The 57,671-nt window shown below is 72.2% G+C and carries 42 protein-coding genes, 3 pseudogenes and 1 riboswitch (2 of these 46 only partly in view); of the genes and pseudogenes, 21 read left to right on the forward strand and 24 right to left on the reverse strand.

The features are described 5' to 3' along the window. Positions 1–960, forward strand: the 3' portion of a protein-coding gene (locus ACFY3L_RS21280; protein WP_389326454.1) for a LacI family DNA-binding transcriptional regulator. It extends 39 nt beyond the left edge of the window; 960 of the gene's 999 nt are visible here — the last part of the coding sequence; the start codon falls outside the window, past its left edge; its stop codon occupies positions 958–960. Positions 961–988: 28 nt separating this feature from the next. On the opposite strand, the gene ACFY3L_RS21285 is transcribed toward ACFY3L_RS21280, so the two are convergent. Beyond that, the gene (locus ACFY3L_RS21285) at positions 989–2,410 is read right to left on the reverse strand and encodes a lectin (protein WP_389326457.1); all 1,422 of its coding nucleotides are present in this window, start codon (positions 2,408–2,410) and stop codon (positions 989–991) included. A gap of 179 nt (positions 2,411–2,589) precedes the next feature. On the opposite strand from ACFY3L_RS21285, the gene ACFY3L_RS21290 reads away from it, so the two are divergent. The 4 genes from ACFY3L_RS21290 (at position 2,590) to ACFY3L_RS21305 (ending at position 7,334) form a co-directional block, all read left to right on the forward strand. Beyond that, complete coding sequence (locus ACFY3L_RS21290; protein WP_389326460.1) at positions 2,590–3,159, forward strand: hypothetical protein; 570 nt, start codon at positions 2,590–2,592, stop codon at positions 3,157–3,159. After that, positions 3,149–4,750 (forward strand): MAB_1171c family putative transporter, encoded by a 1,602-nt coding sequence (locus ACFY3L_RS21295; protein WP_389326464.1) that lies wholly within the window; start codon positions 3,149–3,151, stop codon positions 4,748–4,750. The genes ACFY3L_RS21290 and ACFY3L_RS21295 overlap by 11 nt, the downstream gene beginning before the upstream one ends. A 106-nt stretch (positions 4,751–4,856) precedes the next feature. Continuing rightward, the gene (locus ACFY3L_RS21300; RefSeq protein ID WP_389326467.1) at positions 4,857–5,279 is read left to right on the forward strand and encodes a helix-turn-helix domain-containing protein; all 423 of its coding nucleotides are present in this window, start codon (positions 4,857–4,859) and stop codon (positions 5,277–5,279) included. A gap of 84 nt (positions 5,280–5,363) precedes the next feature. Then, a complete protein-coding gene (locus ACFY3L_RS21305; RefSeq protein WP_389326470.1) occupies positions 5,364–7,334 on the forward strand; it encodes a hypothetical protein in 1,971 nt (656 codons plus the stop codon). 1,630 nt (positions 7,335–8,964) lie between these two features. Here the strand turns inward: ACFY3L_RS21305 and ACFY3L_RS21310 are convergent. Both ACFY3L_RS21310 and ACFY3L_RS21315 read right to left on the reverse strand, forming a co-directional pair. Beyond that, a complete protein-coding gene (locus ACFY3L_RS21310; protein WP_389326473.1) occupies positions 8,965–9,963 on the reverse strand; it encodes an ARPP-1 family domain-containing protein in 999 nt (332 codons plus the stop codon). Beyond that, positions 9,963–11,528, reverse strand: a complete 1,566-nt coding sequence (locus ACFY3L_RS21315; RefSeq protein ID WP_389326476.1) for a hypothetical protein — start codon at positions 11,526–11,528, stop codon at positions 9,963–9,965. The genes ACFY3L_RS21310 and ACFY3L_RS21315 overlap by 1 nt, the downstream gene beginning before the upstream one ends. Before the next feature lie 85 nt (positions 11,529–11,613). Here ACFY3L_RS21315 and ACFY3L_RS21320 point away from each other — a divergent pair, with 85 nt between their 5' ends. Beyond that, positions 11,614–12,117: an RNA polymerase sigma factor gene (locus tag ACFY3L_RS21320; RefSeq protein ID WP_389326479.1), complete on the forward strand. Its 504-nt coding sequence runs from the start codon at positions 11,614–11,616 to the stop codon at positions 12,115–12,117. Then, positions 12,114–13,142, forward strand: a complete 1,029-nt coding sequence (locus ACFY3L_RS21325; protein ID WP_389326482.1) for a hypothetical protein — start codon at positions 12,114–12,116, stop codon at positions 13,140–13,142. Before ACFY3L_RS21320 ends, ACFY3L_RS21325 begins: the two co-directional genes overlap by 4 nt. Here ACFY3L_RS21325 and ACFY3L_RS21330 read toward each other — a convergent pair. Next, a complete protein-coding gene (locus ACFY3L_RS21330) occupies positions 13,032–14,942 on the reverse strand; it encodes a diguanylate cyclase domain-containing protein (protein WP_389326485.1) in 1,911 nt (636 codons plus the stop codon). The genes ACFY3L_RS21325 and ACFY3L_RS21330 overlap by 111 nt on opposite strands. 137 nt (positions 14,943–15,079) lie before the next feature. On the opposite strand from ACFY3L_RS21330, the gene ACFY3L_RS21335 reads away from it, so the two are divergent. Then, the gene (locus ACFY3L_RS21335; RefSeq protein WP_389326488.1) at positions 15,080–16,420 is read left to right on the forward strand and encodes a condensation domain-containing protein; all 1,341 of its coding nucleotides are present in this window, start codon (positions 15,080–15,082) and stop codon (positions 16,418–16,420) included. Here the strand turns inward: ACFY3L_RS21335 and ACFY3L_RS21340 are convergent. Then, positions 16,417–18,294, reverse strand: coding sequence for a hypothetical protein (locus ACFY3L_RS21340; RefSeq protein ID WP_389326491.1), 1,878 nt, complete (start codon positions 18,292–18,294; stop codon positions 16,417–16,419). The two genes, ACFY3L_RS21335 and ACFY3L_RS21340, sit on opposite strands and share 4 nt — an antisense overlap. A 214-nt stretch (positions 18,295–18,508) precedes the next feature. Between ACFY3L_RS21340 and ACFY3L_RS21345 the strand changes: the two genes are divergently transcribed. Continuing rightward, a complete protein-coding gene (locus ACFY3L_RS21345; protein WP_389327345.1) occupies positions 18,509–19,162 on the forward strand; it encodes a methyltransferase domain-containing protein in 654 nt (217 codons plus the stop codon). Between the two features lie 12 nt (positions 19,163–19,174). On the opposite strand, the gene ACFY3L_RS21350 is transcribed toward ACFY3L_RS21345, so the two are convergent. Then, complete coding sequence (locus ACFY3L_RS21350) at positions 19,175–20,089, reverse strand: hypothetical protein (protein WP_389326494.1); 915 nt, start codon at positions 20,087–20,089, stop codon at positions 19,175–19,177. A gap of 56 nt (positions 20,090–20,145) precedes the next feature. On the opposite strand from ACFY3L_RS21350, the gene ACFY3L_RS21355 reads away from it, so the two are divergent. Continuing rightward, positions 20,146–20,325: a hypothetical protein gene (locus ACFY3L_RS21355; protein ID WP_389327377.1), complete on the forward strand. Its 180-nt coding sequence runs from the start codon at positions 20,146–20,148 to the stop codon at positions 20,323–20,325. A 12-nt stretch (positions 20,326–20,337) separates the two neighbouring features. On the opposite strand, the gene ACFY3L_RS21360 is transcribed toward ACFY3L_RS21355, so the two are convergent. The 3 genes from ACFY3L_RS21360 to gcvT all read right to left on the reverse strand — a co-directional run bounded on the left by ACFY3L_RS21360 (position 20,338) and on the right by gcvT (position 23,344). Beyond that, positions 20,338–21,684 carry an L-serine ammonia-lyase gene (locus ACFY3L_RS21360; protein ID WP_389327348.1) on the reverse strand — a complete coding sequence of 449 codons (1,347 nt, stop codon included), beginning with the start codon at positions 21,682–21,684 and terminating at the stop codon, positions 20,338–20,340. Positions 21,685–21,689: 5 nt separating this feature from the next. After that, entirely contained in the window at positions 21,690–22,052 is a 363-nt protein-coding gene (locus ACFY3L_RS21365; RefSeq protein ID WP_389326496.1) for a glycine cleavage system protein H, read from the reverse strand. Positions 22,053–22,285: 233 nt separating this feature from the next. Continuing rightward, a complete protein-coding gene (gcvT, locus tag ACFY3L_RS21370; RefSeq protein ID WP_389326499.1) occupies positions 22,286–23,344 on the reverse strand; it encodes a glycine cleavage system aminomethyltransferase GcvT in 1,059 nt (352 codons plus the stop codon). A 155-nt stretch (positions 23,345–23,499) separates the two neighbouring features. After that, positions 23,500–23,593: riboswitch (glycine riboswitch) on the reverse strand. Positions 23,594–23,952: 359 nt separating this feature from the next. On the opposite strand from gcvT, the gene ACFY3L_RS21375 reads away from it, so the two are divergent. Beyond that, positions 23,953–25,017: a lytic polysaccharide monooxygenase gene (locus ACFY3L_RS21375; RefSeq protein WP_389326502.1), complete on the forward strand. Its 1,065-nt coding sequence runs from the start codon at positions 23,953–23,955 to the stop codon at positions 25,015–25,017. 91 nt (positions 25,018–25,108) lie between these two features. Here the strand turns inward: ACFY3L_RS21375 and ACFY3L_RS21380 are convergent, their stop codons facing one another. Further along, positions 25,109–25,342: a hypothetical protein gene (locus tag ACFY3L_RS21380; protein ID WP_389326505.1), complete on the reverse strand. Its 234-nt coding sequence runs from the start codon at positions 25,340–25,342 to the stop codon at positions 25,109–25,111. 53 nt (positions 25,343–25,395) lie between these two features. Here ACFY3L_RS21380 and ACFY3L_RS21385 point away from each other — a divergent pair, with 53 nt between their 5' ends. Continuing rightward, positions 25,396–25,821: an amidohydrolase family protein gene (locus ACFY3L_RS21385; RefSeq protein WP_389326508.1), complete on the forward strand. Its 426-nt coding sequence runs from the start codon at positions 25,396–25,398 to the stop codon at positions 25,819–25,821. 60 nt (positions 25,822–25,881) lie between these two features. Here ACFY3L_RS21385 and ACFY3L_RS21390 read toward each other — a convergent pair whose 3' ends face one another. After that, positions 25,882–27,309 carry a cellulase family glycosylhydrolase gene (locus ACFY3L_RS21390; RefSeq protein WP_389326511.1) on the reverse strand — a complete coding sequence of 476 codons (1,428 nt, stop codon included), beginning with the start codon at positions 27,307–27,309 and terminating at the stop codon, positions 25,882–25,884. A gap of 156 nt (positions 27,310–27,465) precedes the next feature. Between ACFY3L_RS21390 and ACFY3L_RS21395 the strand changes: the two genes are divergently transcribed. Continuing rightward, positions 27,466–28,158, forward strand: coding sequence for an FhaA domain-containing protein (locus ACFY3L_RS21395; protein WP_389326514.1), 693 nt, complete (start codon positions 27,466–27,468; stop codon positions 28,156–28,158). A gap of 119 nt (positions 28,159–28,277) precedes the next feature. Here the strand turns inward: ACFY3L_RS21395 and ACFY3L_RS21400 are convergent, their stop codons facing one another. Further along, positions 28,278–31,889 carry a CARDB domain-containing protein gene (locus ACFY3L_RS21400; protein ID WP_389326517.1) on the reverse strand — a complete coding sequence of 1,204 codons (3,612 nt, stop codon included), beginning with the start codon at positions 31,887–31,889 and terminating at the stop codon, positions 28,278–28,280. A 332-nt stretch (positions 31,890–32,221) separates the two neighbouring features. Between ACFY3L_RS21400 and ACFY3L_RS21405 the strand changes: the two genes are divergently transcribed. Then, positions 32,222–33,409: a polysaccharide lyase family 7 protein gene (locus tag ACFY3L_RS21405; protein WP_389326520.1), complete on the forward strand. Its 1,188-nt coding sequence runs from the start codon at positions 32,222–32,224 to the stop codon at positions 33,407–33,409. Between the two features lie 63 nt (positions 33,410–33,472). Here the strand turns inward: ACFY3L_RS21405 and ACFY3L_RS21410 are convergent, their stop codons facing one another. Then, positions 33,473–36,127 carry a discoidin domain-containing protein gene (locus tag ACFY3L_RS21410; RefSeq protein ID WP_389326522.1) on the reverse strand — a complete coding sequence of 885 codons (2,655 nt, stop codon included), beginning with the start codon at positions 36,125–36,127 and terminating at the stop codon, positions 33,473–33,475. Positions 36,128–36,534: 407 nt separating this feature from the next. Beyond that, positions 36,535–38,868, reverse strand: coding sequence for a diguanylate cyclase domain-containing protein (locus tag ACFY3L_RS21415; protein ID WP_389326525.1), 2,334 nt, complete (start codon positions 38,866–38,868; stop codon positions 36,535–36,537). Positions 38,869–39,356: 488 nt separating this feature from the next. Here ACFY3L_RS21415 and ACFY3L_RS21420 point away from each other — a divergent pair, with 488 nt between their 5' ends. After that, on the forward strand, positions 39,357–40,775 hold the full coding sequence (locus tag ACFY3L_RS21420; RefSeq protein ID WP_389326528.1) for an RICIN domain-containing protein: 1,419 nt from the start codon (positions 39,357–39,359) through the stop codon (positions 40,773–40,775). An 83-nt stretch (positions 40,776–40,858) separates the two neighbouring features. Here the strand turns inward: ACFY3L_RS21420 and ACFY3L_RS21425 are convergent. Further along, positions 40,859–41,521, reverse strand: a pseudogene (locus ACFY3L_RS21425) (alpha/beta hydrolase); the annotation flags it as partial. A 208-nt stretch (positions 41,522–41,729) separates the two neighbouring features. Between ACFY3L_RS21425 and ACFY3L_RS21430 the strand changes: the two are divergent. Continuing rightward, positions 41,730–42,779 carry a pectinesterase family protein gene (locus ACFY3L_RS21430; protein WP_389326530.1) on the forward strand — a complete coding sequence of 350 codons (1,050 nt, stop codon included), beginning with the start codon at positions 41,730–41,732 and terminating at the stop codon, positions 42,777–42,779. Positions 42,780–43,126: 347 nt separating this feature from the next. Here the strand turns inward: ACFY3L_RS21430 and ACFY3L_RS21435 are convergent, their stop codons facing one another. Further along, positions 43,127–44,326 (reverse strand): PucR family transcriptional regulator, encoded by a 1,200-nt coding sequence (locus ACFY3L_RS21435; RefSeq protein ID WP_389326533.1) that lies wholly within the window; start codon positions 44,324–44,326, stop codon positions 43,127–43,129. A gap of 66 nt (positions 44,327–44,392) precedes the next feature. On the opposite strand from ACFY3L_RS21435, the gene ACFY3L_RS21440 reads away from it, so the two are divergent. Together ACFY3L_RS21440 and ACFY3L_RS21445 are read left to right on the forward strand one after the other, a co-directional pair. After that, entirely contained in the window at positions 44,393–45,448 is a 1,056-nt protein-coding gene (locus ACFY3L_RS21440; protein WP_389326536.1) for a ferredoxin reductase, read from the forward strand. A 184-nt stretch (positions 45,449–45,632) separates the two neighbouring features. After that, complete coding sequence (locus tag ACFY3L_RS21445; protein ID WP_389326539.1) at positions 45,633–46,778, forward strand: fatty acid desaturase family protein; 1,146 nt, start codon at positions 45,633–45,635, stop codon at positions 46,776–46,778. 33 nt (positions 46,779–46,811) lie between these two features. Here ACFY3L_RS21445 and ACFY3L_RS21450 read toward each other — a convergent pair whose 3' ends face one another. Continuing rightward, positions 46,812–47,042 (reverse strand): DivIVA domain-containing protein, encoded by a 231-nt coding sequence (locus ACFY3L_RS21450; RefSeq protein ID WP_363401610.1) that lies wholly within the window; start codon positions 47,040–47,042, stop codon positions 46,812–46,814. A gap of 50 nt (positions 47,043–47,092) precedes the next feature. On the opposite strand from ACFY3L_RS21450, the gene ACFY3L_RS21455 reads away from it, so the two are divergent. Continuing rightward, the gene (locus ACFY3L_RS21455) at positions 47,093–47,857 is read left to right on the forward strand and encodes a spermidine synthase (protein ID WP_389326542.1); all 765 of its coding nucleotides are present in this window, start codon (positions 47,093–47,095) and stop codon (positions 47,855–47,857) included. On the opposite strand, the gene ACFY3L_RS21460 is transcribed toward ACFY3L_RS21455, so the two are convergent. Beyond that, on the reverse strand, positions 47,849–48,262 hold the full coding sequence (locus ACFY3L_RS21460) for a cellulose binding domain-containing protein (RefSeq protein WP_389327351.1): 414 nt from the start codon (positions 48,260–48,262) through the stop codon (positions 47,849–47,851). The two genes, ACFY3L_RS21455 and ACFY3L_RS21460, sit on opposite strands and share 9 nt — an antisense overlap. Between ACFY3L_RS21460 and ACFY3L_RS21465 the strand changes: the two are divergent. Next, a pseudogene (locus tag ACFY3L_RS21465) lies at positions 48,240–48,437 on the forward strand (hypothetical protein); the annotation flags it as partial. The gene ACFY3L_RS21460 and the pseudogene ACFY3L_RS21465 sit on opposite strands and share 23 nt — an antisense overlap. Here the strand turns inward: ACFY3L_RS21465 and ACFY3L_RS21470 are convergent. Next, a pseudogene (locus ACFY3L_RS21470) lies at positions 48,395–49,864 on the reverse strand (endo-1,4-beta-xylanase); the annotation flags it as partial. The pseudogenes ACFY3L_RS21465 and ACFY3L_RS21470 overlap by 43 nt on opposite strands. Before the next feature lie 97 nt (positions 49,865–49,961). Here ACFY3L_RS21470 and ACFY3L_RS21475 point away from each other — a divergent pair. Further along, positions 49,962–50,645 carry a hypothetical protein gene (locus ACFY3L_RS21475; protein ID WP_389326545.1) on the forward strand — a complete coding sequence of 228 codons (684 nt, stop codon included), beginning with the start codon at positions 49,962–49,964 and terminating at the stop codon, positions 50,643–50,645. Positions 50,646–51,520: 875 nt separating this feature from the next. On the opposite strand, the gene ACFY3L_RS21480 is transcribed toward ACFY3L_RS21475, so the two are convergent. The 5 genes from ACFY3L_RS21480 to ACFY3L_RS21500 form a co-directional block, all read right to left on the reverse strand. After that, on the reverse strand, positions 51,521–52,300 hold the full coding sequence (locus ACFY3L_RS21480) for an AIM24 family protein (protein WP_389326548.1): 780 nt from the start codon (positions 52,298–52,300) through the stop codon (positions 51,521–51,523). A 10-nt stretch (positions 52,301–52,310) separates the two neighbouring features. Continuing rightward, positions 52,311–52,937 (reverse strand): AIM24 family protein, encoded by a 627-nt coding sequence (locus tag ACFY3L_RS21485; RefSeq protein ID WP_389326551.1) that lies wholly within the window; start codon positions 52,935–52,937, stop codon positions 52,311–52,313. A gap of 62 nt (positions 52,938–52,999) precedes the next feature. Then, positions 53,000–54,553 (reverse strand): TerD family protein, encoded by a 1,554-nt coding sequence (locus ACFY3L_RS21490; RefSeq protein ID WP_389326554.1) that lies wholly within the window; start codon positions 54,551–54,553, stop codon positions 53,000–53,002. 81 nt (positions 54,554–54,634) lie between these two features. Next, the gene (locus ACFY3L_RS21495; RefSeq protein ID WP_389326557.1) at positions 54,635–56,350 is read right to left on the reverse strand and encodes a TerD family protein; all 1,716 of its coding nucleotides are present in this window, start codon (positions 56,348–56,350) and stop codon (positions 54,635–54,637) included. 47 nt (positions 56,351–56,397) lie between these two features. Beyond that, positions 56,398–57,671, reverse strand: the 3' portion of a protein-coding gene (locus tag ACFY3L_RS21500) for a TerD family protein (protein WP_389326560.1). The gene runs 196 nt beyond the window's last position; 1,274 of the gene's 1,470 nt are visible here — the last part of the coding sequence; its start codon lies off the right edge, out of view; the stop codon is at positions 56,398–56,400.

Genomic DNA, 57,671 nt, shown 5'->3' on the forward strand with positions numbered 1-57,671 from the left:
GCGGTCTCGTACGCGCTGAACGGGCGGCCCGGGGTGTCCGAGGACCTGCGCCGGCAGATCCAGGACGTGGCGGCCGAGCTCGGGTTCGCGGTGCACCGGCCGGCGGTGGCGATGCACGGGGCGTCCTCCGACGCGGTGGGGTTGACGCTGCGGCGCACGTCGGCGGCGTTCAGCATCGAAGTGTTCCGGCGGCAGCTGATCAGCGGCATCCAGGTGGAGCTGTCGGCGCGCGGGTTCGGGCTGGCGCTGCAGTTCGTGGCGAGTGCCGAGGAGGAGATCGCCGTCCACCGCAGGTGGCACGCCGAGCGGCGGGTCGACGGGGTGGTGCTGTGCGACCTGCAGCACGACGACCCGCGGGTACCGGCCGTCCTCGCGATCGACCTGCCGGCGGTGGTGGTCGGCGGCAGCGGGGAGATCCCGGGCCTGGCCAACCTGTGGACCGACGAAGCGGCGTCGGCCGGGAAGGTCGTCGGATACCTGGCGTCGCTCGGGCACCGGCGGGTCACGCGGGTCAGCGGGCCGCCGGACATGCTGCACACGCAGGCGCGTACCGACGCGATCGCGGCGACGACGAAGGGCACCGCCATGACGGTGACGGTGGTCGCCGCCGACTACACCGGCGACGCCGCGGCGCAGGCGACCCGGCGGATCCTCAGCGGCAAGCAGCGGCCGACGGCGATCGTCTACGACAGCGACGTGATGGCCCTGGCCGGGCTCGGCGTCGCGGCGGAGATGGGCGTCCGCGTGCCGCACGAGGTGTCGATGCTCGCGTGGGAGGACTCGCCGCTGTGCGAGCTGGTCCACCCGGCGCTGACCGTCCTGCGCCGCAACATCGCCGACTATGGCGCCCGCGCGGCCAGGCTGCTGCTGGAGTGTGTCGACGGGCGGCCGCCGCGCAGCGTCCGGTACACCAACCCCACCCTCGCCATCCGGGACAGCACCGCCCCCGCAGCCGCCTGAGCGACGGCGGGGACGGTACACCGGAACCTCACGCCGGCAGGGTCCACCGCTGGTTGGTCTGGCCGTTGCAGGTCCAGATCTGGATCTGGGTGCCGTCGGCGCTGGACTGCCCCGTCGCGTCCAGGCACCGGCCGGTCGCCGGGTTGACGAGGGTCTGCCCCACCCTGCTCCACTGCTGGTGGTCGTTGCCGACGCAGTCCCAGAGCTGGACCTTCGTGCCGTCCGCGTTGGTGCCGCCGGCGACGTCGAGGCACTTGCCGAGGGCCCGGATCGTGCCGTCCGTGCCGACGGTCCACTGCTGCGCGCCGGTGCCGTTGCAGGTGTACAGCTGGACCTTGGTCCCGTTGGCAGTGCCGGAGGCGGCCACGTCGAGGCACTTGCCGGCCAGGCCGGTGATCTGGCCGGTCCCCGAGCCGCCACCGCCGCCGGAGCCGGGCACGGTGAACTCGCCCCGGACCAGGACCCTGCTGTTGAAGTACGTGTTCTGCACGGCCGCGTTGCTGTTGTACGCCGGGTCCGTGAGGTACTCCGCCCACACCATGAAGTACGTCCACCGCGGCTGCGCCTGCAGCAGCGCGACGCTCGGCACCTGGCCGACCTCGGCGAGGGCGATCGGCTTGCCACCGGCGACGTTCAGCATCGCCTGGTAGTCCGACGTGCTCGGCGCGTACTTCACCCACATGTCGAGCGTCGCCAGGTCCACATAGGACGGGCCGGGCCAGTAGTCGGCGATCGAGCCCATGTTGACGTCCTTGACGTTCCACACCCACACGAGGTTGGTGAGGCCCTGGGTGTTGGCGTAGTGGTCGTGCACGATCTGGAAGAGCTTGCGGCTGCCGTTCGCACCCGGCCGGCCGCCCCACCACGACCAGCCCTCGTTCATCTCGTGGACCGGGCGGAAGAGCACCGGCACGCCGGCGCTCTGTAGCTGCCGCAGGTAGGGCACGGCCTCGTTGAGGCGGTTCTTGAAGGCCGTGTTCAGCGACGTACCGTCGGTGACCAGCTGGCTCCACTGAGTGTCGCTCAGGTGGCTGAGCACGCCGGCGCTGTCCCAGCCGCAGGTCGAGCCCACGGTCGGCGGGCACATGTGCCAGGTCAGCGCGACGAGCGAGCCGCCCTGCCACTGGCGGATCGCCTCGCTGACCATCGTCTGGCGGGACGACACGTCGGCGGACTGGAACAGGAAGTCGCCGCCCCACAGGCCCGGCGTCTGGCCGGTGAGCTGCTGGGCGACCCTGGTCCACTTGGTCGGGTCGGCGTTGGGTTCGCGGTTGTGCTGGCCGGTGATGGCGTACTGCCCGCTGATCCCGCTCAGGTAGCCGATCAGCGCGCTGCGGGACGACACGGGGAACGCTTCGGCCGGCTGGGGCCGCGGCTGGGCGGCCACGGCGACGACGGCGGTCACTGCGGTCGCCAGGGCGGTGACGACCACGATCCAGGCTCTTCGCACGGGGGCTCCTTGAAGAAGGTTTACTGAACCGAGTAAGTGCAGGCAACGTACGTCGGCCGCTCGAACACTGTCAATAGAGGTGAACAAATGAAAGTGACGTCGGCCGCTGGAGCCACCTGCCGGTCCGACCGGGGCCTATGGTGGGACCCGATGGGCCCCGATGGTCGGCTGGAGCGTGGATGCGGCTGCGAGCGCTGGAGAAGCAGGTCAGGCGGATACTGGCCGGGCTCGACGTCCCGGACCCGTTCGACCTGCGGGCCTTCTGCGCGTCCGTCGCCGCCGCACGCGGGCGCGACCTGCACCTGCACCAGCTGCCGGCGGCGGGCGTCGACGGCACCGCGTGCGGGCTGTGGCTGTCGACCGACAAGGCCGACCACGTCTTCTACGCGGCCAGCACCGGGTGGCTGCACCAGCAGCACATCATCCTGCACGAGATCGGCCACATCCTGTGCGACCACGTCGCGCCCGCGCCGGAGCCCCCTGTCGGGGCGACGGCCGGGGCGACGACCGGGGACGGGTTGGAGGACGTGACCGCTCTGCTGCTGCCCGACCTGGATCCCGCCACCGTCGCCCGGGTGCTGCGCCGCTCGTCGTACAGCGCCCCCCAGGAGCAGGTCGCGGAGATGATCGCCACGATGCTCAACACGGCCGCCTCCACCGCCGCGCGGCCGACCGCCGCCGACCCGTCACTGGACAACCTGTACGACGCCCTCGCCGAGCCGTTCCTGGTTGAGCGCCGTGGCCGTTGACGCCGTCGATGTCCTCGAGATCCTGGTCCTGACCACGTTCTGGGCGTTCACGATCTGGCGGTTCGCGACGCCGCAGACCCCGCGGGGCAAGGCCATCCGGCTCGTCGTGCTGCTGGCGACGCTGTCGTTCACGTTCAACCGGCGGGAGATCTCGTACGCGACCGACACCCTCCTGCGCGTGCCGGACATCTCGGTCCCGCTGAAGAACCTGGCGACCGTCGCCGCGTCCGCCGGCATGGTCAACATCGTCGGGCTGCTGTCCCCCGACCCGGCCCGGTTCGCATGGCTCCGCCGCGCCGCGTACGCGCTGCTGAGCGTGACCGCCGTGGCGATGACCGTGCTGTTCCTGCTCGCACCGCGCCGCCCCGAGCGCTACGACTTCGTGTACGAGCAGGCCGGCACGCCGCTGGTCACCGCGTACGCCACGCTGACGCAGCTCGGGCTGGCCGTCGGGCTGATCTGCGCGCTGGTGCTCTTCCGCCCCGCCGGCCGGGGCGCCGCGCCGTGGCGGCTGCGGATCGGGATGTGGCTGCTCAGCGCCGGCGCCGTGGTCGGGCTGCTGTTCATGGCGAACCGCATCGTGTACCAGATCAGCCACGCCGCCGGCAGCCGCGCGCTCGACAACCCGGGCGCGCAGTCGGTCTCCCGCATGCTGCTGGCCCTGATGCTGCTGTTCTTCGGCCTCGGCGCCGCCTTGCCGGCACTGGGCGGCCTGCGGCGCTGGACGTCACGCTACGTGGCTCTGCAGCGACTGCGGCCGCTGTGGCGGGACCTGGCGACCGCCGCGCCCGGCGTCGTGCTCGGCGACCCGCCCGGCCGCCTCGGCGAGCTGGTCGCTCTTCGCAGCGTCGAGTTGCGCCTGTACCGCCGGGTCATCGAGATCCGTGACGCCCAGTGGCTCCTCGCCGGCCGCGCGGGCGACACCGACGCCGACGCCACCGTCCTGCGGGCCGCGGTCCTGCGCGCCGGCGGCGGCCCCTCAGCGAACATCGCCGCTCCGCCGCCGGCTGGTGGTGGTGGTCCGGCGACGGTCAGCGACCAGCCGGGACGGCTCGGTGGTCCAGGGCTGAGCGACAGTCCAACGAGCGACGGCGGCCTGGTTTCCGGCGGCGGCTCAGCGGGCAGCTTTGGCTCAGCGAGCGGCGGTCCGGCTTCCGGCGGTGGCCCGGCGGGCGGCTTTGGCTCAGCGAGCGGCGGTCTGGCTTCCGGCGGCGGCTCAGCGGGCGGCTTTGGCTCAGCGAGGGGCGGTCTGGTTTCCGGCGGTGGCGTGGCGGGCGGTGGCTCTTCGATGGCGGACGTCACTGCGACGACGGTCGGTGACGGTGGCGGTGCGGTGGCGCCGGGCTTGCCCCCCGGCAGCGGCCCGGCACCAGCTCTGGGGCCAGCGCCTGTGCATGTTCCGGCACATGCCGCAGGGCGGGCTCCCGGCCCGCCGAACGCCTCCCAGTCGGCCGGCGGGCCCGATGTCGACGCCGAAGTCCGGGCGCTGCTCGGCCTCGCGCGGCGTTACCGCGCCGCGGCCGCTCAGGGCGTCGTGGCCACCCCCGTTGCCTTCGCCGGCCACGACGATCCATTCCACCCGGAAGGATGACGTCAACTTCAGTTTATGGGGCGACATCGTCCATAAATCTGAGCTTATGATGGAGATTTCCATCGCCGGGGTGCGATTGTCAAGCGTCTACGTACCAGGAGGCCATGTGACCCTCGCGGAGAAGCTCGACCGTCTCTTCAGCACGGTCCACCCGCCGGGTCGCGGCGAGTACAGCTATGAGGAGGTCGCCGCCGCCATCCGGGCACGGGGAGTGATGATCTCCCACACGTACATCTGGCAACTGCGCAAAGGAGCACGGGACAACCCGACCAAACGGCACCTCGAGGCGCTCGCCGAGTTCTTCGGGGTCAACGCCGCATATTTCCTGGACGACGAAGCCGCGCGGCGCATCGACGAGCAGCTGGAGCTACTCGCCGCGCTGCGGGACAACGCGGTGCGCACCATGGCGCTGCGCGCGGCCGGGCTGTCGGGTCCGAGCCTCGAGGCGATCCACGGCATGATCGAGCACGCGCGCAGGATCGAGGGCCTTCCGGACGATCCACCGTCCACCGATGTGGTGCGAAACTGACACGCCGGGCGGGGTGTTGGCCCGAGGGCAGGCGACGGTAGCGTTGCGGCGGATCGCGCTCGCGATGGTATGGAGGGTTGGCACATGTCCCAGGGCGGAGAGCTGGCGACGGCTCGCGACGATTCCGGCGCGCGGCCGGCCTTCAAGGTCGCGTTGCGCGGCTACGACCAGGGACAGGTCGACCAGTACCTCGCGAAGCGGGACCGTGAGCTGGCCCAGCTCGCGCAGGAGCGGCGGCGGATCGAGGCGGACCGGCAGGACCTCGACACCCGGCTGCGGTCGATGCAGGCGCAGCGCCAGCAGCTGCAGCAGGAGCTGAACGAGATCAAGGAGCGGCCGGCGCAGGTCGACAAGGCCTCGTTCCGCCACCTCGGGCCGATGGTCGACGACATCCTGGCGCTCGCCGAGAAGCAGGCCAACCAGATCACCAGCACCACCCAGGAGCGGGCCGCGAAGCACCAGGCCGAGGCCGAGAAGGTCCTCGCCGACGCCCGCGAGCTGGCCGCGAAGACCCTGCAGGACCTCGAGGACGAGCTGGCGCAGCGCCGCACCGAGGAGCAGCAGGCGTACGAGGAGCGCCGGGCCGCCGCGCAGGCCGAGCTCGCCGAGATCCGTGAGGTCGCCGAGCGGCTGCGGGCCAACAGTGAGGCCGCGCAGCAGCGTGCCGAGCAGGAGGCCGCCAGGATCAACGAGCAGAGCGCCGCCCAGATCAAGCACACCCAGGCGCAGGCGAAGGCGCTCCTGGAGGCGGCCCACCTCAAGATCCAGCAGGAGATCGAGGCCGCCCGCAAGCAGACCCAGCAGGAGCTGACCCAGTGGAAGGCGCAGGCCGAGCAGGACATCGCCGACGCCCGTGAGGCGGCCGAGCAGGAGGTCACCGCGCACCGCGAGGCGGTCGAGGAGGAGCTCGTGCGCCAGCGCGCCGGCGTCGACGAGCAGTGCGCCGCCATCAAGGCCGAGGCCGAGCAGCACGTCGCCGAGCTGCGCCGCCGCGCCGACGAGCAGAACACCGCCGCCCAGCACCAGCTCGCCACCGTCCAGCGCGAGATCCAGGCCCGCCGGCAGGCGCTGTCCCAGCTGCAGGCCGAGCTCGAGAGCAACCAGCAGCGCCTCGCCCAGACCCGTCGCGAGGGCGCGACCACCGAGCGTGAGGTCCAGCAGTTCCAGCAGCGCCTGAAGGAGACCCGCCAGGACCTGGCCGAGGAGATGGCCCGCCTCGAGGAGGCCCGCTCGGCCGCCGAGGGCGCGGAGCGGCACGCCAAGGAGGTCCGCGCCCGCGTCCAGCGCGAGGCGAAGCGGGTCGCCGACCTGGCCGCCGCCGCCGTCATGGCCGCTGCCGCGGGCGGCGAGACCGGCGAATACGCGAAGATCCCGGTCCGCACCCCCGCCGAGCGCACCGCCGACCAGCAGCGCCTCGCCGAGCAGCAGCGCCTGGCCGAGCAGGAGCCGGGCGGCGGCCAGCCGTCGGCCGGGTCCGCACCGCAGCTCGCTTCCGGTCAGCCGCAGCCCGTGGCCCAGCCGGTCGCCGTGCACCCGCTGACCGGCCAGCCCGTCGCGGTCCACCCACTGACCGGCCAGCCCGTCACCGGCACGGGCCACCCGGTCGCCGGCCATCCCCTCGCCGGCCGCCCGCTCGCCGGCCTCCCGGTGCCCGCGAACGGCACCGACCCCGCGGGCCAGGACGCCGCCGACGACGACGACGAACCGGCCGACGACAGCACGTCCGGCGAGCACGCGCCGCTCGGCGAGCAGCTCCACGGCCCTAACGGCGCCAGCGGCGCCAATGGCACCAACGGTGCTTTGAACGGCGGCAGCGGCCTCAACGACAACGACGCCGAGACCGACACCGACGGCGACAGCCGCTCCGGCGAGCACGCCCCGCTCGGCGCCAACGGCCGCGGCGAGACCAGGTCACGCAGCCTGTTCGAGCCGAGGTCCGCCGCGCACGAGGACGCCGACCGCCCGACCGCCGGCAACGGCTACGCCCGCCACTCCTCCAACCACCCGGTCCCCACCCAGCGCGACGCCCGCGACCAGTCCGACGCCACCCGCTAGCGGCCCAGCCCCCACAGCGACCCGAAGTTCCAACCAACGGCCCGGAGCAGCCACCACGCAGCTCCGGGCCGCTGCACGCCCGCCCGGTGATGGTGCCCCGCAGCGCGGCGACCGCGCCGGCTCGCGCCAGTCGCATGCCCCGTCGGCTCCAGCCCGCGGCATGCCCCGCCGGCTCGCGATGCCCCGCCGGCTCGCGCCAACCGCATACCCGCCGACTCCGCCCGCGGGTTGACTGCCACCTCGCGCCAGTCGCATGCCCCGCCGGCTCGCGCCGACCGCATGCCCGCCGGCTCCGCCCGCGGGTTGACTGCCACCTCGCGCCAGTCGCATCCTCCGCCGGCTCCACCCCACGGCGTGCCCCGCTGGCTCGCGCCGACCGCATGCCCGCCGGCTCCACCCGCGGGTTGACCGCCACCTCGCGCCAGTCGCATGCCTCGCTGGCTCCGACCCGCGGCATGCCCCGCCGGCTCGCGCCAACCGGATGCCCCGTCGGCTCCGCCCGCGCCCCTCCAGCTCCGCCTCCGCGGCATGATCGCCAGTTCCGCCCGCGGCACACCCACCGCGATCCGGGCCCGAAGCAGTCACCATTCGGGGGAGTCACCGCGCAGCACCACACGCAGCGGGAACGGCGCGGAGCGGCGGCCGGGATCGGCGCGGATCCGGGTCGCTGCCTGTCCGCCAGGTCCGGAGCTGCCCAACCGCCGCCTGCCCGCCAGGTCCCGACCGCCGCCCGACCGCCGGTCCGCGCCTGTCCACCTCGGCGTTGGCAATACCCACGACGTCGACACCCGCAGCGCACACCGGCGCCACGAACAGCCACCGCACGGCTCCGGGCCGCCGCATGCCCGTCAGGTCCGCACCAACCGCACACCGCCGGGTCCGCGTCGCCGCATGTCCTCGGGGCCGCGCCGCCGCACACCCGCGGGTTCGGGGCGCCGCATGAACGCCACACACTCGCGCAGTTCACGAGCGCCGCACACGCGCGCGGTTCGCGCCGCCGAGTGCCCTCCGAATGCCCGCGCGGTTCGCGCCGCCGAGTGCCCTTCGAGTGCCCTCCGAATGCACTCGGGGTTCGCGCCGCCGGGTGGCCTTGGGGGCCGGGTCGCCGCGTGGCTGCCGGGTCGTGGCTGTCCGACGCGGCGGCGGGGCGTACCTGCGATGGCCGGCGACCGCAGTGCAGAGGCCGGCGACTCAGAGGCAGCGAGCAAGCCCGAGACGAGAGGCAGTCGGTGACGGGCTGACCGCTTCCAAGACCGTACCACCGCCGGAGAAATCGTCGTCCGGCGTCGTCACCGACCGTAACACCTTGCGGTCACGGTCACGAAGTCGTGTCACCTGGGCGTTACGCAGTGCGACGGGGGTCGATGGTGGATTGCGTGAAGTCGGCAGAAGTCGGGGTGGGGGTGGGTGTTGGCGCTGGGGTGGAGAAGCAGAAGACGCCACCCCCGGAGAACCGGGGATGGCGCCTGGGAGGCGATGCGGTGCGTGTGGCCAGCGCCGTGCCGACATAATCAGGCCGCTCCTGAGCGACTTGTGCCCCGATCTGGAATCGGGGGGCCTGTCGGCGAGGCCTGGCGCAGTCCCGCAACACCTGTGATTCAACCGGATCCGTACTGTGGCGCCAACCGGATTACAGGGCCGAGGCGAACAGTGACGCGTACACGAGCCGGGAGCCGTCCGTCACGACCTGGCCGGCGGCAGCGGGTCCGGACACAGTGGACAGTCGCAGGCCGAGGTACCGTTCGTCCTCGACGACCGAGTCCGGTTGCCACGCGGTGCGGGACAGCCATTCGCTCACCTCGGCCGCGACGGACTGCCGGCGGAGGCGGAGCGCGGCCCGCACGTCGTCCAGCGAGCCGGCGGCACGAGGCGGCAGCACTGCTTGCGTGCCGCCCGGCGAGCCGGTGTCACAAGGCGGGCCCGGCGGAGCGGTGTCAGGGGCGGAGGCGAGCCACGCGGCCGGGCCGTAGGCGAAGCAGACCAGCGCCATCCAGACCTCCGCGAAGTAGACGGGGTCCGGCGCGATCTCCACGCCGGCGAGGGTGTCGCCGATGAAGAACAGTGCGCCGAGTTGCCCGTCCAGCAGTTCCAGGCGGCTCTGGTACTGGGTGAGCACCGAGCGCTTGCGGGTCAGCACCTGCTCGAGGTGGCCGCGGGCGGGCAGGCCGTGCCGGCCGTTGAAGCGCGCGATGTCGCCCCACAGCTTGCTGTACTGGCTGGTCCCGCGCAGCCCCAGCGCCGCCGCGCGCAGCTCGACCGGCAGGATGAAGAACCACTGGTCGCGCTCGGAGAGGTAGCCGCCCTGGCTCGCCTGCACGCAGCACGCGTCGTCGAAGCGCAGCGTCTGCCCGGCCGCAATGAACGCCGACCGGCACAGGGCGTGGTTCTGCGCCGAGTCCTGGATGTAGCCGACGTGCAGCGGCACGATGGCCACCCCGGAAGGCGACGGGTTGGTCAGCTCGACCTGGCCGTACGTGACGACCCGGCTGAGCTTCAGCCCGCTGCGCGGCGGCACGATGCCCGGGTAGGACGGCCCGAAGACCGGCACCATGGTCAGCGCGCCGGCCCGCTGCGGCTGGCCGAGCCGGTGGCCGGTGGTGTCCACCCCGGCCGGAACTGGCAGGTGCATCACGGCCTCCCTTCCACGGAAGCTTCCAGCGCGAACGAGACTTCCAGGATCGCCAGACGGCGGCGCAGCTCGGCGACGATCCACCGGTCCGCGGCGGCACCGTCCACATGGGACAGCAGCCACAGTACGAGCGGCGCCAGGTCATCGGTGTGCCAGAACGGAAGCTGCGGCAGCGACGGCGCCGGCCGGCGCAGCGTCAGGTCGTCGGCGTGGCCGAACGTCGCCTGGCAGAAGACGACCGGCGTGCGCACCCCGGCGCCCGGCAGGGCCGCGGTGACCCACGCCAGGTCGCCCGGGTACACGTTCTCGTACCCGTCGGAGACGACCGCGACGACGTCCGGCGCGTGCGCCCCGGACAGCGCATCCAGCACGCCGGTGGCGAGGTCGGTGGCCCCACCGGGCCCGCCCGCCGAAAAGCCACCGAGTCCATCCGACGAAGGACCGCCGACGGACCCGGCCGCCGAAGCACCGCCGACGGACCCGGCCGCCGAAGCACCGCCGACGGACCCGGCCGCCGAAGGACCACCGACAGGCCCGACCGCCGAAGGACCACCGAGAAGCCCGCCCGTCGAAAAGCCACCGGGTCCATCCGACGAAGGACCGCCGCCGGGCCCGCCCGACGAAGAACGGCCAACCAGCCCGCCCGGCGAAGCACCGCCGACCGGCACGACGACGAGCCGTGCGCAGACCCGCTGCAGGACCAGCCGCAGCGCGGCGACCTGCGACGCCACCGCCCACTCGCGCTCACCGTACCCGCGCATCGACGCCGATTCGTCCAGCACCAGCGCGACCGTGCCCTCGTAGCGTGGCAGCCCCGCGACGGCCGCGTCGGTGTAGCGCTCGACCGCCGGCCACAGGTCGTCGCTCGGCCCGCCGCGCAGCAGGTGTACGAGCGTCGCCGCCAGGTCGCCCCGGTTGGTGGCCGTCACGGTCGCCGGCCGCTCCGCGCTCAGGTCGAGGCCGCCGCCAGTCGCCGGGAGCGGGACGAGCGCGGTGCCGGCGCGGTGCTCGTACACCAGCGGCACCAGCGACGCGACGGCCCCGGCGGACGGCGCGGAGCGCAGCAGGCGGTGCCGCGGCACGGAGCCCCGGCGCACCGCGTCGAGCGCGGCACGGGCGGCGCCGCGGCCGAGGGCGTGCTCGAAGCAGTCCTGCACGACGGCGCGCCGCGCGGCCACGATCTCGGCGGCCCGCGGGTGCTCGAGCAGCACGGTGAGCGCGGTCCGGGCGACGTGCTTGTGGTTGGCGCGGCGCCGCCGGGCGGCGAGCAGCACGGTCAGCACGTCGGCGGGTGGCAGCCCGAGCGCCAGCACGCGGGTCACCCGGGCGAGGGTGTCGCCTCCGGCGTCGCCGAGGCCGGCCCGCGAGGTGAGGAGCAGCTGCAGCAGCATCCGGGCCCGCTGCGACGCGAGGATGCCGGGGGTGAGGGCGGTCAGCGCGTACCGCTGCGGGTCGGCGAGGTACGCCGAGGCGTGCACCGCCTCGTCGTCGAACAGCACGGCTCCGGCGCGCGGGACCCGCAGCGCCGTGTCGTGCCGCCGCAGGTGCCGCACGAACTCGTTCATGCCCGCACGGTCGCACGCGGAAAATCACTGGAACGAATGCTTTTCCGTATGCAACCGGGCGCCCGCCGGCGGCGTGTTCCTGGGCATGGCAGACGCCGACACGTTCGCGGAGTTCTACCGGGCCACCTACCGGGGGCTCGTCGCGCAGCTCGTCGCGTACACGGGCGACCTCGGCGAGGCGCAGGACGTGGCGCAGGAGGTGTACGTGCGGGCGTGGTCGCGGTGGCGGCGGATCAGCGCGTACGACGACCCGCGGGCCTGGCTCGGCCGGGTCGGGCACAACCTCGTCATCAGCAGGTGGCGGCGGGCCCGGACCGCGCTCGCGGGCTGGACCCGGCACGGCCCGCCGCCGCCCGCGGTCCCCGGGCCGGACCCGGCGACGCTCGACCTCGTGACCGCGCTGCGCCGGCTGCCCGAGCCGCAGCGCCGCGCCCTCGTGCTCCACCACCTCGGCGGGTTCTCAGTCGCGGAGATCGCCCGGATGGAGGGCGCGTCGGAGAACACCGTGAAGGCGCGCCTGTCCCGCGGCCGGCAGGCCCTCGCCCCGATGCTGACCGCCGCCGACCCGCAGGAAGTGAGGCAACCATGACCGCTGTGGAAGACGCGTTCCGGAAGCTCCAGCAGCACGTCGACGCGGCCGCGGCCGTGCCGCCGGTCGCGCGGATCGCCACCCTGGGGCGGCGCCGCCGCGCGGGGCACGTGGTGGTCGCCGGCCTGACCGTCCTCGCCGTCCTCACCGGCGGGTGGTCGGTGCTGCGCGACCCCGGCCGGCGGGCCGCGCCGGGCGTTCCAGCGGTTTCGGCGTCGGTACCGGCAACGCCCACCCCGACCGGGAACCGCCCTGAGCGCGTCCCCCCGGGTTTCCTGGTGGGCGAGGCGGGCGCCGCGCAGCCGATCGACGACCACGACTACAACACCGGGTGCTTCGGCAGCCCGGTCGCCCGCCGGTCCGTCGCGCTGTTCTTCGGGGAAGCGGCACAGCGGGTCCAGGTCACCCAGTCCCTGTACGTGTACCCGGACGACGACGCGGCCAAGGCCGTCATGCGGGACCTCCGGGCGCTGATGCGACAGTGCAGCGGCTTCGGGGACGCTGAGGTGCTGCAGCCCGTGGCGAGCCCGCCGCTGGGCAGTGAGGCGCTGACCGTCACCGTGGCGCTGCCGCGGGACGGCGCCGGTGAGCACACCGGGGAGCCGTACCGGCTCGTGGTGGTCCGGGTCGGCACCGCGATCGCCGCGCTCGACGGTCTCGGCGCCGACAGGTGGGAGACGTTCCTTGCCCCGGAGCTCGTCGGCCGGATGTGCCCGTACAAGCCGGCCTGTGCCCCGCCGTCGCAGACGGTGCGGGCCACGAAGCCGGTGAACGGGGGCGAGGCGTGGGCGGTGGTCGCCGGCGTCGAGGGCCGGCCGGTCACCGAGAAGGCCGGCGACCTCGGCCGGCTCGGGTACCGTGCCTCGGTCGTGCCGACGGGCTGCGACGTGGGGTCCGCCGCGGCGCTCGGCGACCTACCGGCGACCAGCTACACGGTGGTGTACTTCGGATCCGAGCAGGACGCCAGGACCGTCGCCGGCCCCCTGGGCCTGCAGGTCGTCAAGGTCCGCACCTACTGCCTGTGAACGCCGGCCGTCGTCCGCCTCCAAAGCCACCGCCTGTGAGCGGCGGCCGTCCGCCTCCAAAGCCACCGCCTGTGAGCGGCGGCCGTCGGCCTCCGGAGCCACCGCCTGCGAACGCCGGCCGTCCGCCTCCAAAGCCACCGCCTGTGAGCGGCGGCCGGCCGCCTCCAAAGCCACCGCCTGTGAGCGGCGGCCGTCGGCCTCCGGAGCCACCGCCTGCGAACGCCGGCCGTCCGCCTCCAAAGCCACCGCCTGCGAACGCCGGCCGTCCGCCTCCGGAGCCACCGCCTGTGAGCGGCGGCCGTCGCCGGGCTCCAGAGCAACTGCCTGCGAACGGCGGCGGTGGCGGGCGACGCGGCCCCTGCCGTCGGCCTTCGCCTCGTACAGGGCCAGGTCGGCGTCGCGCAGGAGAGCGTCGAGGTCGGCGCCGGGTCCGTGGCCGAGCGCCACCCCGGCGCTGGCCCGGATGCGCAGCGAAGCCCCCGCGACCGTCACCGGCGCCGCCAGATGGGTCAGGATCCGGCGCGCGACCTCCTCGGCCGCGCGCCCGCCGGTGACCCGCGGCAGCAGCACCACGAACTCGTCGCCGCCGAGCCGCGCGACGGTCCCCGCGTCGCCGGTCGCGGCGGTGAGCCGCTGCGCGGCGGCGACCAGCAGCTCGTCGCCGGCGGCGTGCCCGAGGCCGTCGTTCACCTGCTTGAACCCGTCCAGGTCGAGCAGGATCACGGCGGTCGCCGCGCCCGGCGGGGTCGCGGCGATGTCGTCGGCGGCGCGGCGGGCCAGCAGCGTCCGGTTCGCCAGGCCGGTGAGCGCGTCGTGGTACGCCAGGTGCGCGAGCATCGCCCGCTGCTCCGTCAGGTCCCACAGCAGCCCCTGGTTGGTGCGGGCGCTCAGCAGCTGCCGCAGCACCACGAGGCCGGCGGTGCCGAGCAGCAGCCACACCTCCGTCGGCCCGGGGACCTCGCCGCGGGCGAGCAGGACGGCGGCGGTACCGAACGCGGCGGCGACCGGCACGTACGGCAGCAGCCCCCACCGGCTCGAGCCGTGCTCCGACTCGATCGTGTCCGGCGGCGGCACGACCGACCGGCTGGCGAGCGCGATCAGGGCCGACGCGAACGTGTAGCCGGCGCCGACGCCTCCCGCGTACGCCGGCTCGCCGTACACCAGGTTCGCGATGTAGCCGAGGTTGACGACGGTGAAGACCAGCATGCTGACCGCGAGGAACGACAGGGCGTTCGGCCCGCGGGACAGGCTCCGCGACAGCAGGACCACGGCGGCCGCGCCGCAGGCCAGCTCGAACCCGGGGAAGCCCAGGACCAGCGGGTACACCCGCGGCTCGACGACGGTGAGGACGTCGCGGAGCACGAGCTGCCACGCGACGAGGAAGAACGCCGCGAACACGACGATGCCGTCGATGGCGCGGCGCACCCGGACCGCGGGACTGCCCCGCCCGGGGGTGCAGAGCAGCAGCGCGACCGGTGTCAGCGCCACCGCGGTCAGGCTGGTGACCTCGGCGGGGTTCGGCTCCGGCCGGGCTACCGCACCGGCGGCGTCGAGCAGGTACATGAGGTTGGCGGCGGCCCACAGCGCGGACGCGGCGGCGGCGACGATCCAGCCGGCCCGCATCCTGCCGCGCGCCCCACGGGCCTGCCGCAGGTGCCCGGCGACCGCGTACGTGGACAGCAGGACGAGCGGCACCGACGCGGCCACCACGCCCTGCCGCTCGGGCAGCGCCCCGACGAGCAGCTGCGTGAGGACACCCGCGGCCGCAGCGGCCGCCAGCCACCCGCGAATGTTCCTCACCGCATGCCATCGGCAGGGTTCCGGCGGACCTGAGGACCGTACGGACCCCTGCATATACAGCTTCGCGGCGCCGTCGACACGGCTGCGGCGGTGCACAAGACTCGGGTCCTCGGGTGGGCTACGCGATGGAGTGCGGTATGGCTGTGGTGGAGATCCAGGCGGACCGGCGGTCGGAGATCGCGTTCAGCGGCGGGCGGGCCGGTTCGGGGCCGGCGACGTGGGGGCAGCAGGCGATCTGGGACGTGGTGCGCGACCTCGGCACCGACGCCGCCCGGTACAACGTGTCCGGCGGGATGCCGCTGCCGTCGCCGGTCCCCGCGGACCGTGTCGAGGCCGCGGTGCGGTCGCTGGTGCTGCAGCACGAGTCGCTGCGGACCATGCTGCGCTCAGCCGGCGACGGCCGCCTCGACCAGGTCGTGCACGCCTCGGGCGGCATCCCGCTCGTGACCCGCTTCGCCGCCGCGGACGCGGTCACCGGGGCCGCGTACGCGCTGCGCGACGAGCTGCTCGCCGTCCCCTTCGACGCGACCCGGGAGTGGCCGCTGCGGGTCGGCGCCGTCCACGCCGGCGGCGGCGTCCGCTACGTCGTGTTCTTCCTGTCGCACACCGCCTCCGACGGCTGGGGGCTGCGCAACCTGCTCGCCGACTTCGCGGCGCTCGTACACGGGACGCTGCCGCGACGGGACCTGCTGCAGCCGCTCGAAGAGGCGGCGTTCCAGACCTCCGACCGGGGTCGCCGGCGCGACGCCGCCGCGCGCCGCTCGTGGCTGTCGAAGCTCGGCAGCGGCCCGGCGAGCATGTTCCCGGCCCGGGCCGGCTCCGCCCCGGCGGCCACGTTCCCGAACGCGGTGCTCAACTCCCCCGCGCTCGGCCTGGCCCTGGACCGGGTCGCGGCGGCGCTGTCCGTCACGCCCGCCGCGGTGGTGCTCGCCGCTGCCGCCGCGTCCGCCACCCGCATCACCGGCGTCGACGAGGCCGTCTTCCAGGTCGTCGTCAACAACCGGTTCCTGCCGGGCATGGCGGGCGGGGTCACCACGATCGCCCAGGAAGGGCTGTTCCACCTCACCGGCACCCGGGTCGCCTTCCCGGAGCTGGTACGCCGGACGTTCGGCGCCGCCCTGTCCGCGCAGCGCCACGCGTACTACGACAAGCTCGCCCTCGACCGCGACGTCGCGGCGCTCGACGGCCCCTGCGACCACTCGTGCTTCGTCAACGACCAGCGGGGGCTGATGCCGGCCCTGGGCTTCGCCGCGCCCGCGCCGGCGCCGCTGCGCGAGGCCCTCACCCGCACCACGCTCACCTGGCCGGTGGAGCACGAGCCCCGCCGGGGCGTGTCGTTCGCCCTGGACGCCCAGGACGCGCCCGGCGCCCTGGAGCTCGCGATGACCGCCGACAGCGCCCTCATGCCCCGCGACGACATGACCGCGTTCCTGTACGGCGTCGAGGAGCTGATCGTCGCCCAGGCCATCGACGGTTAGCGTTGCACCTTCCAGATCCACACGTCGGCGACGTGTTCGCCGGGGCCGAAGAGCTGGTCGGCGGTCTGGCGGACGGCGTCGCTGTTGCCGTGGCTGTCGGCGAGGATGACGCGGTCCGCCTTCCAGTACGCGAGGTCGGTGCGGGCCTGGGCGATGTGCTCGGGGCCGAGCTGGGGCACGACGCCGTCGTTGCCGACCTGGCCCAGCAGGCTCCACGTCGGCGGGTACGTCGGGCCGAACATGGCTTTGCGCTCGGGGTCGTTCGGGTCGGGGGCGAGGAAGTAGCCGCCGGCGATCTTGAAGTCGATGCGCGCGTCGACGGACCAGCGCATCGCGTCGAGACCTTCCCACCAGCCGCCGGGGATGACGACGACGGTGGCCTGGTCCGGCACGTGCTCACGCCACATGCCGCTGCTGAAGAACACCGGCGGCAGCGGCCGGTCGTTCGTCGGTTGCGGCGTCGGTACGAGCGGCAGCAGCGCCATCGCGAGGGCGGCGGCCCACAGCCAGCGCCCCGCGTACGGAAGCGGCTCCTCGTCGTCGTCCACGACCTTCCGGCGGTCGTCCCTGATGTCGCCGGTGTCGCCGGTGTCGCCGGTGTCGCCGGTGTCGCCGGTGTCCGTCTGGGCGGACTCCGTGGCCGGCGCCTCCGCGGCGAACGCGGCCTCCTCGGTCACCTCCGGCCGGGTGAACGGCGCCGGCACGACGAACCGGTCGACGAGGATCGCCAGCAGCACCCCGACCAGCGGGGTCACGACGAGCGCGACCCGGGTCGGCACCACCGAGTCGAACAGCGGCAGGTCGACCAGGAAGCGCCACGGGCCGTGCCAGGTGGTCTCCTCGCCCTTGTACCGCACGACCGGGCCCAGCGACAGCAGCGAGAACACGACCGCGGTGACGAACAGCGCCCGGGCGCCGCGGTGCCGCCAGAGGGAGGCCGCGGCGGCGGGCAGGAGCAGCAGCAGCGGCCAGCCGAAGAACGTGTTCTCCTCGGTGGGGCCGCCGAGCTTCTCGATGCGCGGGATGTCGCCGAGGATGGAGCGGCGGCTGAAGTTCGAGAACCCGTAGAGGTCGGCGCTGAAGCCGTGCACGAAGTCGGGCAGCCCGTGGTAGGCCTGCGGGCCGGTGAACTGGTGCCACAGCGGGTACGCCATGACGAGCCCCGCGGTGAGGGCGGTGACGCCGAGCGCCGGCAGGGCCGCCCTCGCGGCCGGAAGCATCTCGCTGGGCCGCAGGAACACCAGCAGGAACACCAGCAACGCGAAGGCCGCGAGGAACAGGACCTCCTCGTTGATGAAGCACTGGTACACGACGAGCCCGGCGAGCACGAGGCCCTTACGGACGGTGTTGCCGGGCTCGCGCATGCGGAACACGGCCCACAGGATCAGGGGGATCATGAACTGGCCGGCGATGTTGGGGTGGCCGGTCGTCTGCGAGATCATCGCGGGGCCGAAGCCGCAGAAGAGCGCTCCCAGGTAGGCCGCCGCGCGGTGGCGGACCACATTGCAGCGCAGCAGCATGAAGAACCAGGCGACGGCGGTGCCGGCCGGCGCGATCGTGCTGATGACGGCGAACGTGACTGGCGCGCCGAACAGCAGCGTGATCGGGGCGAGCGGCAGGGCGAGCCCGAGGATGGACGTGTTGGCCATCAGGTTCACGCCCAGCGGTGCGTTGAGCTGGTCGGTGAAGAACGGGGTGTCACCATGGGTGAACAGCCGCGCGGCGTGCGTGAGCACCCACTCGAAGAAGACCTGGTCCTGGTTGTTGTCGGCGAGCATCCGGGCCTGGGGTGCCGCCCACAGATGGTGGAAGAGCACGACGGAGAAGACCACGTAGCTCACGACGACAAGCGCGTTCTTTCCGCCGGTTTTCACGGGTGAGACCATAGCTGTCCAGGGACCCGTGGCGCACGCACTGGCCTCCGGGCATCGACGTCGGTAAACTACGCCAATTCCGGATAACATGATCAGACCGTTGGATCGCCGAGCTACCGAGGAGAACGCCGTGGCGCCTGGAGGCGATCGGGATCGCAGTTCGGAGATCCTCGGTGACCAGCTCATCCAGTCCGAGGTCCTCGAGGGTCTGGCGATGGCGAAGAACCACCGCAAGTGGTTTGTCGCGTTCGCGACGCCGTACCTGGGCGACGACCCGATCGAGGTCAGCGCCGGTCTGGGCGACTATGCGGCGGAGTGGCTGGAGCACGCCCCGCGCATGACGGTCACGGAGGCCGACCCGGACCGGCTGCTCGCGCTCAAGGAGCGCTTCTCGGCCGACCGCGAGGTGTCGATCCGCGAGCTCATGCTGCCCAGCGACGTCACCGCCGAGCACAGCGCCGCCGTGTCGTACAACGTCCTGGAGCACATCGAGGACCACCTCGGCGCCCTGCGCACCATGCGGTCACTGGTCCGCCCCGGCGGCTACGTGATCATCGTGGTGCCGGCGTTCCCCTTCGCGATGGGCCCCGCGGACATCGCGACCGGCCACGTCCGGCGGTACACCAAGAAGACCATGCGTGACGTGCTGCTCGCCGCCGACCTGGAGATCGAGAAGCTGCACTACGCCAACTCGCTCGGCCTGATCGGCTACTACGTCTCCACCTGTCTGCTGCGCCAGAAGCCCGGCCCCGGCATGATGGTCAAGTTCTACGACTCGACGGTCGCCCCGATGACCCGCTTCGCCGAGCGCTTCGTCACCCCGCCCTTCGGCCAGTCCGTGATCGCGATCGCCCGCCGCCCCGCCTGAAAGTTTCGTCCCTCACGGAAATCGGCGCGGCCGCGCGGCGGCGAGCCAGGCGGCCGGGTTGGTGGTGGCGATCGGGTACCCGTACGTGAGGTCCGCGTGCCCCGATGACACGGTGTCCTCGGCCCACAGGCGTTCGCACCGCGAGCACCGGAACACGGCCAGCCACCGCCCCGGGTCGCTGGCGACGGGGTCCAGCAGCGGCCGGATCCGCGTCCAGTTGCCGGCCAGCCGCACCGCCTCCCACATCGCGCCGGGCGCCGCGAGCCGCTCGTGCCGGCAGCCGCAGACGAGCGGCTCGGCAAGGTACCCGTGCCGCCGCGCCCAGGCGAGCACCCGCGCCGTCTTCCGCCGCGACCGGTGCCCCCTCCGCTGCCGCTCGCTCGCCCACACGAGTACCGCGGCCGCCGCCGCGTCCACGCCCGGGTGCACGAGCGCACAGGCAAGCGCCTCGTGCGCGTGGTACGCCCCGGCGAACGCCCCCTCGGCCGCCCGCACCACCACCTCGGCCGGGTACTCCCCCTGCCGCGCGAGCGCCAGCCGGGAAAGTTTCGTGACGGTGGCCGGAAACATCCCGTGCTCGACGACCTCCCCGGGCGCTCCGAGCGCCAGGCCCCTCACGACCCCCAGCAGCCGCTCCGGCACCGGCGGCACATCCCCGGCCGGAAGGAACGCCGACCGCAGGTAGGTCAGCAGCTCCTGAGCCCCGGGGTCGTACCCGTACGCCGCCCGGACGAGCTTCTCCAGCTCCGGCCCGGCCGCCACCCCCAGCAGCGTCAGCCGCTCGAGCGGCAGCTCCCGCACCACCGCCCACGCGCCCCCGGCCTCAGCCGCGCCACCGTCGACGTCCAGGCCCCAGTGGCCGGTGTCCCGCGGCCGCAACCGCTCCACCGCCGCCCGCAACTCCCCCGCGGCAACGACCCGCTCCACCCGCCCAGTCTCCCACCCCGCGCCACCGCTCCCCCTGCTCCAGAACCGAGCGGTTCATGGAGTTCGCCGAGACCTGGGGCAGGAAGTACCCGGCGATCGTGAAACTGTGGTCCGGCGCCTGGGCGAGGTTCGTGCCGTTCCTCGCCTTCGACGTGGACTCCACCGGCGCCGGCCGAAGCCGGTGGAGTGCCGGCGCGGGGGAGGATCGCCGCCGGAAGCCGTCGCGGCAGCGGTGAGGGAATCACAGTTCAGCACTCGATGACGGTGACGGCGAGGCCGCCGCGGGCGGTCTCCTTGTACTTCACGGACATGTCGCGGCCGGTGTCACGCATGGTGCGGATCGCCTTGTCCAGGGTGACCTTGTGGCTGCCGTCGCCGTTCAGGGCGAGGCGGGCGGCGTTGATGGCCTTCACGCTGGCGATGGCGTTGCGTTCGATGCACGGGATCTGGACGAGGCCGCCCACCGGGTCGCAGGTGAGGCCCAGGTTGTGCTCCAGGCCGATCTCGGCCGCGTTCTCGACCTGGGCGGGGGTGCCGCCGAGGACCTCGCACAGGCCGGCCGCGGCCATCGCGCACGCCGAGCCCACCTCGCCCTGGCAGCCCACCTCCGCGCCGGAGATGGAGGCGTTGCCCTTGATGAGGATGCCGATGGCGGCGGCGGTGAGGAGGAAGCGGGCGACGCCGTCGTCGGTGGCGCCGGGGACGAACCGCGTGTAGTAGTGCAGGACGGCGGGGATGATGCCGGCGGCGCCGTTGGTGGGGGCGGTGACGACGCGGCCGCCGGAGGCGTTCTCCTCGTTGACGGCGAGGGCGTAGAGGTTCACCCAGTCGAGGACCTTCAGCGGGTCGGCGTCGCCGGCGGAGGCCTTCAGTTCGCGGTACAGCGCCGGCGCCCGCCGCGGCACGCGCAGCCCGCCCGGCAGGACACCGTCGCGGGAGCAGCCCCGGTCGACGCACGCCCGCATGACGGACCACAGGTGCAGCAGCCCGGCCCGGGTCTCGGTGTCGGGGCGCCAGGCGCGTTCGTTGGCGTACATGACGGAGCTCACCGGCAGGTCCAGCGAAGCGCACAGGGCCAGCAGCTCGGCACCGGTCGCGAACGGGTGCGGCAGCCGCGTGGTGTCGGGCACGATCCCGGTGTCGCCGACCACGAACCCGCCGCCGACGGAGAAGTACGTCCGCTCGGACAGCAGCGCGCCGTCGGCGGAGAAGGCGGAGAACCGCATGCCGTTCGGGTGTTCGGGCAGCGACTTGCGCCGGTGCAGGACGACGTCGTCGTCGACGGAGAACGCGACGGAGCGGCCGGCGGCGAGCGTGAGCCGGCCGGTGCGGCGGATGTCGTCGACGCGTTCGTCGGCGGTGTCGGTGTCGACGGTCGCCGGGTCCTCGCCGAGCAGGCCGAGGACGACGGCCTTCGCGGAGCCGTGGCCGTGGCCGGTGGCGCCGAGCGAGCCGAACAGCTCCGCCCGCACCCGGGCGACCGGCAGCGGGTCCAGCGCCGACGCGAAGCGGCGGGCGGCGCGCATCGGGCCGACGGTGTGGGACGACGACGGGCCGATGCCGACGGAGTACAGGTCGAACGCGCTCAGCGCCACCCGGCTCACCCGACCAGGGCGGCGTAGGCGGCGGCGTCGAGCAGCTCGGGGACGGCGCCCGTGAGGCGGAGCGTGAAGAGCCAGCCGCGCCGGTACGGGTCGTCGTTGACCACTCCCGGCTCGGTGACGATGAGCGGGTTGACCGAGACGACGACGCCGTCGGCGGGCGCGAGGAGGTCGCTGACGGACTTCGTCGACTCGATCTCCCCGCACGGCTGGCCGGCGGTGACCAGCGTGCCGATCTCGGGCAGCTGCACATGGACGACGTCGCCGAGCGCGGACGCGGCGAACGCGGTGATGCCGACGACACCGTCGGAGAACCACTCGTGGTCGCGCGTGTAGGACAGGTGCGGCGGGATCGCGGACATGACACTCACCTCAGACGGGTGCGGCGAAAACGAGGACCTGACGGGGTGCGGCGGGATCGAAGACCTGACGGGGTGCGGCGGGGTCGAAGACCTGACGGGGTGCGGCGGGGTCGAAGACCTGACGGGGTGCGGCGGGACGGAGGACCTGACGGAGTGCGGCGGGACGGAGGACCTGGCGGAGTGCGGCGGGGTCAAGGGCATGGCGGGGTGCGGCGGGGTCGACGGCACGGCGCTCACCGCCGAGACCGGTAGAAGGGCAGCTCGACGACGGTGGCGTCGACGCGCGTGCCGCGGACGTCGACGGCGAGCCGGGTCCCTGGCGCGGCGAGGGCCGGCGGCACGTACGCCATCGCGACGGGATGGCCGAGGGTCGGCGACAGCGCGCCGCTGGTGACGGTGCCGGCCGCCGCGCCGGTCGCCGGGTCGAGCACCGGGTAGCCGGCCCGAGGCGCCCGCCGGGATCCGGTGACGAGCCCGGCCAGCACGTCGACCGGCGCCGAGCCGCGCCGGCGGCGCAGTGCGGCGGCGCCGACGAAGTCGCGTTTGGTGAAGTCGACGAGGCGGGAGAGGCCGGCCTGCAGCGGGGTCCGTCCGACGGACAGTTCGTGCCCGTACAGAAGCATCCCGGCCTCGAGGCGCAGCGTGTCGCGGCAGGCGAGCCCCGCCGGTGCCGGTCCGCGGCCGAGCAGCGTCCGCCACACGGCGACGGCGTCATCGGGGCGGCAGTAGAGCTCGAAGCCGTCCTCGCCGGTGTACCCGGTCCGCGCCAGCAGCACGTCCCGCCCGGCGAGCGAGAAGGGGCGGATCGCGTAGTACGGCAGCGGGCCCGGGTCGACCATCGCCGCCGCCGCGGGCCCCTGGACGGCGATGATCGCCCAATCGGCCGACGTGTCGCGGACGGTGACGTGGAAGCCGTCGGCGTGCTCGCGGAGCATCGCGAAGACGACGGCGGTGTTGGCGGCGTTCGCGACGACCAGGTAGTGCCGCTCCGCGAGGCGGTGCACGACGAGGTCGTCGAGGACCCCGCCGGTGTCGTGGCACAGCATCGTGTACCGGGCGCGCCCCACCCCGGCCGCCGACAGCCTGCCGACGAGCGCGAAGTCGAGGAACCGGTCCGCCTCGGCGCCGGTGACCTCGAGCTGGCCCATGTGCGACAGGTCGAACAGCCCCGCGGCGCGCCGCACCGCATGGTGCTCGGCGAGATCCCCCTGATAGCGCAGCGGCATGCGCCAGCCGGCGAAGTCGGTCAAGGTGGCACCCAGATCGCGGTGCACGTCGAAGAGCGGTGTCACGAGAGGCTCCCTGGGTCCGGATGCCGTCGCGGACGGCACCCCTGCTGGGTGACCTCCCCGCTCTGTCATCGGAACCTGAGAGCTTCACCGCCCGCGAAGAGGGCGGTTTGCACCGTGGGCGCAGGACACGGATCGTCCTGACTTTCCAGAGTCGCCTGACCGCGGCGGTACCGATGCCTGAGAGATTCTGGGGAGAACGTTGCTCCTTCGGCGCCTCGGACTGACCGAGGGCTCTCCCGTCGCGGGTCGTGCAGCGCGATATGTGGTTGTGGTCAGGACCGTAAGTCCCGCCGCACCGCCCCGTCAAGCCCGGAAACGTGTTGTGACACGAGACCGGAGGGCGTCTGCCGGAGGGTGAGCGAACAGGCGGGAACGGCAGTGGCCCGCGACGGCGACCGGGCCGCGGTGGAGGTCCTCGCCGCGCGTCCAGCCGCCGCGCGTCCAGCCGGGTCACCCGGACGTGCGCATTCATTGCTGTCCATGGCGCGGGTATCATGTCGGTGGGAGCCGCACAGCGCCGCGGACAGCCTCTGAGCTGCGCCGCAGGCGTCGCCATGCATGCAGTTCGCATCGACGTGACGGAGTTCCCCGTGCAACTTTCAGCCCGTATGAGACCGTTCGCCATCGGCGCGGTCACCGCTCTGGCCGCCGCGGTGGCCGCGGTCGTCGTCGCACAGAGTCCCGCCGCCGCGCACGGCTCGGTCACCGACCCGCCGTCGCGCAACTACGGCTGCTGGGCCAGGTGGGGCAGCGACTTCCAGAACCCGAACATGTCCCAGACCGACCCGATGTGCGCCCAGGCCTGGCAGGCCAACCCGGACACGATGTGGAACTGGAACGGCCTCTACCGCGAGGGCGTCGCCGGCAACCACCAGGCCGCCATCCCCGACGGCCAGCTGTGCAGCGGCGGCCGTACGCAGAACGGGCGGTACGCCTCCATGGACGCCGTCGGCGCGTGGGTCGCCGCGACGAAGCCGAACAACTTCACGCTGACCCTCACCGACGCCGCCCAGCACGGCGCCGACTACCTGCGCATCTACATCACGAAGCAGGGGTTCGACCCGACCACGCAGCCGCTGACGTGGGCGAGCCTCGAGCTGGTCAACAGCACCGGGCGGTACGCGCCGGCGCCGCAGTACCAGGCGCAGGTCAACGCCGGGAACCGCACCGGCCGGCACGTCATGTACACGATCTGGCAGGCCAGCCACCTGGACCAGTCGTACTACTTCTGCAGCGACGTGATCTTCACCGGCGGCACCGGCCCGACCGGCAGCGCGTCGCCCTCGAAGTCGCCGTCGACGTCGCCGTCCGCCTCGCGGTCGCCGTCGACGTCCCCGTCGGCCTCCCGGTCGGCGTCGGTCTCCGTGCCGCCGGGCGGCTGCACCGCGACCTACGCGAAGGGCAGCGAGTGGAACAACGGCTTCAGCGCGGCCGTCACGGTCACCGCCGGCGGGGCCGGGACCAACGGCTGGACGGTCCGCCTGACGTGGCCCGACGGCCAGACGATCACCTCGTTCTGGAACGCGACGCTCACGTCCAGCGGAGCCGTGTCGACGGCCACGAACATGACCTACAACGGCAAGCTGAGCGCCGGGCAGTCGACGTCCTTCGGCTTCAACGGCTCCTGGACGGGCACCAACTCCGCGCCGGCGTTGACCTGCACCGCCACCTGACGTTGCGCGACACCTAACTTTCGAGATAGCTGTTTATTAAAAGCTTTTTCTCGGAAGTGTACGTGCATCGCCAGGTGCTCATTCAGCACGCTCACGTCGTGCCCGGCAACGGTCCGGAGTTGCCGGGCACCGACGTCCTCTGTACCGACGGCGTGATCACGGCTGTGGGCCCTTCGCCGGCCGCCCGCGCCGCTGCCTCGTGTGACGTCATCGACGCGACGGGGCTCACCGTGACCGCCGGGTTCGCCGCACGCACGTCGCCGGGCCGTGCGTGCGGCGACCGCACGACGAGGGGCTGCTCGGGCCGCACCTGCAGCTCGTGCACCTCAACGCGGTCACCGCCGACGACGCGAAGCCGGCACCGGCACCGGCACGGCCGTGGTCATCACGCCGACGGTGGAGGCGGTCATGGGCCACGGCGCGTCCGCGTACGGGCGGCTGGCGGAGGCGGGCGCGCGGCCGGCGTTCGGAGCCGACGTCGTCATCAACAACCCGCCGGACCTGTTCGAGCCGCTGCGGGACACGCTGCGCACGGCCCGGCCGGCGACCGGTTCCGCGTCGGTGCCGCCGGCCGGGGACCTGCTCCTCGCCGCGACCCTCGACGGTGCCAGGGCCGTGGGTCTCGGCGGCGTCGTCGGTACCGTCGACGTCGGCAAACGCGCGGACCTGCTGCTCCTGGACGGCCTCGGCCACCTGCGGGGCGACCGGGCGGGCGCGGTCGTCTCGTGCCTGACCGCGTCGGACGTGCGGACCGTGCTGGTGGACGGCCACGTGGTGAAGCGGGACTTCGCCCTGCTGGTCTGACGCGCTTCGACCGGGGGCGGGACGCGTGTCTGCGTCCCGCCCCCGGTTCTCGCGGGTGGATCAGAAGTTGTCGGGGGTGCGGATCCGGCCGCGGATGAAGGCACCGGAGGTGCTCAGCTGGTTCGGGTTCGTCCAGCTGCCCGCCGCGCACGTCCCCGGCTTGAACGCGGCGCTGCTCTCGTTCGCGTCCGAGTACGTCCAGTTCGCGTAGCTGATCTTCTTCGAGTCGAGCAGGTCCAGCCACGCGGCGCTGCTGTTGAGGTCGACATTGCCGCCGCCGGTGTAGGTGACCGTGCCGAACTCGGTCACGAAGAGCGGCAGCCGGCCGGCCGCCCGCGACACCACGTTGCGGTAGTTGTCCAGGTGCGACGCGGCGTAGAAGTGGAACGTGTACATGATGTTCTGCGCGTTCACCGGGTTCGCCACGATCTCGTTCTCGTCGGTGCCGTCGGACACGCCCAGCGACGACCAGCCGCGGGTGCCGACGATGACGACCGCGTCCGGGTCGGCCGCCCGGATGACCGGGATGACCTGCTCCGCGTAGTTCTTGATCTGCTGCCACGAGACGCCGTTGGGCTCGTTGGCGATCTCGTAGATGACGTTCTTCTTGTTCGCGTTGCGCTGCGCCACCGAGGCGAAGAACGTCTTCGCCCGGTCGAGGTTGTAGTTCGGGTCACCCGGCGTCAGCGTGTGGAAGTCGATGATCGCGTACAGGCCCTTGGACTCGGCCAGGTCGACGTACTGGTTGACCTGGTTCGTGAACCCGGCCGGGTTCGTCTCGTAGCCCTGCTCCTGCACGTACATCGCGATCCGCAGCAGATCGGCTTTCCAGTCGTCGGCGAGCGCGGCCACCGAGGCGTTGGTGACGCAGGAGGCGAACCACTGGATGCCGTGGGTGCTCATGCCCCGCAGCTGGATCGCCTTGTTGTTCTGGTTGCAGAGGTTGACGCCACAGACGTGCAGCTGCCCGTTGGCCGCGAGCGGCGTGCTGCCTTGCGGCGGCGTGCTCGGGCTGGTGCTCGTCGACGGGCTGCTCGACGGGGTCTTCGACGGCGTCGGGCTGTTCGTGACCCCGCCGGTGCAGGTCACACCGTTGAGCGTGAACGACGCCGGCGACGGGTTGGCACTGGTCCACGTCCCGTTGAAGCCGATGCTCGTCGACGCGCCGGTCGCCAGGCTGCCGTTGTAGTCCAGGCTGCGGGCGGTGACGGCGGTCCCGCTCTGGCTGAACGTCGCCGACCAGCCCTGCCCGACCTTCTGCCCCGCGTCGGGGAACGCGAAGCCGAGCGTCCAACCGTTCACGGCGTCGCCGAGGTTGGTGATCGTGATGTTGCCGGTGAACCCGCCCGGCCACTGGTTCACCGTGTACGCGACGCGGCAGCCACTGGCCGCGGACGCGTTGACGGCGGGCAGGACGACGATCCCGGTGACCGCGAGGGCGGAGGCGGCGCCCACCGCGAGGAGTCCACGTTTGTGCAAGACCTTCATGACCGGCGATCCTGTGTGCTCCTCCCGGGTGACGCCAGTAACACTGATGTCCCGGGACACCCCTGACCTGGTCCTTTTCGCAGGTCAGCGCCCTTGCCGCCCGGCTTGTCGGCACCACGACGGCCATGAAACGTTCATGCCCGCTACCGTTGAGGCGTGAGCGGACTGCAGCGGTTTGAGAAGCGCCTCGAGGGTCTGGTCGAGGGCGCCTTCGCCAAGGTGTTCAAAGGCGTCGTCCACCCGGTGGAGATCCTCAACGCGATGCAGACCGAGGCGAACGCCGGGAAGACCAACATCCCCGGCGGCCGCATCCTGGTCCCGAACCGCTACGTGATCATCCTGTCCCCCGCCGACCACGAGCGCCTGGCCGCGTACGCCGCCGCCCTCGCCCGTGAGCTCGCCCAGTCGCAGGCCGAGTACATCGGTGAGCAGGGCTGGGCCGTCTACGGCGACATCCTCGTCGAGGTGTCCCGCGGCGAGAACCTGGAGACCGGCCTCTTCCGCGTCGACGCCCAGGTCTACACCGGCGCGGACCAGCGCACCCGCCGCGGCCCCGACAGCGGCGTCCGCCTCGTCACCGACGACGGCTTCGCCCACGCCGTCCAGCGCGGCAGCACCGTCATCGGCCGCGGCGACCAGGCCGACCTGCGCCTCGCCGACACGGGCGCCTCCCGCCAGCACGCCCGCCTCGACTTCGACGGCAACCGCCTCACCCTGACCGACCTGGGCTCCGCCAACGGCTCCCGGGTCAACGGCCAGAAGGTCACCACCGCCACCGTCAACCCCGGCGACGAGATCGTCATCGGCACCACCCGCCTCTCCGTCCGCGTCGAGCACCCCCCGTCCTGACCTGCCTGCTGCACACTCCGCCACGCGTCGAAAACCGCGACGCGGAGCCGCCACGCGAAGGACACGAACGCGACGCGGGCCCGTCCAGGAGGACGGGCCCGCGCTGGAACAACGAACGATCAGCCGCCGGTGATGACGAACTGTGAGCCGGGCTGGATGAGGATGTTGCCGTCGTGGGAGTTGGTGATGGTGACGTTGGTCAGGTTGGCGTTGCCGCGCGCGCCGGCCATGGCGAGGATGCCCGCGCCGTTGTTGGACTTGTCGATGCGCACGTTGGTGATGGCGACGTTCGGCATGTTGCCGCCGCCGTTCTTGAACTGGATGCCGTCGTACGTGGAGTCGATGATGTCGGTGTCGCGGATGGTGACGCCGACGATGTCCAGCGATGACGGGAACAGGGTGATGGCGCCGAACTCCTGCTGCTCGCCCCAGAAGACGCCGCCGCACCGGTAGAGGCCGTTGTTGGCGATGACCGTGGTGCCGCTGAACGGCTGCGGGGAGTGGTCGGTCGCCAGCATGATGCCGGGGTAGTTCATGGTGTCGGAGACGAGGTTGTTCTCGATGCCGTTGCCGTACCCGCCGTAGATGGCGATGCCGTTGGCGCGCCACGGGAGCTGGACGGTGTTGTTGGTGAAGTGGTTGTCGTGGGCGATGTCGACGGCCGCGTCCTTCACCCGCGGGTTGGCCCAGACGGCGAGCGAGTCGTCGCCGGTGGTGCGGAAGGAGGAGTTGAACACGCGGGAGTTCTTCGTGCCGTTGGAGAAGTTGATGCCGTCGGCGAACGTGTCGCGGATGCGCATCCCGGTGAACTCGAGGCCGTCGCCCGGGTTCCAGTAGGCGGGGGTGTCGCTGTAGTCGCGGCCGACCCACGCGCCGACGTTGACGTGCTCGATCCACACGTTGCTGATCTTCGTGTTCTTCCCGAAGCGGCCGTTCAGCCCGTGGCCGCGGTTGGCGCGGTTGGTCGTACCGCCGAAGATCGCGAGATCGGAGATCTGCGTGTTGTCGTCGATGTCGAAGCCGACGTTGCCCTCGTGGGGGTGGTTGATGTTGCCGACGACGTTCTGCGGCTCGGTGAGCGTGTAGAGCTGCGAGTGCCACATGCCCGCGCCGCGGATGGTGACGTTGCGGATGCCCTTCTGGTTGTACTGGCCGCGGGTCGGGTCGACGGCCAGGATCTTCTGCTCCTGGCGCCACTGGCCGGCCGGGATCCAGACGCAGCTGATGACGCCGTTCATGTCGTCGTTGACGGCGCGCTGGATGGCGGCGGAGTCGTCGATGCCGTCGTTGGGGACCGCACCGTACGTGGTGATCGACGTGCACCCGGCGGGCTGGCTGAGCGCCGGCGCGACCTGCTCCAGGTCGATCAGGTCGATGTAGTAGAAGGAGGCGGTGTCACCGGCGTCGCGCTGCAGCTTGAACTTGGTGCCGGCCGGGTAGGACGACGGCAGCAGCGCGTGCGACTCGTCGAAGAGGCGGCGGGCGTTGGCCTGCGGCGAGTTCGACAGCGACTCGGTGTCGTCGGTCGTGCCGTACAGCCAGCTGTACTTCGACGACAGCGTGATCTTCTGGACGAAGACGTTGTTGGCGTACAGGCTGATCGTGTAGTCCTGACCGCCGCCGGACGCGGAGTCGGGCACCGAGTTGCGCACGACGATCGAGTTCGCCTGGTTGGTCGAGGTGATCTCGACGTAGTTGCCCTGGCTGTTGAGGCGCACCGACGCGCGGCCCGAGGACTCGGTGCCGAAGTTGGTGTGCCCGAACGTGCGCAGCGAATCGGCGGTCACCAGGGTGCCCTGGTAGGTGCCGGCCTCCGCCTCGTACGAGGTGTACGGCACCGCCGCGCCCCGCCCGACGACGATCGACTGCGTGAAGGTGTTGTTGCTCTCGTTGGTCTCGGTGAGCACGCCGGTGGCGTCGGCGGTCGCGGTGATGGTCGCGCCGCCGCTGGTCGCGGTCCAGGTGCCGCTGATCGCGACGTTGACGGTGGCGCCGGCCGCGATGGAGGCGGTGGTGCCGTTGAGCGTGGTGCCGCCGACGGTGACGCGGGTGACGGTGTTGACGCCGGACGCGGTGGTGCCGCGGTTGTTGACGGCGACGGTGAAGCTGACGGCCGCACCGACCGCGGGGTTCGCCGGGTTCGACGACACGCCCAGCACCTGCAGGTCGGGGCCGGGCGCCTGGGCGACGACGAGCTGCGACGAGGCGGTGAACGCGTTGTTGGACTCGTCCTGCTCGGCGACCGTGTTCGCGGGGTCGACGGTCGCGGACACCGGGTAGCTGCCCATGGCGCGGGTGCCGGCGTTGACGGTGACGGTGGTGGACGCGCCGGCGGCGAGCGCACCGACGGCGGCGGTCCCGGCGGAGGCCCCGCCGACGTTGACGTTGACCGTGGTGGCGGCGGACGCGGCGGTGCCGGCGTTGCGCACCGTCGCGGCGACCGTGACGGGGGTGACCTCGGTCGGTGCCGACGGCGACCACGTGAGGGCGGTGACGACGAGGTCCGGGTTCGGCGCCGGGGTGCCGATGACCTGGAGCTCGGCGACCTGGCCGCCGGGGGCGCCGTTGTTGGTGAAGATCTGCAGCTGCAGGTCGGCGACGCGGCCGGTGACGGGGATCGACACCGTGTTCTGGTTGCCGGTCGGGCTGAAGCCGTAGTCGGCGCGGGCCTTCAGCGACGTGAACCCGGTCGCGGACTGCTCGCGGCCGAGGACCTGGATCGCCTGGGTGCGCGGGCCCCACGCGGTGTCGGGGTTGAGCTTCACGACGACGGAGCTGATGTCGGCGTTGGAGCCGAGCTTGACCGTCAGCGTGCCGGGGAAGCCGTTGGACTCCCAGTAGGAGCCGACGTTGCCGTCGTTGGCGTTGGCCGCCACGAACGAGAACACCGAGGAGTTGGCCTCGATCGCCTTGCCCTGGGCCAGGTTCGTGCCGTTCGGCGGGGTGGTCCCGGTCCGGGTGACGTGGTTGCTCTCCGCCGACGTGAGACCGGCCGGGTCGGTCGCCTTCACGTAGTACTCGACGGTCGCCGTGTCCGGCTGGGTGTCGGTGTACACGAGGACGTTGCCGCCGACGGTGGCCCGCAGCGCGCCGTTGGCGAAGATCTGGTAGCCGGCGATGCCCGCCGCCGAGGTCGACGCGGTCCAGGTGAGCCGGATCTGTCCCGACGCGGGCTGGGTGTAGGCGAGGTTGCCGGGTGCGGTCGGCGGCTGGACGGTGCCCGCGGCGCCGTAGATCTCGAACTCCGACAGCTGCCCGGCGGGCCAGCCGGTGTTGGCGGAGATGGTGACCCGCACGTACCGGACGCTGGCCGCGGTGAAGTTGATGGTCACCACGTTCTGCGCGGACTGGTTGAACACCCGCCCGGCCGACGGCGACAGGTCGTTGAACGCGGTGCCGTTGACGCTGCCCTGCACGGCGAGGGTCTGCGTGCGGGTGCCCCAGTTCGAGGGCAGCTTCAGCACCACCTGGTCGATGGCCGTGTTGGCGCCGAGGTCGACCTGGATCCACTGCGGGAACACGTTGTTGGCGCTCTCCCAGTACGACCCGGCGTTGCTGTCGTTGACGTTGCCGGTGCCGTACGGGCCGTTGGAGCTGCTGGCCTGCACGGACTTGCCGAGGGCGAGGTTGGGCCCACCGGCGGCCTCGGCGGCCGCGGGCATCGTGGCGGCGATGACCGCGGTCGCCAGGGCCGCGGCGAAGAGCCGCCACCTGGTCTTTCGAGTTCTCATGACGTCTTGGCCTCTCGGGGCGGGGCGCGACGCACCGAGCCCGCGGGAGGACGTCCAGCGGGCTGTCGGGGCTTGTTCGGTCGCGGCGGCGGGGACGGACGGTGAGGCGGACGGAGCAGGCGGTGGCGGTCGACTGCTACGCAGCTTGCACAGCGGCACTCAAAATCTTGACGGATTATGCAGACTTCTTGCGTCGCTGGGCATCCAAGATTTCAGATGGCTGACGGTTCGTCAACATGCCCGCGAGGGATTCGTTGACAAGGCATTGATAGGAGTGTTTATTGTTAGCCACTTTGCCTAATCCCTCGCCCCCGCTTCGTCAGGACACCCCCATGAAGAGACCCACCCTCGCCGGCGCCGCCCTGTTGGCGGCGACCACCGCGGTCGTCGCCGTGACACTCGGCGGTACCGACGCCAACGCCGCCACCGCGGGACCCATCACCGGACTCGGCGGCAAGTGCGTGGACGTGGCCGCGGCCAGCTCCGCCAACGGCACCGCGGTCCAGCTCTACGACTGCAACGGCACCGCGGCCCAGACCTGGACCGTCGACGGCACCACCGTCAAGGCGTTCGGCAAGTGCCTCGACGTGACCGCAGCGTCGACCACGAACGGCGCGCTCGCGCAGCTGTACGACTGCAACGGAACCGGCGCGCAGCAGTGGACCGCCTCGAACGGCGCCCTGATCAACACGGGCTCCGGCAAGTGCCTCGACGCGACCGGGCAGAGCTCGGCGAACGGGACCCGGCTGCAGATCTGGACGTGCACCGGGGCCGCCAACCAGACGTGGACCCTGCCCGGCGGCACCGTGCCACCGCCGCCCGGCGGCCTGAACCCCGCGGTCGCGCCCGGCGGCAACTTCGACCTGTCGATCTGGCAGCTGCAGCTGCCCGTCGGCTCCCCCGGCGCACCCACGACCATCCCGTCGTCGCAGCTGCGGGGCCCGAACGGGTACACGAACCCGGCGTACTTCTTCACCGACAAGAACGACGGCTCGATGACCTTCTGGGCCCCGGAGAAGGGCGTCACCACCCCGAACTCCAACTACGCCCGCTCCGAGCTGCGCGAGATGAACGCCAGCGGCACCGCCGCGGACTGGCGCCTCGCCGGGTCACACCGCATGAGCGCGACCCTGCGCATCCCGAACGTGACGAAGAACGTCTGCGTCGGCCAGATCCACCTCGGCACCGGCGGACCGTCGACGAAGCCGCTGCTGGAGCTGTACTACCGCCCCAACGGCGACATCTACCTCGGCACCGAGAACTCCCCCGACGGCGGCCAGACCCTGCACCTCGTCGGCAACGTCCCGCTCGGCGTCAAGTGGTCCTACGTCATCGCCATCTCCGGCGGCAACCGGATCAACCTGACCGTCAACGGCAGCACCACCAGCTACGCCATCCCGTCGTCGTTCAACCAGTACGGCATGTACTTCAAGGCCGGCTCGTACAACCAGTCCTCCTCCGACAGCACCACCAACGGGGCGAAGGTCAAGTTCTACGCCCTGACCGTGTCACACGCCTGATCCGGAAACGGCCGAGGGCCGGTCCCCCAGTGGGAGACCGGCCCTCGGCGGTGCGGGCAGGGGTCAGGGGTAGCTGACCACGTTGGACGGGGTGACGGCGGAGGCCTGGGCGGCCGCGCCGGTGTCGTTGATGACGTGGGTGATCGAGCCCTTGCCCAGCGACACGGTCAGGATGTTGTGGAACTTCACGTTCGGGGTGTTGGGCACCTCGAACGAGTGGTAGGCGGCGATCGACGGGTCCGTGGTGAACACGCAGTAGCTGCCCATGCCCCAGCCCTCGTGGCTGGTGACGTTGTTGCCGACCTTGTAGGCGGCGTAGCCGACGATCCCGTCGTGGGACCAGGCGGCGGCCGACGGCGGGTCGTACGGCAGCTCGTTCTGGAAGAAGATCGTGCGGCCGCCGTTGCCGTTCCAGACCACGTTGTACTTGTTGAAGTGCTCGACGAACAGGCCGTAGGCGAGGACGTTCTGGCCGTTGACGATGAGGCCGTTGTCGGACGGGTTGGAGGTCCAGCCCGCGCCGTCGCCGTGGTCGGCACGCCACGCCCAGATGTGGTCGATGATCGTGTTGTTGTTGTTGACGATCAGGGCCGCGCTCGCCTTGGCCGCGCCCGCGCCGCCGACGCGGAGGAACACGTCGGAGATGAGGTTCGGGGCGGCGGCGTGGTTGCCGCTGGCGCCGTTCGGGCCGACCTGCAGCAGCGCCGGGGAGTTCGTCGGGCCGGCGTCGAAGAGCAGGCTGGCGATCTTGACCCCGTCGACGTCGCCGACGGCCATCGGCAGGACGCCGTTGTCGGCGACGATCGTGGCGTACCCGAGGCCGAGGACCACGGTGTTCGCGCGGTTGATGTTGACGGTGCTGTTCAGGTGGTACACGCCGGGGGTGAAGAGCAGGTTGAGGCCCTGCGCGACAGCGGCGTTGAGGGTCGCGGCCGTGACGCCCGGCTTGGCGACGTAGAACTGGCTCAGCGCGAGCGAGGTGCCCGGGGTCTGGCCGTTGATCCAGGTGGCGCCGCTGCTGTTGGTGCGCAGCGACGGCACGAACACCCGGTAGGCGCCGGAGGAGTCCGTGTACAGGTACGGCTTCTCCTGCGTGATCGGGCTCTGGTTGATCGTGGTGTACGGCGGGTTCGGGAAGCTGTTCGCCGGGGCGCCCTGCACGCCGGAGAACACCATGTTCCAGACCGAGCCGTTCCAGCTGCCGATCGTGCTGTCACGGGTGAACCACTGCTGCTGCGAGCAGGGGTTGATGTTGCCGGAGACGCGGGAGTCGGCGATGTAGCCACCGGACGCCCAGCCGCAGTTCGGCGACGCGAGGGTCATGCCGCCGTGGATGTCCATGCGGCGGAACGGGGCCGCCTGCGCGACGGCCCAGCGGTCGATGCCGCTGACCGGGTACACGGACAGGTTCTCCGCCGAGCGCCAGAAGTTCTGCGTCGCGTTGCCCTGGAACCAGCCGGCGTCGACGGTGATGTCACCGTTGATGCGGACGTCCTGCGGGTTCTGGCCGAGGCCGTTGATCGAGGTGTAGAAGCCGATCTGGGCGTTGAGGCCGCTGTACGTGCCGGGCTTGAACAGGAACTGGATGCGGCCGGGACCGAACTGCGCGGTCTCCTGCTGCGCGAAGATCTGGTCGAGCTTCGCCTGGATCGTCGCGCTGGACTGCGACGGGTCGAAGACGATCACGTTGGCGCCGAGGTCGCCGCCGCCCTGGATCGGGCCGGTGGACGTCGACGGGGTCGGCGACGCCGACGGCGAGGCCGACTGCGACGTGGTGCCCGTCGGGCCGGAGCCCGTGCGGACGATGAACTCCCAGATCGAGTAGCCGTAGCCGGTGGCGCGGGCGGTGCCGTACACCCGGACGAAGCGACCGGTGCCGGTCACGTCGAGGGTCTGGATGCCGCCGGTGCCGCCGGTCACGGTCTTGATCGTGGTGTACGTGCCGCCGTCCGGCGACGTCTGGATCTGGAAGTCCTTGCCGTACGCGGCCTCCCAGTTGATCGTCACCTGACAGATCGACTGGCTGCTGCCGAGGTCGACGGCCAGCCACTGCGGGTCGCTGAACTGGCTGGACCAGCGGGTGCCGGTGTTGCCGTCCACGGCCGCGCCAGCGCCGTTGGCGCCCGCGTTCTCGCTGCTCGACGCCGTGGCGGGCTTGCCCTGCGCGGCGTTCGCCGTCGTGTTGCAGGTGCCGGGGTTGGTGCCGCCGAACGAGCCGTAGACCTGGAACTCCCACAGCGAGTAGCCGTAGCCGGTGGCCCGTGCGGTGCCGTACATCCGCACGTACCGGCCGGAGCCGGTGACGTCGTAGGTCTGCGCGCCGCCGGTCGCACCGGTCACCGACTTGATGTCGGTCCAGGTGTTGCCGTCCGGGGAGGTCTGCAGCTTGAACGCCGTCGCGTACGCGGCCTCCCAGTACAGCTTGATCTGCGAGATCGTCGCGCTCTGGCCCAGGTCGACGCGCAGCCACTGGGGGTCGGACGCGGCCGACGACCAGCGGGTGCCGGTCGTGTTGCCGTCGAACGCGGCGGAGGCGGGGGTGCCGCCGTTCTCGTCGGACGACGACAGCGCGGTCTTGCCTTGCGAGAGGAGGGTGTCGGCCGCGGAGGCCGAGAAGGTCGTGGTCACCGCGTACGTCGCCAGCATGAGTATGGCGGCGGCGGACGCGATGATCAGATTCCGGCGGCGGCGGTGCGCCGGTCGTGCGGCGGTCAGCATCAGTTGCTCCCGGTTTCAGGGCGGGGGCAGCCGGCAGCGCCACCGTAGGGGTACGGTGGGGCTCGGTCCGGCCATCCGGGGTGTGTCACTCCAGATCCGTGAACGGGCGGCTCCGGAGTCGGGGTGGGAGAGCGCTCTCCAAGGACGAGGGTTGTCCGATCGAGCGGCCCTGTCAAGAGGTCGGCCGCTCTGCGCCCCACTTATTTTTCGATCCGTACGAAGCGTGACGCCCGCCGACCTGCCCACAACCCTGCCCCCGCTGCGGCGATCACTAGAGAGCGCTCTCTCGTGACGGCCGGTGACACCCTCCCCCGCCCGGCGGCGCCCTACACTGTGAACTACGTTGCGCACGTGGCTGACTTCTCGTCGTAATGCGCGCGGAGGTCGTTGGCCGGCGCGGCTTCGGATCAGTGGCTGGAGAGGCGGAGGTCGCCGACCGCGGCGACGGCCGGACCCGAGCCGAGCGTGAACCCGAGATGCCGTAGGAGCGCCACCTGACCCGGGTCGCGGACGCCGCTGATCACCGTCTCGACACCCGTTGCGGCGACCAGGCGGGACACAGCGTCGATGAGAGCCTCGCGCCGATGGTCGAGGCCATCCGGGCGGACGCTCCCGGAGAACGAGCCGTCCGCCGAGAACGAGCCGCCTGCGGAGAAAGGGCCGTCCGGGGAAAACGAGCCGCCCGCCGCGAACGAACCGGCCGCGGAGAACGAACCGTCTGGGGAGAAAGGGGCGCCAGCGGGAAAGAGGACGGCGTCCAGCACCAGGCGTGTGAACGGCAACGTGGCCAGCAGGTCGAGGCGGGCGTGTGCGGTGCCGGTGTGGTCCAGGGCCAGGCCGACGCCGATCGCGCGGAGTTCCTGCAGCGCGCCGCGGACCCCCGTGCCGTCGCCGGTGTCCTCGCCCGCGAGGGTGGCCGGCACGGCCAGGGTGAGGCAGGCGGGGGCGACGCCCGCGGCCGCGAGGATGCCGGCGACGTCGTGCGGGAAGCCGGGCGCGAGCAGCGCCGAGCGGCTCACGTCGACGGTGAACGGGCGGCCCGGGGGTGTCACGCGGCACGCCTCGGTGAGCAGCCAGCGGACGAGCGGCACGGTCAGGTCGGCGACGTCGACGGACGGCCAGCGGGCGCAGAGCCGGCGCTCGACCTCGGCGCCGTCGGTGAGGCGGGCGATCGGCTCGCCGGCGAGTTCGACGCGGCCGGCGTTGATCGCGGCGCGGAGCTCGTCGGCGCGCTGGGCCGGGGTGGCGAGCAGACCCGCCAGCGAAGGGCTGTACAGGGCGCATCGTCCCTTCCCGCCCTGTTTCGCGGCGTACATGGCGATGTCCGCGTGCCGGAGCAGCAGCTGGGGGTCGTCGGAGGCGGGGCGCTGCGCCACGCCGACGCTGGCGTTCACGGTCAGCAGGTGGCCGTGCGTCGTGACGGGGTTGGCGAGCTCGGCCAGGATCCGCCGGGCGACCTCACCGGCGGCGAGGTCGTCGGCGAGCGGCAGCAGGACCGCGAACTCGTCGCCGCCGAGGCGGGCCACGAGGTCGCCGGGGCGCACGGCGGCGCGCAGCCGGCGGCCGACCTCGACGAGCAGGCCGTCGCCGACGTGGTGGCCGAGGGTGTCGTTGACGGTCTTGAAGTCGTCCAGGTCGACCAGGATGGCGGCGCCGCGGAAGGCCGCGTCGAGCGTGTCGTTGAACAGGGCCCGGTTCGGCAGGCCGGTGAGCGCGTCGTGGGTCGCCTGCTCGTGCAGGAGCCGCTGGTGCTCGCGGACGGTGCCGAGCAGCGCGTCGTTGTCCCGGAACGCGAGCAGCTGCCGCAGCACGACCGTGGCGGTCGCGGCGACCGCGCCGGCGAGGACGGGGGCGTCGCCGCTGTTCGCGATGAGCAGCAGGTAGACGGCGACGACCGCGAAGTAGGGCAGGACGCTGTACGGGCGGCGCCGCCGGCGGGGAACCACGGTCGCCGGGCGGACGCGGCGCAGCTGCACGACCCCGGCGAGGCCGACCATCGTGCCCTCGGCGGTGGTGACGATGTCGGAGACGCCGGCGAGCCGGTCGTTCTGCAGCACGGGCACGAGCGCGGAGCCGATCGCGCCGAGCAGGACGACGCCGGCGAGGGACTGCAGCGCGAGCATGTCGACGGCGTCGGTGCCGACGAGGATGAGCTTCACGACGGCGAGGACGGCGAGCAGGCACAGCAGGCTCAGGACCAGCAGGCCCAGGGCGCGCGGCAGGTCGGCGCGGGCGTCGGAGATCGGCTCGAGCACGAACTGCCACAGGAACGTCGCCGAGCACACCAGGACGGTCGCGGCGTCGAGGCCGAGGCGCAGCCAGTCGCCACGGCTTCGGCTGCGGGTCGGCAGCCGCAGCAGCCCCCACAGCACCAGCAGCAGCGCGACGCTGAGCAGCACCACCGCGCCGGCGAGGACGGGCCCGGACTTGCGGCCGCCGAGGCTCGCCTCGGTCAGGGGTTTCGTGGCCGGCGCGATGAGCAGCGCGGCGATGCCCATGAGCCGCCAGAAGCGCCGGCCGGCGGGGGCGAGCCGGTCCAGGCGGGACGCCTGGAACAGGAACGAGGAGGCGACCGCGAGGGACAGCGCCCCGGGCAGCCAGCCGAGGATCGTCAGGCCGCCGAACCCGAACCCGCGGGCGACGGCCCAGCCGACGGCGACCGCGAAGAGCGGGGCGTAGAGCAGCAGCAGCCGACGGACACCGTCGGTCAGCGTGTCAGCGCGCCGCTCCGGCTCGTCCAACGCCTGCCCTCACCCGCCTCGTCATGTGCCGGTGTTTCCCGGCCGACGTCTTCTTCGGCCGGAGTGGTGCCGAGCTGAGCGGTATCGCGTCCGGACAGGGTAGCGGTCCGTCACTGCTCACGTCGACACAGGATCTGCCGATCAAGGAGGCATGAGACTCCGACGGCTCGCGCCGCCGAAGCCGCTCGGCGGGCGGATCCGCTGGCTGTTTCGTGATCTTCGGGGTGTTCAACCTCGTCACCGTCCTGCCCCGCGTGCTGGGACGTCGCGATGTACGCCGCGAAGACCGCCGGCAAGGGGCGCGTCGCGCACCTCGACGAGACCGGCACGATGCGGCTCGCGGCCGCCCTGGACCGGCTCTGAACTCCTGAGACCCTCGGGCCGGAGATCCGCACATATTGACCTAAGTGATGGTGAGGACGACACTGGCTACCAACCTGTGACATCGATGTCACGATGTCACGAACCGGCCGCCACCGGGAGTAGTCATGAGACGTCACAACCATCCGTACCGACTCCTGCTCGCCGCCGCCGCGCTCGCGCTGGCCGCGGTGGGCCTCGGAGCCCCGTCCGTCGCCACCGCCGGCGACACCGCGTCGTTCAAGATGCCCGCCGACGACCCCGCCCGGGGCCTCGTCTACGGCGGGTTCAAGGCGGGCACCGGCCGCTGCGCCGGCCTGCTCGAGGTCAAGGCCGTGCCGGGCGCCTGCACGCACGGCCCTGACGCGCCGTTCCAGGGCCTCGACGTGTCCAAGTCGGTGCCGCCGCTGACGGGGCTCGCGGTCAACCCGCTCAGCGTCGTCTGCGACGGCGACGGCGTGTCCGGCAACCGCGTGCAGGTCCTGTACGTGCGCGGCTCCGGCAACGCCGACCGCTACAACCAGTACCTCGCGTCGATCCGCACCTGGTCCTCCCAGGTCGACGACATCTACAGCGCCTCCGCCGCGCAGACCGGCGGGACCCGGCACATCCGGTTCGTCACCGACAGCAGCTGCCAGATCACGGTCACGAGCGTGGCGATCGCCAACAGCGCGCTCAGCGACTTCGGCAACTCGGTCAACGCGATCAAGGCGCTCGGCTACAACCGCACCGACCGCAAGTACCTCATGTACGTGGACGCCACCGCGCTGTGCGGCGTCGCGTACGTCACCCTCGACGACCGGCCGGGGCAGGACAACGCCAACAACTCCGGCGCCTCGTTCAGCCGGGTCGACTCGGGCTGCTGGTCGGCGGGTCCGGCCGCGCACGAGCTGACCCACGCGATGGGCGCGGTGATGAGCTCGTCGCCGAACCACACCGCGTACGGCCACTGCACCGACGACTACGACATCATGTGCTACAACGACGGCCCCGGCACGGTCATGCGGATCGTCTGCGCCGACCAGGCCCAGGACAACCGGCTGGACTGCAACAAGAACGACTACTTCAACACCAACCCGCCCGCCGGGTCGTACCTGGCGACGCACTGGAACACCGCCAACAACCGCTTCCTGATCTCCAGTGGCGGTGGCGGCGGCGGTACGGGTGGGCCGCTCACCCTGACCGGCGTCGGCAAGTGCGTGGACGTCAACGCCGGCGCCACCGCCAACGGCACCAAGGTCCAGATCTGGTCGTGCAACGGCACCGCCGCCCAGAAGTGGACCCTGCCCGGCGACGGCACCGTCCGCGCGCTGGGCAAGTGCCTCGACGTCAGCGCCAGCGGCACCGCCAACGGCACCAAGGTGCAGCTGTGGGACTGCAACGGCACCGGTGCGCAGCAGTGGACGTACGTCTCCGGCAGCCAGGCGCTGCGCAACCCGCAGTCGGGCCGCTGCCTGGACGACCCGTCCGGCAGTACCACCGACGGCACCCAGATGCAGATCTGGGACTGCAACGGGACCAACGCGCAGCGGGTGACGCTGCCGTAGGGAACCTGTGACGAGGCGGACCCGCCGGGAATGTTTCCCCCCTCCCGGCGGGTCCTGCTGGTGTACTGACGGACGGGAGTGCGTCAGCCCGAGTGGGGGCAGGTGTCGCGGTACTCATGGATCGCCGGCCCGGACGGCTTCGGGCACAGGAACTGCTCGTAGCGGGTGTCGTTGTCGATGAACCGCTTGAGCCAGGAGATGCTGTACTTCGCGACCGTCACGTCGCTGGACGTGGGCGCCGAGTGCGAGGCGTTGTCGAGCTCCAGGTACGCCTTGTCGAGGCTCGCCGGCAGGCTCGCCGGCAGGCTCGCCGGCAGGCTCGCCGGCAGGCTCGTGTAGAACGGCCCGGCGTGCGAGGCGACCGGCGCGACGCTGTCGTTCTCGGCGCCGATGATGAGCGTCGGGACCTGCACCGACGACCAGGTCTTGGTGGTGTTCCACGGGGTGAGCGGGATCGCGGCCTGCAGCGCGGGCCGGGTGGTGGCCGCGGCGAGGCTGCCGCCGCCGCCCATGGAGTGGCCCATGACGCCGAGCCGGCTCGCGTCGATCCGCGTGCGCACGGCGCTGCTGCCGGTCAGGTAGTCCAGCGTGGCGAGCAGCTGACGGCCACGGCCGGCCGGCTGGTCCAATGTGGACAGCGTGTCGATGGTGATGACGACGAAGCGCTGCGAGGCGAGGCGCGGGCCGAGCCAGGCGACGCTGGACTGCGACGCAGTGTACCCGGGCGAGATCGCGACGGCGCCGAATCTGAGGTGGTGCATGGCGCGCTCATCATATCGGCATTGATAAATGCCAAGCCAGTCTGGAGCCACGCCGCTACCGGCGGGCAATCCCGCGACGGACCATCCCCCGGCGCTATGACGGCGCCCGCCATCCATGAAAACCCGTTATGAAAGCGCATTCCTGCGACTCGTAGGTCTTGCCGGGGCAGCAAACGTTTGCAAAGCTCGATGGATGACCTCCCGCCGAACCCTTCTCACCGCCGCGCTCGGCGCGGTCGCCGGCAGCGCCACCGCCGGCCTCGCCACGTCCCCCGCCGCCGCGTGGCCGGGCCCGCATGTGACCGTCGCCGCCGACGGCTCAGGCGACTTCACCGGCATCCAGGCAGCTGTCGACGCCGTGCCGTCCGGGAACTCCGGCCCGTTCACCATCAAGGTCCGGCCCGGCGTGTACCGCGGCCAGGTGATCGTCCCCGCTGACAAGCCCGGCATCGTGCTGCGCGGCCAGGGCGCCGACCCCACCCAGGTCGTGATCGTCGACGACCGCGCCAACGGCACCCCTCGCCCGGACGGCGGCACGTGGGGCACCTCGGGCAGCGCCTCGGTCACCATCTCCGGCGCCGGCTTCTCCGCCCGCAACCTGACCTTCGCCAACGACTTCGACGAGGCCGCCCACCCCGAGATCACCTCGAAGCAGGCCGTCGCCGTCCTCACCCGCGCCGACCGCGTCGCCTTCGACAACGTCCGCTTCCTCGGCAACCAGGACACCCTGTACGTCAACAGCCCCGACGCCGCCACCATCAGCCGCGTCTACCTGCGCAAGTGCTACGTCGAGGGCGACGTCGACTTCATCTTCGGCCGCGCCACCGCCGTCTTCGACCGCTGCGAGATCCGCTCCCTGAACCGCGGCTCGACCACCAACAACGGCTACGTGACCGCCGCGAGCACCTCGATCGCCAACCCGCACGGCTTCCTGATCGTCAACAGCAAGCTGACGAGCGACGCCCCAGCCGGGACGGTGTTCCTGGGCCGCCCGTGGCACCCGAGCAACGACCCGGACGCGGTCGCCCAGACCGTCATCCGCGACTCCACCCTCGGCGCGCACATCGCCGCCGCGCCGTGGACCGACTTCGGCACCTGGTCCTGGCGCGACGCCCGCTACGCCGAGTTCCACAACCGCGGCCCCGGCGCCGCGGTCACCGCCGACCGCCCCCAGCTGACCCCGGACCAGGCCGCCGGGGCGACCATCGACGCCTACCTCGGCGACTGGCACCCGCAGCGCTGAGCCGGCCGACGCCTACCTCGGCGACTCGCACCCGCGGCGCGGGCCCGGCGCTGAGCGCGTCGCCGAACCAACCCCGCAGGCCCCGCGCTGAGCACGTCGCCGAACCAACCCGGCCGGGCAGACCAAACGCGCGCGACCCGGGTTGCTGCGAGGCGGCGCTCGGCGGGGAAGGGATGGCTGGCGTAGGCGGTTGCGGCGGGACGAACGGAGGGGCGGCGGCGGTGGCGCACGGCTTTCAACACACCGTAACTCAGGCAAAAAAATCGGACAGCGAAAATGTCGACCGGCGCGCCACCGAGTGTAGTGCGTACTGGTGGGGGCCGCGCAAACGCGCAGGGGCGATGGCGTCAGGGAGTGACCGTGGGGGTGCCCAGGGCGACGGTCAGCAGAAGCAGCCACTCGGGGTCGCGGAGGCGGTCGCCGTACAGCTCGCGGAGCTTGGCCACCCGGTAGCGGACGGTCTGCGGGTGGACGAAGAGGTCGGCGGCCACGTCGTCGCGGCGGCCCTGGTGCAGCAGCCAGCTGCGCAGGGTCTCCACGAGCTTCGTGACGGTGGACTCGCGCTCGCCGGCGAGCGGGGCCAGGGCCTGTTCGCGAAGGTCGGCCAGGGCGCGGGGGTCGGCGGTGACGACGAGCTCGACCAGATGCTCCTCGGTGTCGATGGGGGCGGCGCCCGGGAAGAGCCGGGACACGCGGACGGCACGCTCGAACGAGTGGCGGGCGAGGGACCACGGCACCGGCGGGCCGGTGACGGCGCCGTGCGGGGCGACGAGGCGCAGCAGGTGGCCGCGGGAGGCGCCGTGGGCGTCGGGGACGAGCAGGACCGACGTGTCGCGGAGGTGCTCGACGGTGGTCTGCAGGGTCCGCGGGTCGAGCAGGTCGGCGACGGGCCGGGTGGCGTGGACTCCGCCGTCCGGGAGCAGGACCGCGGTCAGGGTCTGCGGCGGGGTCCAGTCGGCGGCCTCGGCGGCGGCCGCGGCCGCGGCGACGGCCTGGGCGGGCTCGCCCACCAGGAGGCTCTGCGCGAGCCGGTCCAGGGCGCGGCGGCGGGCGCGGCCGGAGGTCGCGAGCTCGTCGGAGTGGCCGGTGACGCTCGCCGCGGACAGCTCGTCGATGTACGCGAAGGTCAGCTCGGCGAAGCGGGCCAGGGCCGGTGCCGCCATGCCGGCACCGACGGTGACGGCGGCGAGCTCCCGCCACGCGACCCTGGCGCCGACCCGGTACGCGGCGAGGAGCGCGTCGAGGCTGCGGCCGGAGCGGGCCTCGCCCCGGCCGAGCGCGTACGCGCCCTCGAGGGACGCGGCCAGGGGTGAGGGGCCGGTCCTGCGGGAGGCGAGGTTCAGGAAGCCGCCGAGCGCGGCGCGGACCGCCATCTCGATCTTCGTGCCCATCTCGCCGGTTAGGGCGCCGGCATACGCGGGAACCTCCTGGACGATGGCGGCCACCGCGTGGCCGGCGACCTCCGGCAGGGCCTGGCGGAGGGATTCGGTGACGCCGGCCTGCAACCGGAACGCACCGAGCGCGCTGGTTTTGTCTTCAGGGAACAAGAATCACGCCTCGATTCACGCGGACCGGTCATGATTTTATCCTGAACATCCCCTCATGCTGGAGTCATGGCCGCAGCCCAAACCCTCCGCGCCGGTGCCTGGCGGGTCGTCGAGCTCCTGACGACGCCGCTGGTGCCGGCCGACTACCTCGACGTGATCGCGCCGCTGCGCAACGCCGACGTGCTGCGGGCGAAGGTCGTCGCGGTCCATCGGGAGACGGAGCGGGCGGTCACCCTCACGCTGCGGCCGGGGCGCGGCTGGCGGCGGCACGAGGCCGGGCAGTACCTGCGGCTCGGCGTCGACGTCGACGGGGTGCGGCTGTGGCGGGCGTACTCGCTGACCAGCGCGCCCGACCGGCCCGACGGCCTGGTCACGGTCACGGTGACGGCGGTCGGGGACGGCACGGTCAGCCGGCACCTGGTCGAGCGGGCCCGCCCCGGCATGCTGCTCGGCCTGGAGCGCCCCACCGGCGAGTTCACCGGCGCGCACGCGGCTGCGAAGGTCCTGTTCGTCACCGCCGGCAGCGGCCTCACCCCGGTGATGGGCATGTTGCGCTCCACCCGGCTGGCGGATGCGGTGCTCGTACACTCGGCGCCGACACAACACGACGTCCTCTTCGGCGACGAGCTGCGGGGGCTCGCCCGCGACGGCGGGATCAGGCTGGTCGAGCGGCACACCCGCGTCGACGGCCGCCTCTCCCCCGCCGACCTCGAAACGCTCGTCCCGGACCTCGCGGAGCGCGACACGTGGGCCTGCGGGCCCAACGACATGCTCGACGAGCTCGCGCGGCACTGGACGGACCAGCGGAAGCTGCACGTCGAGCGGTTCCGCCCCGCGATCGTCGCCGCGGACGGTGACGGCGGCACGGTGACGTTCCAGCGGTCCGGCAAGGCCGTCGAGGCCGGCCCGGGCACGCCGCTGCTGGAGGCCGGCGAGGCCGCCGGGGTGCTGATGCCGTCCGGGTGCCGGATGGGCATCTGCTTCGGCTGCGTGCTGCCGCTGCGCGAGGGCGCCGTCAGGGACCTGCGCGACGGCCGCGTCACCACCGCCACCGAGGGCGACAACGTCCTCGTCCAGACCTGCGTCTCCGCCGCCGCCGGCCCCTGCCGGCTCGAAGCCTGAACCCGCCCCCGACGGGCCGGAGCCCGAAACCACCGCCGACCCCTACGGCCGAAGCCCGAAACCGCCACCAGCCCAGAGGCCCGAAACCACCGCCCGGAGCAAGAACGCCGGCCCCCGGAACCTGCACACCGCCGGCACGAGAGCACGAAGCCGCCGGCACCCCGCTGAAAGGACCCCGCCAAACGTGACCACGCTGCAGCGCAAGCCCGTCAACCCCGTCGGCCACCTGACGCCGCAGGACATCGAGGCGATCGGCCGCGAGCTCGACGCGATCCGCGACGAGGTCATCAGCAGCCGGGGCGAGCGCGACGCGGCGTACATCCGGCGGGTCATCAAGGTCCAGCGCTGGCTGGAGCTCGGCAGCCGCGGCGTGCTGCTGTTCTCGATCCTGCCGCCCGCGTGGCTGGTCGGCACGGCCGGCCTGGCGGTGGCGAAGATCCTCGAGAACATGGAGATCGGCCACAACGTCATGCACGGCCAGTGGGACTGGATGCGCGACCCGAAGATCCACTCGACGACGTGGGAGTGGGACAACGCGTCGCCGTCGGAGCAGTGGAAGCACTCCCACAACGAGCTGCACCACACGTACACGAACGTCATCGGCCGCGACAACGACCTCGGCTACGGGATCATGCGCGTCGACGAGGACCAGCGGTGGCACCCGGTCCACCTGGGCCAGCCGCTGTGGAACTTCGTCAACGCGTGCTTCTTCGAGTACGGCATCGCCGCGTACGACCTGGAGCTCGGCCGGAACCTGTCGACCAAGGAACGCCGGCGCAGCCCGAAGTTCAGAGCACAGGCCAAGCAGGTGCTGCGCAAGATCGGGCGCCAGGTGGCGAAGGACTACGTGCTGCACCCGCTGCTGTCGGGGCCGTCGTTCCTGCACACGATCGCGGCGAACGCGGTCGCGAACCTGATCCGCAACCTGTGGACGCACTCGGTCATCATGTGCGGGCACTTCCCGAAGGGCGTCGAGACGTTCGAGAAGTCGTCGATCGATGGTGAGACCCGCGGCGAGTGGTACCTGCGCCAGATGCTCGGCTCGGCGAACATCTCCGGCGGGCGGCTGATGCACATCATGACCGGCAACCTGTCGTTCCAGATCGAGCACCACCTGTTCCCGGACCTGCCGAGCAACCGCTACCAGGAGATCGCCCCGAAGATCCAGGACCTGTTCCAGCGGTACGGCCTGTCGTACACGAGCGGTCCGCTGCCGAAGCAGGTCGCCTCCGCGTGGGCGAAGGTGTTCCGGCTCGCGCTGCCGAACCGGCAAACCGCGCCGAAGCCGCCGGCACCCACGCGGCACCGGGAACCGGTGGGCGTCTCCTGACAGCGCGACCCGCGAAGCGCCAGCCGCTAAGCGCTACGCGCGGTCGTCCGGGCGGCCCTTGCCGATGCGGCGCAGGTAGTGGTCGACGGCCGCCTTGTCGTAGCCGCGCCACGAGGCGGACGGGAAGCTGACGGCGTTCGCCGCGGCCGCCGCCTCGGCACGCCGGGCCGGGTCGCCGGACTCCAGCGCCGCTGTCGTGGACGCCACGAACGCGTCGACGCGGGCGCGGTCGTAGCCGCGGAAGATGACCGGAAATTCGCTCATGTTCCCAGTCTGCGCCGCGGGACTCCCCGGCGCCACGCTACTGTGCGTCGATGACGCGGCGGTTCGAGGAACTCGGCTGGCAGCAGACCCCCATCGGCGAGGTCAGCCTGCGCCGGCGGCGCGACCCGTCGCTCGGCGTCGACGTGCACGAGGTGAAGCTCGGCGACGAGTACCTCATGTCGAGCCTGTTCACGGTGGCGGAGGTCGAGCTCGCCCGGCTCGGCCTCGCGCGGCTGACCGGCGGCGCCCTCGACGTGGTCGTCGGCGGGCTCGGCCTCGGGTACACCGCCCACGCCGTGCTCCAGGACCAGCGGGTGCGGTCCCTGGTGGTCGTCGACTTCCTCGACGCCGTCATCGGCTGGCACCGGCAGGGCCTGCTGCCCCTGTCGAAGGCGCTGACGGACGACCCGCGCTGCCGGTTCGTCCACGGCGACTTCTTCGCCCTGACCGGCGGCACCGGAAGCACCGCAGGCGCCGGCGGTGCAGAAGGCGACGGCGGCAACGGCGGCTATGACCCCGCCGAGCCCGGAAGGCGCTTCGACGCGGTCCTTGTCGACATCGACCACTCCCCGAAACACCTCCTGCACCCCGGCAACAGCGGCTTCTACACCGTCGCCGGGCTGCGTCGCCTCGCCGGGCACCTGCGGCCCGGCGGCGTGTTCGGCCTGTGGTCCGACGACCCGCCGGACGATTCGTTCACCGCCGCCCTTGCCGCGGTGTTCGCCGATGTACGGGCAACGGTCGTCGAGTTCGACAATCCGTTGCTGCGGGGCACATCGGCGAACACCGTCTACACCGCGGTCAGGTCACCGTAGGGTGCAGGCCGTGCCGTTGAGCGTGAACGCCGACGGGTTGGTGTTGCCGCCGGTGTACGACGCGAGGAAGCCGAAGTTCACGGACGCCCCGGCGGGGAGGGTGCCGTTCCAGGCGGCGTTGACGGCCGTGACCGCCGCGCCGGACTGGGTCAGGACCGTGCTCCAGGACTGGGTCACCTGCTGGTTCCCGGCGAAGGTCCAGCGCAGCGTCCACCCGTTCACGGCCGTCGAGCCGGTGTTGGTGACCGTGACGTCGCCGGCGAACCCGCCGCCCCAGTCGTTCTTCGTGTAGCGCACGGCGCAGCCCGTACCGCCGCCGGATGACGCGGAAGGCGACGCGGACGCCGACGGTGACTTCGACGGCGACTTCGACGCCGACGGCGACACCGAGGCGGACGGGGACACGGAGGCGGACGGGGATCTCGACGCCGACGGCGAGACCGAGGCCGACGCCGAGGCCGAGGCCGACGTGGGGGCGCCTTCCGTCTGGATGGTGACGTCGTCGAGGTACAGGTCGCCGGTCGTGTCCGTCGTCTCCAGGTACACCGACAGCGCCGTCGCGCCCGGCAGGAACAGGTAGTCGCCGGAGAGGCGGGTCCACGTGGTGCTGATCGCCGTGTCGGCGCTGACGTTCTCGTAGCGGGTGGCGGTGCCGTTCTCCCGCTGCATGCTGAGCCTGGCGGTGCCCGACCCGGACGCGGTGCGCGCCCACGCGGAGACCGTGTACAGCTTGCCGGGGGTGAGCAGGTCGAGGACCGGGCGGGACGGGCCCTGCCACGTCGCGGTCCGGCCCGACGACAGGACGCTGCCGGTGCCGCCGTGCGCGGCCGCGGTGCTGGCCGTCGTGACCTCGCTGCCGCGCGAGCCCCAGCCGGTCAGCCCCATCTCGAACGACCACGACGCGACCGTCACCAGGCTCGGCGTCGCCGGCGGCTCCGGCACGCTCGGGGTGCCGCCGAGCGCCTCGACGACCGCCGAGTACGCGGGCCGGGCCCGCCACTGCTCGTCGAAGAGGAGGGCGGCGCCGTACCCGGGGAAGAACGCCGGCACCCAGGAGTCGGCCTCGCCGACGCCCCACGTCGTCACCCCGGTGCACCCGGCGACGGCGGCGCACGCCCCGACGACCGCCCGGTAGTCCGCGGCCTGCTGGGTGAGCTCGGACGCGTCGGCGGGCAGCGGGATCCGCACGTCGAGCTCCGTGATCTCGACCTTCAGGCCCAGTGCGGTGAACCGCTCGATGTTCTGCCGCAGCGTCGACGGGACCTGCCCGACGATCAGGTGCGCCTGCAGGCCGACACCGTCGATCGGGACGCCGCGGGCCTGGAGGCGCTGCACGAGGTTGTACAGGCCGGTGCTCTTCGCGTTGACGCCCTCGACGTTGTAGTCGTTGATGTACAGCTTCGCCGCCGGGTCCGCCGCCCGCGCCGCGGTGAGCGCGTCGGCGATGTAGTCCTCGCCGAGCCGCTGGTACCAGACCGACGAGCGCAGCGTGCCGTCCTCGTTGAACGGCTCGTTGACGACGTCCCACTGGCTGACCTTGTCCTTGAAGTGCCCCGCCACCCCGGTCACGTGGTCGAGGAGCACCTGGCGCTGTTCCGCGGCGGTACGGTCGGCGCTCACCCACGCCGGCAGCTGGCTGTGCCAGACGAGCGTGTGCCCCCGCAGCCGCTTCCCGGTCGTGCGCGCGTAGTCGGCGATGAAGTCGGCGGCCGCGAAGTCGAACTGGCCCTGCGCCGGCTCGGTCGCGTCCCACTTGCCCTCGTTGCCCATCGTCACCGAGTTGAACTGCGTGTCGGCGACGGCCCGCCACTGGCTGGACGCGAGGGTCTTGACCCCGGCGGCCGTCCCGATGGAGAACCCGCGCGCAGTGGCCACCTGGGCCAGGGTCGGCCCGGCCGCGGCGAGCGCGGGCAGCACGCTCACCCCGCCGGCCACCAGTGCCACTACGGCGGCCGCGATCCCCGCGGCCCGCACCCGTCGTTGCCTCATGCCTGTCGCCTCCTTCATCGGCGGCGCTCACGACAGCACGCGCCGATGTCCCGGGACAACCGGGCCACCCGGCCCCCGCAGGTCGGCCGTGGTGCGACCGGTGAAAGATGCATGGGTGAGCTGCTATCTGCTGGAGTTCTCGGTCGGCCCGGGCGGCGCCCGCCAGGGCGACATCCACGCCGGCCGCGACCTCGACGCCCTGCGGGCCGCGTTCGACCGCCGGTACGACGACGACCACCTCGCGTACCTGACGCTCTGGTACGGGGCGGTGCTGCACCTGTGGGTCGTGCAGGACGGCACCCTCGCCGGAGGGTTCGACCTGCACCCGTTCCTGCGTACCGGCGACCCCCGGCACGACGCGACGGTCGCCGCGCTGCTGGACTCCCAGCGCGACGGCGAACCGTGGGACCTGTTCGACCGGATCATCGACCCCGGCGACATCGAATCCCTGGACGCGGTCCGGATCGTCACGCACTTCCTGGACCTGCAGGCCCGCGCCGCGACAGACCCGGCCGCGGCGGCGGAACTGGAGGCTCTCGACGAGGCGGTCTACGACGAGGACCTGCCACCCGTCCCCGGCCCACCGTGCCGGCTCACCCTCGACTGGCCGGCGATCGAGGCCCAGCTGCCGCCGCTGCGCGAACCGCTGCTGCGGCCGGGGCAGCCGACCACCTTCACCTGGACCGACGGGACCGCCCCGCAGTCCGACAGCTACCTGTGGCACACGAGCGAGCTGTACCTGGGCTTCAACGACGTCGAGAGCGGCCACGACGAGCTCGACCCCGTCACCGACCCATGACCCACCGCAACCCAGCCCGCCGTGTCGCAGCACCACGCCGACACCAGTAACAGTGCGTGACACACCGAGACGACGATTTGCAAGGCGTTGCTACGGTATTTGAAGCGGTCCCGATACCGGCACCCGCCACGTCCTGCCCGACGCAACGTGGGCCGCGACGGGCAGTCCAATGCGACACCACGACTCCCGGCGACGCCCGCACCCTCACGCACCCGCGTGCCCGCGCGCGGTCACCGGGTCACAACTCGCCAACCGGCGTGCGGCTGCGGGGACCTGTGGCGGGAAGGGCAGGGCGGGCCGCGACGGGTCATGCAACGCGACGCCACGACTCCCGACGACGCCCGCACTCTCACGCGCCGCACACCCGCGCGCGGTTACCGGGTCCCAACTCGCCCGAAAACGGCGTGCGGAGGCGGGGATCTGTGGCGGGAAGGGACAGTGCGGACCGCGACGGGCAGTCCAACGCGACGCCACCACTCCCGGCGACGCCCGCACCCTCACGTACCCGCCTGCCCGCGCGGTCACCGGGCCGCAACCTCGCCAACGGCGGTGCGGATGTGGGGACCTGTGGCGGGAAGGGCAGGGCGGGCCGCGACGGGCAGTCCAACGCGACGCCACCACTCCCGGCAGCGCCCGCACCCTCACACGCCCGCCCGCGCGCGGTCACCAGGTCGCAAACCTCGCCAAAACCGGCGTGCGGGTGCGGGACGTGTGGCGGGAGAGGCGAGTGGCGACCGCCGCTGGGATGTGCTTTCCGGAAACGGCATGAAGGGGCTGCGCCGGGCCGGCAGCGGTGTGCGCAGGCCTGGAAAACGAGCGCGGTCCCGGGTGGCGTATCGTCACCCGGGACCGGTCGGACCATCAGCGCGGACGTGTCAGCGGCCGCCGCCCATGCCGCCGAAGAAGTTGTTGCCCTGCATGCCGCCCTGCTGGCCGAGGCCGAAGCGACCGGCGAGGTTGGTGCCGGAGAGGGCGTCGTACGGGGGCATGAGCTCGGACGGCTGGACGACGACGAAGCCTTCGCCGGTGAACTGCATCTGCCAGCTCTCGCCCGTGTTGCCGCGGGGGCGCCACACCGAGGAGGACGTGACCGCCGCCTGCATGCTGACCTGCAGGGTCGAGGTCCAGGCGATGACCGCGTCGGCGTCGGCGAAGTAGTAGTTGTTGGGCGTGACGCGCATGACCAGCGGCGCGCCGGTCGTGGTCACCGCGACCTTGCCGCTGCCGTTGAGCTCGATGTTGTAGCCGCCGGCGCCGGCGATCTCGACCTGCGAGTCGATGCGGACGACGTCCCAGTGCAGCCCGGTCTCGAAGGCCAGGACGTTGTTGCCGTCGACGGTGAGGCCGTCGCCGGTGAGGTCCAGGATGTGGATGTCCTGCGCCTGGTTGGCGAGGAACACCGAGCCGCTGCCGCTGACCTTCATGAGGTTCAGGCCCTCACCCGTGAAGTGATGGGTGATGTGCGAGCCCCAGCCCTGGTACTGCGCGTCGAAGTTCACGCCGCCCTGGTAGGCGACCATCGCGCCCTTGCGGGCGTAGAACTCCCGCATGCCGCTGGCCTGGCCGAGGTTGGCCTTGAGCATCTTGCCGTTCTGCAGCACGAAGCGCTCGTTGCTCTGGACTTCCTGGTTGGCCAGCAGAGAACTCTGATACATGTCCGCCTCCTCAGCCCCGGACCGAGAACGTGGGACGCGCGTCCTCGCTCGGCTGGACCATCACGAAACCCTGCCCGGAGAAGCCGAGCTGGAACGACTCGCCGGAGCCGCGGCCGATGAGCCCGCCGAAGCGGGCGGTGCGCTTGGGGCTGATGCTCAGCCCGTCGGTGAAGCCGACCAGCGCGTCGGTGTCCACGTAGGTCGGTGCCTCGCGGGTGTCGAGCACGACGGGCGTGCCCTTGCTGGTCAGCGCGACCCAGCCGTTGCCGCGGATGACGACGTTGAACATGCCCATGCCGGACAGCATGCTGACGCCCTTGACCCGCTCGATGGTCCACGACAGGGTCGAGTCGAAGGCGAGGATGTTCTTGCCGTTGACGCTGAGGCCCTCGCCGGCGAGCTGCACGACGACGACCTCCTTGCCGTAGTCGGCGAGGTACAGCTCGCCCTGGCCGGTGGCGGTCATCAGCGGCACGCCCTCGCCGGTCGCCCAGGAGCGGGCCATCTGGCCGAGCTGCGGCGGGTTGGGGTTGAAGTCGATGAGCCCTTCGTAGGCGATCATCGAGCCGGTGCGGGCCATGAGATCCTGACCCGGCCCCATGATGATCTTGGCGATCTTGCTGCCGTGAAGACTCATCCGGTCCCGGACCTGCGTCTGGCCATAGTGTTGGAGCAGCGGACTCTGCACAGCGTCCCCTTTCAGACCTCGTAGGGCTGGACCACGACGAAGTGGCCCTGCATTCCCATGAACTGGAGCGCGACGGACTCGCCGCTGGTGCCGGCGTAGATCTGCCGGGACACCCGGACCTGTGTCGACACCGCGACCCGCATGCCGGCGGTCCAGGCGACGACGGCGTTCATGTCGCCGAACGTCGGGCCCTGGCACTGCAGCGTGACCGGGGTGCCCTTGGTCATGACCACGACGGTGCCCTGTCCCCTGACCTCCAGGTGGAACATGCCGCCGCCCGGGATGCCGGGACTCTCGATCCGCTTGACCTCGGTCTGGAGGGTGGAGTCGAAGGCGAGCACGTTGTTGGCGTTGATGCACAGCGCCTGGCCCTGCAGCTCGACGATGTGCAGGTCGTTGGCGTTCTCGGCGAGGAACACCTCGCCCTGGCCCTTCAGCGTCATGAGCTTCAGGCCCTGGCCGGTCATCGCGCCCTCGAACATCGCCTTCAGGCCGCCGGAGCCCTTGTACTCGAACTCGACGTTGCCCTGGTAGGCGACCATCGACCCGCGCCGCGCGTGGGCGTCCGGGCCGAGGGTGACCTTGACCAGCTTGCCGTTCTGCTTCGTCCAGCGGCCGGTGGTCGGCGCCTCCCGGTACTTCTGGATGCTGTGCATGACGCCGGGCTGGACCCGCTCAGCCTGCGACGGCAGCAGCTCACCCTGCTGCTGCGGGTAACCGGGCTGGCCCTGGGGCGGATACCCCGGCTGGCCCTGCGGCGGGTAACCCTGCTGCTGCGGGTAACCGGGCTGGGGCGGATAGCCGGGCTGGCCCTGCGGCGGGTACCCGGGCTGCTGGGGCGGATAGCCGGGCTGCTGCGGCGGGTACCCGGGCTGCTGCTGCGCGTACCCCGGCTGCGGCGCGAAACCAGGCTGCGGGGGCGGCGGCGCGAACTGCTGGGCCGGCGGCGGGGGCGGCGGGGCGAAACCCTGCTGCGGCGCCGGACCGGGCGGCGGCGCGAAACCGGGCGCGGGACCCGCCGGCGCCGGCTCGGGCTCGTCGTCGACGTTGCCACCGTACGAGCGGATCAGGTCGGCGAGACCGCCGGCGAAGCCCTGACCGACGGCGCCGAAACGCCAGACGCCCTTGCGGTAGAGGTCGCCGATGATGATCGCCCGCTCGGTGCCGAAGTCGGCCCCGGTGAAGCTGTACCGCATGACCTCCTGCCCGCCCGCGACGATGCGCAGATAGCCGGACTGGAGCTGGCTGGCGGTGCCGGACGTCTCGATCGCCGCGCAGAACGACAGCTTCGCGACCTTCTCCGGCACGGCGTTGAGCGTCGCCCGGAACGAGTCGGTGTCACCGGACTGCGGGCCCAGCTTCTGGATCGACCCTTCGGGCGACTTCGGCTGGTTGAAGAAGATGAAGTAGTTGTCGTCCACGAGCTTGTCGTCGGCGTCCAGGCCGAAGCACGAGATGTCCCACGTGATCCCGGGAGCGTTCAACTGGATGCCTACATACAGATCATCTCCGGTGGTGAAGGACGAAATCGGGCTCTTCTGCCCCCGAGTGAAGGTCTGAGACACGTGATCTCCTCGGCTACAACGACAGCGCGTCTGCGATCAACTTATATCGGCACCGGACAACCCCCGCGGGCCTCTGCCGGTTCATTGCCCGTTCGCCTGACGGGCGAGGCGGGCCAGGATCTCGTCGACGGCGGCGCTGCCCGTGGTCATGTCCGGCGTGAACGTCCAGGTCAGCCCCACCCACGGGTCGCCCATGTGGTCGCCGGCCACGACCGGCAGCCGGGCCATCGAGCGCCACACCGCCCCGACCATCGGGCCGAGCGTCGAGGAGTCCGCCGGATCGGCGACCATCAGCACGTGCACGCCGGCCTCGGGCCCCTCGTTGAGCAGGTACTGCAGGCGCGCGAAGGTGGCCTCGTCGAATCCGTACGGGAAGTCGTGCAGCACGAGCAGGCGCCGCCCGCCGTCGATGTTCTCGTACGGGGAGCCCATCGCGCCGGCGCGGATCGCCATCTGCACCAGGTCGACCCGCTCGACGAGGTGCTCCAGCATGTCGCTGAGCGCCTGCGGGGTCGCGGCGACCGGCACCGACGCCGCGCCGCCGGGCGCGCCGCCGAGGTGAGTGCCGTCGAAGGCGCGGGCCGCGGCGCCGCCGCCGGCGAGGTCCGCCACGGACACGCTGAGCTGGCCCGGCGGGTGCGCGGCGAGGAGCCGCACGACGACGGAGCGGGCCATCGCCTGGGCCGCGGCCCGGTCGGCGCCGGTCGAGTCGATCCACAGCGCCCGCATCAGCGGCAGCCGGAACAGCAGCGGGATCCGCAGCTCCGGTGACTCCGGCACGTGCACGTCCCCGACGCGGATGCCGGCCGTCATCGCCTCCGGCAGGCGCCAGTCCCGCCAGCGCGGGCTGTCCCAGGCGGCCATCGGCGCCGGGAGCGTGGCGGCGAGGCTCCTGAGCTCGGAGACGAGCTGGTCGACGTCGCGGCGGCGGTCCGCCTCGGCGCGGCGGACGAGCTCGTCGTGGCGGCGGTCGGCCTCGGCGCGGGCCGCGGCCGTCTGCGGCGAGTTGCGCAGCCGCGGGTCGTTGAGCAGTTCGCCGACCTCGGTGTCGCGGCGCTGCTCCGCGTAGCCGACGGCGGAGCGCAGCGCCGAGGTGGACCGGGCCGCGTCCTGGAAGATCGACCACACCTGCTGGTAGAGGCGCTCCTCCGGGGGGCCGCCGACCTCCGGCACAGGCTGCTGCGAGGCGGCCGGGGCCGCGCCCGTGCCGGGGAAGTGCGGCGACGACGTCACCGGCCCCGACGTGCCCGGGAAGTGCGGCGACGACGTGACCGGCGCCGGCGGCGGCTCCTCCTGCTCGACGTCCACCCCGTGCGCCGCGATCAGCTGGGCCAGGCCGCCGGAGTACCCCTGCCCGATGGCGCGGACCTTCCAGGCGCCGCCCCGGCGGTACAGCTCCCAGGCGATGACGGCCCGCTCCTCGCTGAGGCCCTGCATGGTGAACGTCCCCAGCTCGGTGCCGGTCGCCTCGACGAGCCGGGCGACCGGCGCCGGGCCGGACCCGAACGTCATGGTGCGGTCGTCGGGGCTGATGACGGCGATGACCCGGTCGACGTCGGCGGGGATCTTCGCCAGGTCGATCTCGACCCGCTGCGCCCCGCCGGCGCCGCCGTCCAGCCACGTCAACCCCGGCGCCGCCGGCTGGTTGTAGAAGACGAAGTCACCGTCGGTCCGGACGCGTCCCGTCTCCGCGAGCAGCAACGCCGACAGGTCGACCGCGACGGTCGCGTCGACCATGATCCTGACCTGCTGCGCCGCCAGGGGCGCGTTCTGCCCCTTGACGAAGACCAGCGTCATTGTTCCCCCTCCTGATGCCGACGGATCCTGACTCCTGGCTGCTGGCTCTACAGGAAGCGACCCAGCTGCGGGATCATCTCCAGCGGCTGCTTGGCGTTCTGGGGCTCGCCGATCGCCGTCATCTTCCAGGCGTTGCCGTCGCGGTGCAGCTTGGCCATGACCATGCCGGTCGCCGGTGTGCCGCCGGAGAGCGTATAGCGGGTGAGTTCCGCGCGGGTCGTCTCGTCCACCAGCCGACAGAACGCCTGCTCGACCTGCGCGAAGGTGTGGCCCTCGTACGACGTGACCACGAAGACGATCGCGGTGACGTGGGCGGGGACGCGGTTGAGGTCCACGATGATCGACTCGTCGTCGCCGTCGCCGGCGCCGGTGCGGTTGTCACCGGTGTGCTGGACGGAGCCGTCCTTGCTGCGCAGCTGGTTGAAGAACGCGATGTCGACCGGCTGCTTGTCGGCGAACAGGATCGCCGAGGCGTCCAGGTCGATCTCGACCTCGCGGTTGCCGAACAGGCCGCGCTTCTTCAGCGGGTCCCAGCCGAGACCCATCCGGACCAGGCTGAGCGACGAGCCGTCCTGCTTGCGCAGCGACACCCGCTGGCCCTTGCTGAGGTTGACGGGGCCGCCGGGTCCGCCGACCGGGGCGTCCTGCGGCGGCGCGGCGGGCGGCGGCGGCGCGACCGGCGGCATCTGCTGGGTCGGCTGCCCGTAGGCCGGCGCGACCGGCGGCTGGCCGTAGGCCGGGGTCTGCTGCCCGTACGCCGGGGCGGCGGGCGGCTGCTGACCATAGGCCGGGGCGGCGGGCGGCTGCTGGCCGTACGGCGGCGGGTTGTGCTGCGGGGTCTGCTGACCGTACGCCGGGGTCTCCTGCGGCGGCGCGACGTGCGCGGGCGCCGTCTGCGCCGGCATCGTGTACACCGGCGCGGCGGGCGGCGGCGGCGCGACGGGCGGCTGGGCCACCGGCGGCGCGGACTGCGGGGCCGGCGGCGCGGACTGCGGGGTCGCGGCCGGCGCCGGCGCGTCGTCGACCGACACGCCGTGGTCGCGGACCAGGTCGGCGAGGCCGCCGGCGTAGCCCTGGCCGACGGCCCGGACCTTCCACTCGGCGCCGCGGCGGTAGATCTCCAGCGCGATGACCATGCTCTCGGTGTCCAGGCCGGTGATCACGTACTGGACGAGCTCGGTGCCGGCCTGGTCGAACACCCGCGCGACCGGCGGCGCGAACTGGCCGAACCGCTGGCCGGTGCCGTCGACGCTGACCACGACGCGGACCTTGTCGACGTCTGCCGGGATCGCGCCGGTGGTGACCGAGGCCTCCCACTTGC

The sequence above is a fragment of the Dactylosporangium sp. NPDC000521 genome (genome assembly GCF_042898305.1).
Classification (GTDB): Bacteria; Actinomycetota; Actinomycetes; order Mycobacteriales; family Micromonosporaceae; genus Dactylosporangium.

Coding starts and splice junctions, on each gene's coding strand:
- ACFY3L_RS21290 (WP_389326460.1), top strand. CDS start 2,590: ATGCGGCTGCGAGCGCTGGAGAAGCAGGTCAGGCGGATACTGGCCGGG.
- ACFY3L_RS21305 (WP_389326470.1), top strand. CDS start 5,364: ATGTCCCAGGGCGGAGAGCTGGCGACGGCTCGCGACGATTCCGGCGCG.
- ACFY3L_RS21310 (WP_389326473.1), bottom strand. CDS start 9,963: ATGCACCTGCCAGTTCCGGCCGGGGTGGACACCACCGGCCACCGGCTC.
- ACFY3L_RS21315 (WP_389326476.1), bottom strand. CDS start 11,528: ATGAACGAGTTCGTGCGGCACCTGCGGCGGCACGACACGGCGCTGCGG.
- ACFY3L_RS21320 (WP_389326479.1), top strand. CDS start 11,614: ATGGCAGACGCCGACACGTTCGCGGAGTTCTACCGGGCCACCTACCGG.
- ACFY3L_RS21325 (WP_389326482.1), top strand. CDS start 12,114: ATGACCGCTGTGGAAGACGCGTTCCGGAAGCTCCAGCAGCACGTCGAC.
- ACFY3L_RS21335 (WP_389326488.1), top strand. CDS start 15,080: ATGGCTGTGGTGGAGATCCAGGCGGACCGGCGGTCGGAGATCGCGTTC.
- ACFY3L_RS21345 (WP_389327345.1), top strand. CDS start 18,509: ATGGCGAAGAACCACCGCAAGTGGTTTGTCGCGTTCGCGACGCCGTAC.
- ACFY3L_RS21355 (WP_389327377.1), top strand. CDS start 20,146: ATGGAGTTCGCCGAGACCTGGGGCAGGAAGTACCCGGCGATCGTGAAA.
- ACFY3L_RS21365 (WP_389326496.1), bottom strand. CDS start 22,052: ATGTCCGCGATCCCGCCGCACCTGTCCTACACGCGCGACCACGAGTGG.
- ACFY3L_RS21375 (WP_389326502.1), top strand. CDS start 23,953: ATGAGACCGTTCGCCATCGGCGCGGTCACCGCTCTGGCCGCCGCGGTG.
- ACFY3L_RS21390 (WP_389326511.1), bottom strand. CDS start 27,309: ATGAAGGTCTTGCACAAACGTGGACTCCTCGCGGTGGGCGCCGCCTCC.
- ACFY3L_RS21400 (WP_389326517.1), bottom strand. CDS start 31,889: ATGAGAACTCGAAAGACCAGGTGGCGGCTCTTCGCCGCGGCCCTGGCG.
- ACFY3L_RS21405 (WP_389326520.1), top strand. CDS start 32,222: ATGAAGAGACCCACCCTCGCCGGCGCCGCCCTGTTGGCGGCGACCACC.
- ACFY3L_RS21410 (WP_389326522.1), bottom strand. CDS start 36,127: ATGCTGACCGCCGCACGACCGGCGCACCGCCGCCGCCGGAATCTGATC.
- ACFY3L_RS21420 (WP_389326528.1), top strand. CDS start 39,357: ATGAGACGTCACAACCATCCGTACCGACTCCTGCTCGCCGCCGCCGCG.
- ACFY3L_RS21430 (WP_389326530.1), top strand. CDS start 41,730: ATGACCTCCCGCCGAACCCTTCTCACCGCCGCGCTCGGCGCGGTCGCC.
- ACFY3L_RS21440 (WP_389326536.1), top strand. CDS start 44,393: ATGGCCGCAGCCCAAACCCTCCGCGCCGGTGCCTGGCGGGTCGTCGAG.
- ACFY3L_RS21450 (WP_363401610.1), bottom strand. CDS start 47,042: ATGAGCGAATTTCCGGTCATCTTCCGCGGCTACGACCGCGCCCGCGTC.
- ACFY3L_RS21455 (WP_389326542.1), top strand. CDS start 47,093: ATGACGCGGCGGTTCGAGGAACTCGGCTGGCAGCAGACCCCCATCGGC.
- ACFY3L_RS21480 (WP_389326548.1), bottom strand. CDS start 52,300: ATGTATCAGAGTTCTCTGCTGGCCAACCAGGAAGTCCAGAGCAACGAG.
- ACFY3L_RS21485 (WP_389326551.1), bottom strand. CDS start 52,937: ATGAGTCTTCACGGCAGCAAGATCGCCAAGATCATCATGGGGCCGGGT.
- ACFY3L_RS21495 (WP_389326557.1), bottom strand. CDS start 56,350: ATGACGCTGGTCTTCGTCAAGGGGCAGAACGCGCCCCTGGCGGCGCAG.